This window comes from Rhodoplanes sp. P11, assembly GCF_964266735.1.
In the GTDB taxonomy this organism is placed as follows: Bacteria; Pseudomonadota; Alphaproteobacteria; order Rhizobiales; family Xanthobacteraceae; genus Rhodoplanes; species Rhodoplanes serenus.
Map to the genome: position 1 here is coordinate 55,211 of NZ_CAXWGY010000020.1, position 56,066 is coordinate 111,276.

Genomic DNA, 56,066 nt, shown 5'->3' on the forward strand with positions numbered 1-56,066 from the left:
AACGCGGTGGGTGCAAGGGGGGCGAGAGGGGGTGGCGCGAAGGCGCGCACCGGCGGCGGCGTGCCGACGAAGCCCTCGATTTCGACGAGCGTGCTCTGCGCGCTCGACCCCTGCGCGAGCCGCGAGGTGCCGATGTCGGGCGTCAGCACGTTGGGGTTGCCGTGAACGTCGAGACCGCCGCCTTCGGGCAGCGGATCGAACCAGGCGCCGGTCGCCATCACGGCGACGCCGGGCGCCACGTCGGGATCGATCACCAGGCCGGCCAAGCAGGCGCCGCGATCGTTGAACACCCGCACGATGTCGCCGTCGCTTAGCCCGCGGCGCGCGGCATCCTGCGGGTTCAGGCGGATCGGCTCGCGCTCGGAAATCTTGCCGGCGACCGACACCGGGCCGGGATCGGTCTGGCTGTGCAGGCGGCGGGCCGGCTGGTTGGTGATCAGATGCAGCGGGAAACGCTTCGCGGCCGGGCTGCCGAGCCATTCGGCCGGCGGCAACCAGGCCGGATGCGGCGGCGCGTCGTCGTAGCCGAAGCCGGCGACCGCGGCCGAGACGATCTCGATCTTGCCGGACGGCGTCGCCAGGCGGTGGACGTCCGGGTCGCGGCGAAACTCCTCGAACAGCACGAAGTCGCGCTCGGGCGGCGGCAGCGCGACGAAGCCTTCGGCCCAGAACTGCTGGAACGCCGGCAGCGCGACGCCCTTGGCGGCGGCGCCGTCGCGGATGCGATCGTAGACGAGACGGCACCACGCCATCTCGTCGCGCCCCTCGGTGAAGGCGTCCGCATAGCCGAGCCGGCCGGCCAGCGCCGCGAAGATGTCGATGTCGTGCCTCGCCTCGCCCACCGGCGCGATCGCCCGGTGCATGGCGAACAGGAAGCGATCGCGCGAGGTGCCGCCGACGTCGTTGCGTTCGAGCGACGTCGTCGCCGGCAGCACGATGTCGGCGTGGCGCGCCGTCGGCGTCCACCACGAGTCGTGCACCACCACGGTCTCGGGCTTCTGCCAGGCGCGTCGCAGGCGGTTGAGATCCTGATGGTGATGGAACGGATTGCCGCCCGCCCAGTAGACCATCCGCACGTCCGGATAGGCGAGCCTGCGGCCGTTGAACTCGTAGGTACCGCCGGGATCGAGCAGCATGTCGGCGATGCGGGCGACCGGAATCGCGAGACCGGCCGGATTGGGCGGCGGCGACAGATCCGGCCCCGGCAGCGCGGCGCGCGGCAGGCCGGTGCCGTGGATCGAGCCGTGGCCGAAGCCGAAGCCCTGCCCCGGCAGGCCGATGCCGCCCAGCATGGCGGCGAGCGTGATCAGCGCCCAGTAAGGCTGCTCGCCGTGATGGGCGCGTTGCAGCGACCACGTCGCGGTCAGGTAGGTGGGCTGCGCGGCGGCATCCCGCGCCAGCGCCCGGATGGTGTCGGCCGGCACGCCGCAGATGTGCTCCGCCCAATCGGCTGACTTCGGCGTGCCGTCGCGGCGGCCCGTCAGATAGTCGGCGAACGTCTCGAAGCCCGCGCAGTAGCGGTCGAGGAACGCGGCGTCGTGCCGGCCCTCGGTGAGCAGCGTGTGGGCGAGCCCGAGCATCAAGGCGACGTCGGTGTTGGGCCGGATGGCGATCCACTCGGCGTCGAGCCAGTCGGGCGCGTCGCTCTTCAGCGGGCTGACATTGACGATGCGGATGCCGGCCGCGCGGGCGCGACGCAGCCAGGTCTCGAAGTCGTGCGAGCCGACGCCGCCGGAGCCGACCTGGCTGTTCTTGGGCGCGAGGCCGCCGAAGGCGATCAGCAGGCGCGTGTCGGCGACGACGCTCGGCCAGTCGGTGGCGCGCCCGGTCACCGGCTGGAAGGTACCGAGCACATGCGGCAGCAGGAACTGGGCGGCGCCGAACGAGTAGTTGGCGAGCTGATCGACGAAGCCGCCACCCAGCGCCAAGAAACGCCGCACCAGGGTGCGGGCGTGATGAACGCGGCCGGCCGACGACCAGCCGTAGGAGCCGCCGAAGATGCCGCCGGCGCCATGCGCTGCGCGAACGCGCGAGACTTCGCCGGCGACGAGATCGAGTGCCTCGTCCCACGACACTTCGCGAAACGTATCGTGCCCGGTACGCGGCCGGCCCTCGCGCCATCCCTCGCGCACCGCCGGACGGGCGATGCGCAGCGGCGAATGCACCATGGCCGGGATGGCGGCGAGCATCGGCGAGGGCGTCGGGTCGTGGCCAAACGGCTCGCAACGCACCACCCGGCCGTCGGTGACGACGGCCGTGAAGGCGCCCCAATGGGCGAGCGAGGGGACGCGGGCGACGGGACGTCGGGGTCGGGTGGCCTGAGCGGTGATGGTCACGGGGGCTCTGCGTCTCGCGGGGGTTACGGATCGGAGCTTGGACCGGCCCGCCGCCTCAGGCAACCAGCGCCGGCTCGGGGGCGAGCGCGAACGCGACCGCGGCGTCGGCGTGCAGCAGCGTCGAGTCGTACACCGGCAGCGCGCTGTCCTCCTGGCCGATCAGCAGGCCGATCTCGGTGCAACCCAGGATCACGGCGTCGGCGCCGCGCGCAGCGGCGCGGGCGATGACGGCGCGGAACTTGGCCCGCGATTCGTCGCGAACGACGCCACAGCACAGCTCGCCGAAGATCACATCGTGGACCATGGGGCGGTCCTCGGCCTCCGGCACCATTGCCTCGACGCCGAAGCGGCTGCGCAGGCGGGCGCGGTAAAAGTCCTCCTCCATGGTGAAGCGGGTGGCGAGCAGCAGCGGCCGGGTGATGCGGTCGCGCGTCAGCGGCGCCGCGGTGGCGTCGACGATGTGCAGCAGCGGGATGGTGATCGCCTTCTGCACCTCGTCGGCGATCTTGTGCATGGTGTTGGTGCAGATCAGCACGCAGTCGGCGCCGGCGCGCTCGAGGCCGCGGGCGCTCCCGGCCAGCGTGCGGGCGGCGCCGGCCCAGTCGCCGGCGCGCTGCATCCGGACGATGTCGTCGAAATCGACCGAGTGCATCAGCACGTCGGCGGAGTGCAGCCCGCCGAGGCGCTCCCGAACCTGCTCGTTGATCCGCCGGTAGTACACGGCGGTGCTCTCCCAGCTCATGCCGCCGATCAGACCGATGGTGCGCACGCCACTCTCCTCAGGGATTCGTATCGACTGCGGAGAGACTATGCGGATCGGCCCGCAACCGGCTCCCAAAGACATGCGCCGGCCCTCGACATCGCGCAATTACATTTTAGAGATTGCAGGCTGAAAGAAATGGGTTTTCAATGTCGACGCTTCGGGCGCAACCGGCATCCCCATGGACCGCATCGATCAGAAAATCCTCGATCTGCTCCAGGCCGACGCCACCCTGGCGATCGCCGCCATCGCCGAGAAGGTCGGGCTCAGCGTGGCGCCGTGCTGGCGGCGGATCAAGAAGCTGGAGGACGAGGGCGTCATCTGCCGGCGGGTCGCCCTGGTCGACCGCCGCAAGGTCAACGTGCCGATGACGCTGTTCGTGTCGGTCCGCACCACGCGGCACGCGATCGAATGGGTGGAGCATTTCCGCAAGGTCATCGCCGACGTTCCGGAGATCGTCGAGGTGTGGCGGCTCACCGGCGACATCGACTATCTGCTCCGCATCGTGGTGCCCGACATCGATGCCTACGACGCCGTATACAAGCGGCTGATCGAGCGGGTGGAGCTCGCCGACGTCTCCTCCGCCATCGCCATGGAGGAGCTGAAATACACCACCGCGGTGCCGACCGGGTATATCAAGCCGAGCCGCCGCTGAAGGCCGGGCCTCCACCGCACCACCGTCCGCGGGCGGCGGTCTCAGGCGGCCGGCAGCAGGCGCTCCACTGTGTCCCGGCAGTCGTGGCAGACGCCGTAGCTCACGGCGATCGGAGTGGCGGGCACGTCGACGCTGGAGGGCTCGTGCCAGCGGCCGTCGCGCAACAGCCGGTTGCAGGTGCTGCACCGGAACAGCATGCGGCCGCGCGGCAGCCCGCTCCCCACGAACCGCAACGGCACCGGCAGCGGCACGACGCGCAACACCCGATAGGCGAGCAGGATGCCGGAGGCGGGCTCGGCCTGCACGGTCATCTCCATGTGGCGCTCGCACTCGGGCGAGTCGCAGCGGAACGGCAGAACCACGGGAGCGCTGCTGCGGCGCGCCCCGCGAAGCACCCTGTCGAGCAGCGACCGCGTCGCTTCGCCGCTCACATGGGACAGGAAATCGGTGCCGAGCACACGGGCCGCCGTCACCGCCCCGCCGTCGTTGGCGAGGGCAAAGCGATCCCAGGCGCCGCCGACGCCCACGATCCGGTTCCGCTTGTCGAGGCGGCAGTACACCTCGTCAGATGCCGACACGCCACACTCCGTCCTTCGGGTTGCGCGCTGGCGCCCCGCCGCCACTGTCGATCGCCGGCGCCGCGAGCGCAAGCCCGCCCGCCCCTCACCGCTTGGCACGCCGCAAAGCTGCACGCTATATTCGCGGCGCTACAGCTCGACACCTCCCGCCCTGCCCTGCCAGCGAGGACCGGCGACGATGACCGGCAAACCGAACGCACGCCCCAGGGCCATCGGCCGGCCATGATGGAACTCTCGCCCGAAGAACTGACCGCGGTGCGCCTGTCGCTGCGGATCGCCGTGGTGGCGACGCTGGCCAGCCTGCCGTTCGGCGTGCTGGTCGCCTATGCGCTGGCACGCTGGCGGTTTCCCGGCAAGGTCCTGCTCGACGGGCTGGTGCATCTGCCGCTGGTGCTGCCGCCGGTGGTCACCGGATACGTGCTGCTGCTGTTGTTCGGCCGCCGCGGACCGATCGGCTCCGTCCTGGCCGAAACGTTCGGCATCGTGTTCTCGTTCCGCTGGACCGGCGCGGCGCTCGCCTGCGCCGTGATGGGCTTTCCGCTGATGGTGCGGGCGATCCGCCTGTCCATCGAGGCGATCGACCAGCGGCTGGAGGCCGCCGCCGGCACGCTCGGCGCCAACCGGCCGTGGACCTTCGTGCTGATCACCCTGCCGCTCGCCCTGCCAGGCCTGATGGTCGGCTCCATTCTGTGCTTCGCCAAGGCGCTCGGCGAGTTCGGCGCCACCATCACGTTCGTGTCGGCGATCCCGGGCGAGACGCAGACGATCTCGGCGGCGATCTACGGCTTGACCCAGACGCCGGCCGGCGACGCCGGAGCGCTGCGCCTCACCCTGGTATCGGTGGCGATCGCGCTCGGCGCCCTGGTGGTGTCCGAGGCGGTGCAGCGGCTCGCCCGCCGCAAGCTGGCGCAGTTCGAATGATCCGCGTCGACCTGCACAAGCGCCTCGGCGCCTTCGAGCTGGCCATCGCCTTCGAGAGCGACGGCGGCGTGCTCGCCCTGTTCGGCCCGTCGGGCTCCGGCAAGAGCGCCACCATCGCGCTGATCGCCGGCCTGATGCGACCCGACCGCGGCGCGATCGTCCTCGACGGCCGACCGCTCGTCGACACCGCGCAGGGCGTCATCGTGCCGCCGCATGCCCGCCGCATCGGCTTGGTGTTCCAGGATGCGCAGCTCTTCCCGCATCTCAGCGTCAAGCAGAACCTGCTGTTCGGCCGCTGGTTCACGCCGCGGTCCGAGCGCCGCATCGCGTTCGCGCCGGTGGTCGAGACGCTCGGCATCGGCCATCTGCTCGGCCGCCGGCCCGGCCGGCTCTCCGGCGGCGAGAAGCAGCGCGTCGCCATCGGCCGGGCGCTCTTGTCGTCGCCGCGCCTGCTGCTGATGGACGAGCCGCTCGCCGCGCTGGACGCCGAGCGCAAGCAGGAGATCCTGCCGCTGATCGAGCGGCTGCGCGACGAGGTGCGCATCCCGATCGTCTACGTGTCCCACGCCGTCGAGGAGGTGGCCCGGCTCGCCGCCCGGGTGGTGGTGCTGGCGAATGGCCGGGTCGCCATGGCGGGGGCGGTCGAGGACGTGTTCGGCGACGGCGCCGCCCAGGCGGGCGAGAGCCGGTTCCGCCGCGCCTCCTTCGTCACCGCCCGGGTGGCGCGGCACGACACCCACTGGGGGCTCACCGAGCTGTCGCATCCCGCCGGCACCATCTGGCTCGCCGGCCATGCCGGTCCGCCGGGGCGCGACTGCCGGGTGATCGTGCGGGCCACCGACGTGACGCTCGCGACCGCCCATCCGGCCGGCCTGAGCGTGCGCACCGCGCTCGCCGGCACCGTCGGCCGCATCGAGGCGGGCGACGGCCCCCTCGCCATCGTCACCGTCGACCTCGCCGGCCACGGCCACGTGCTCGCCTCGGCGACCCGCAAGGCGCTGGCCGAGCTCGATCTCGCGCCCGGCCGTCCGGTGTTCGCGCTGATCAAGACGGTGGCGCTGGACGAGCAGGCCGTCGCGGTGGTGCCGCCCTGAGCGATCCCGAGGGCGATCGCGACCTCGTGATGGGCCGAACGCCGATCCGTGATCGCCGTCACGAACCCGAGTGCCACCCGAGGCGACCAATCGGTGCCCCCGGTGGCGCGTCGCGCTCCACCGACGCACCGGGTCCCGGAACGCCGGACCGACGTTCGCATTGATCCGGTGTCGCCACAGGCGCGGTCCGGCCGAGGCCGCCGGCCGCGGAACGACGTCCAGGAGCAGACGACGTCCAGGAGCAGACCATGCGATATCTGAGCACCAAGACGGCCGCGGCTCTCGCTCTCGCGGGGGCGCTGGCGGTGACCACCTCGACGGCCGAAGCCCGCAACGGCCGCTTCCTCGCCGCCGCCGGCGTCGGGCTCGCCGCCGGGGCCCTGATCGGCGCCGCCGCCGCGAGCAGCAATGCGCGCTACTACAACGGCTATTACGGCGGCTACGGGTACGCGCCCGGCTATGCCTACGCCCCCGGTTACGCCTACGCCCCCAGTTACGCCTACGCCCCGACCTACACCTACTCGTCGTGGGGCTACGCACCGAGCTACGGCTACGCGGGATACGCCTACGCGCCCGGCTACGACGGCTATGCCTACGCGCCGCGCTACCGCTATCGAGCGGCGACGTGGGGTGGCGACTGGGGCGGCTGGGGCTGGGGCCGCAGCAACTGCCCGGTCCGCGGCGCCTACCGGGCCGACTGGAGCCAGTGCTGACGTCGCACGCGATGACCACTGCGATGACGAAAAGGCGGGCTTCGGCCCGCCTTTTTATATCTGGCGCGATGGCATCGTCCGCCGCTCCGGGGCCTGCCGCGGCAGACCGCCCGGCGGCCGAGCAGCCGGCCGGCGCGCCCGGGCCTCGATCCCGCTGCCCTCGACCGCTCCGGCCTACCGCTCGGCGAGGCGGTGTTTCGACGGCCGCCCCGCCACCGCGGTCGCCGAGCACGCCGCCATGGTGGCGGCGATCGCCGCACGCGACGCCGACGGCGCCGAGCAGATCGCCCGCGCCCACATCCGCGAGGCGCTGCGGGCACGGCTCAAGCTGATGCAGGGCACCGGCTGACGGGCCGCCTCACCGCTCGTCGAGGCGTCGGATCAGCGCCCGGGTCTGGGCGATGGTGTCGCGGCTCTTGGCGACCTGCTCGTGATGGGTCGCACAGGCCTCGTCCGAGCTGATGACGCGCTCGGCCGCCCCGTCGATCAGCACCCTGGATTCGGTGCAGGCCATCCGGGACTCTTCGCGCATGGCGATCTGGCGGTTGCGGCGGCGACGCGCGCGTCGGCCCGGAACGCCCTGTCCCGCCCCGGGCATAGCGTCGACGAGAGTGGCGCCGGGTGGAGTCGCGTCGGTCGAGACCCTTGCATCAGTGAGTGCATCAGTCGGGCTCGTCCCGGCGTGCGTCACGTCGGCGACACTATCGCGGTCTCGACCGCTCATGGCGCTGCTCCAGTCTGCCCAGGGGGCGGGAGCACACGCATCTCTCAGTCACCGGCGCCCAGGTCGTGGCCGGTGATGCGAGTCAACGATCTCGCCCCCGAATGGTTCCGGCGCAATCGACATCACCACCACCGCGACAGCCGAGGCCGTCCATTCGGCATGGTGGCCGGCCGTCAGGAACGTATTCTGCTGCTCCGGCTTCTACGAACGCCCGTCGACGGGACGGCGGGGTCCGGAGAGGCGTGAATGTCAGTCGCACTGGTAACGGGATCGGGCGGCCTGGTCGGCAGCGAGGCGGTCCTGCATTTCGGGCGGCACGTCGACCGGGTGATCGGAATCGACAACGACATGCGGGCCCACCTGTTCGGCGTCGAGGCATCGACCCGCTGGCTCTCCGCCCGCCTCACCGAGACGCTGCCCGGCTATCGCCATCACGACATCGACATCCGCGACGAGGCCGCCATCGATCGCCTGGTCGCCACCTATGGCCGCGACCTGTCGCTGATCGTCCACACGGCCGCGCAGCCCTCCCACGACTGGGCGGCCCGCGATCCGCGCACCGACTTCACCATCAACGCCAACGGCACGCTTGTGCTGCTGGAGGCGATGCGGCGCCACGCGCCCGACGCCGTCTTCATCTTTACCTCGACCAACAAGGTCTATGGCGACACGCCGAACCGGCTGCCGCTGGTGGAGCACGAGACCCGCTTCGAGATCGACCCGGCGCACCCCTACGCGGCGCACGGCATCGACGAGACGATGACGCTCGATCAGTCGACCCACAGCTTGTTCGGCGTCTCCAAGGTGGCGGCCGACGTGCTCGTGCAGGAGTACGGCCGCTATTTCGGCCTCAGGACCGCGGTGTTCCGCGGCGGCTGCCTGACCGGGCCGAACCACTCGGGCACCCAGCTCCACGGCTTTCTCGCCTATCTGATGAAATGCACCCTGACGGGGCGGCCCTACACGGTGTTCGGCCACAAAGCCAAGCAGGTGCGCGACAACATCCACTCGGCCGACCTGATCGCGGCCTTCGACGCGGTGTGGCGCGACCCGCCGCGCGGCGAGGTGTTCAACATCGGCGGCGGCCGCGCCGCCAACTGCTCGATGCTGGAGGCCATCGCGCTGTGCGAGGAGATCGCCGGCCGCCGCCTCGCCTGGCGCTACGACCCGCAGAGCCGGGTCGGCGACCATATCTGGTACGTCAGCGACCTGCGCCGCTTCCAGGCCCGCTATCCGGGCTGGCGCATCACCCACGACATCCGCCGCACGCTCGTCGACATCCACGGCGGGCTGGTGGCCCGCGACACACCTCTCGGCCTCACAGCGTAGCCCGCGGGCGGCCACCACCGCTCTTACTACCCCTTAAGACCCGGCTTGCTATAATCCGTCGCACGGGCGAGGCCCGTCCTCCGAGGCGACGGACCTGGCCATGCTGGAGCCCACCACCGAAGCACATCGCGGCCTCGCCGCCGATCCCGCCCTGCCGCTGGTGGTCGATCTCGACGGCACGCTCCTGCTCGGCGACTCGCTGGTCGAGTGCTTCGCGCTGCTGCTGTTCCGCAAGCCGCTCGCCGCCGCCGGCGCCTTGCGCCGCATCGGCGATCGCGCCGCCTTCAAGCGCCGCCTCGCCGGCGACGCTCTCCTCGATGTGGCCGACATGCCATGGCGCGAGGACTTGGTGGCGCTGATCCGCACCGAGCGGACGCGCGGACGCGCCGTCCACCTCGTCACCGCCGCCGATCAGGCGATCGCCGACGGCGTCGCGGCGGCGCTCGGCGTCTTCGACACGGCGACCGGCAGCGACGGCGTGCGCAACCTCAAGGGCGACGCCAAGCTCGCGCATCTGCGCGGGCGCTTCCCGGACGGCTTCCTCTATGCCGGCGACAGCCCGGCCGACCTGCCGCTGTTTGCGGCCGCCCGCGGCGCCGTGCTGTGCGACGTCGCTCGTGCGGTCACCACCGAGGTGGAGCGCTGCGGCACGCCGGTGCTGGCGACGCTGGCCCGGCCACGCCACGGCGCCCGTCCCTGGCTGAAGGCGCTGCGGCCGCACCAATGGTCGAAGAACATCCTCCTGTTCGTGCCGCTGTTCGTCGGCCACGCCTTCACCGACCCGGTGCAGATCGCCACCGCCGCTGCGGGATTCCTGCTGCTGTCGCTGATGGTCTCCGGCACCTATCTGGTCAACGACCTCGCCGATCTCGCCGCCGACCGCCGCCACCCGACCAAGCGGCACCGGCCGTTCGCCAGCGGCGCGCTGCCGCTCGCCGCCGGGCTCGCCGCCGCACCGCTGATGATCGCCGTGGCGATTGTGGCCGGCGCCCTGCTGTCGCCCGGCTTCGCGGCACTGCTCGTCGCCTATCTGGTGCTCACGCTGGCCTACTCGTTCGGCCTCAAGCGCGAGCCGCTGCTCGACGCCGTGCTGATCGGCGGCCTGTTCACCCTGCGGGTCGCCATGGGGGCCGCGGTGCTGGAGATCCGCCAGTCGCCGTGGCTCTTGTCGTTCTCGTTCGCGTTCTTCGTGTCGCTGGCGCTCGCCAAGCGCCACGCCGAGGTGATGCGGGCCGCCGCCACGCCCGGCGGCAAGATCGCCGGCCGCGGCTATCGCGGCGACGACTGGCCGCTGACGCTGGTGTTCGGGGTCGGCTCGGGGCTCGTCGCGCTGGTGATCATGCTGCTGTATCTGGCCGAGGACGCCGCACCCTCCGGCTTCTACCAGCGGCAATACTGGCTCTATGCGGTGCCGGTGCTGATGTCGCTGTGGCTGTGCCGGATCTGGCTCCTGTCGCACCGCCGCGAGCTCGACGACGACCCCGTCGTGTTCGCGCTGAAGGACCGCACCAGTCTGCTGCTCGGCGCCGTGGTCGGCGTCGCCTTCTTCCTGGCGATCTGAGCGGTCGCGCGACTCAGATCCGCAGCCGGCGGAACACCACCCACGGCAGGTGGCGGATGATCGTCATGATGCCCCACCAGAACCACGGCACGTAGACCACCCGGCGGCGCTTCTCGACGGCGCGCGCGATCGCAGCACCCACGGTCTCGGGGCTGGCGAACAGCGGCCCCTTGGCGAGCCCGTCGGTCATCGGGCTGTCGACGAAGCCCGGCTTGACGGTGAGGACGTGAACCGGCGTGCCGGCGTGCTTCTGCGCCAGCCCTTCGAGAAAGCGGTCGAGCCCGCCCTTGGCGGAGCCGTAGACGAAGTTCGAGGCACGGCCGCGGTCACCGGCCACCGAGCCGATCGCCGCGATCGCCAGCGGCACCTGCGGGGGCCGGTTCTTCAAGAGCGCCAGCACCCACAGCGCCACGCTGGTGAAGTTCACATCGATGGCGCGGCGCGCCGCGTCGAGGTCGCGCTCGCTCTCCACCTGGTCGCCGAGCTCGCCATAGGCGATCAGCACCTCGTCGGGCTCGCCGAACGACGCCCGCAGCTCGGCCGCGCGCGTCTCGATGCCGGCGAGATCGGCGAGGTCGGCGGTCACCACCTCGGTGCCCTGCGCCCCGCAGGCGCGCAGGTCGTCGGCGATGGCGGCGAGCCGCGTCGCATTGAGGCCGACCAGCACGAAGCTCGCCCCGCGCACCGCGCGGGCCCGCGCATAGCCTTGGGCGATCGCCGAGCCGGCGCCGAGGATCAGGATGCGACAGGGCGTGCTCATGCGGCGTCTCCGGTCACCCGCCGCCAGAAGTCGGAGCTGAAGGCGGGATCGCGCCACGCCTCCACCTCGCGCCAGCGCGGAAAGCCGGCGCGGAATATCTCGGGGCTCATCACGGCGTCCTTGGCCGGGTAGAGGCGACCGCCCGCCGCCGTCGCCTGCTCGGCCAGCGCCAGCATCAGCCGGCGGGTGCGCTCGCCCTTGTCGGGGAAGTCGAGCGCCAGCGTCGCGCCCTCGATCGGGAACGACAGCACGCCCGGCGAGGACACGCCACCGAGCCGCTTGAGCACGGCGAGGAACGAGCCTTGGCGCTGCGCCGCCGTGGTCTCCAAGAGCCGCCGGACGGTGTCGGGCGCCACCGCGGCCGGCACCGCCGACTGGTGCTGATAGAAGCCGCGCCGGCCATAGAGCCGGTTCCACCCGGACAGCGCATCGAGGGGATAGAAGGCCGGGTCGTAGTGCTGCGTGCGCCGGCCGAGCGCATGGGGACGCCGCCGGTAGAGCGCGTTGAAGGCGCGCAACGTCAGGCTGTTCAGCACGAAACTGGGCAGCTCCGGCATCGCCGGCCCGCGAGCCGCACGGTGGGCCGAGAGGCCGCCGGTCTCGGCCCAGCGGCTGCGCATGAACAGGCCGCGGCCGAGCTCGCGCGCCGGCGCGAAGCAGTCCACCCAGGCGACCGTGAAGGGCCACTCGGCACTCGCCTCGGCGATGCGGAAGAAATCGTCGAGGTCGCGCACCGCCAGCGTCTCGGTCTCCAGCAAGGCGGAGCGGATCGGCACCAGCCGCAGCTCCACCCACGCGATGAAGCCGGTGAGCCCGAGCCCGCCGATGGTGGCGGCGAACAGCGCGGCGTTCTCGTCGCGCGACAGCGTCAGCGCCTCGCCGGTCGAGCGCACCAGGCCGAGGCGCAGGACATGCGACCCGAAGGTGCCGGCGGTCTCGTGGTTCTTGCCGTGGACGTCGTTGGCGACGGCACCGCCGAGGGTGACGAACTTGGTGCCGGGCGTCACCGGCAGGAACAGGCCGCGCGGCACGATCACCCGCAGCAGCCGGTCGAGGCTCAAGCCGGCCTCGGCCCGCACCACGCCGGCCTCGACATCGAGCCACTGGATGCGGTCGAGCCGGTCGGTGATCAGGAGGCGTCCGTCGGTATTCAGGCAAACGTCGCCATAGGAGCGGCCGAGGCCACGGGCGAGCAGCGGCGCAACCGGGGCCGTGGCGGGCGTCGCCACCTGCGCGGTGGCGTCGTCCAGGAAGGCCGGGCGCGTCACCAGGTGCGGCGTGCGGGTCCGCCGTCCCCAGGACGACATCGGGACCGGGCGCGGCGAGGCACTCGGCGCGGGACTGGCGGGCGCAGTGCTCATGATCGGACGAAGTCTCCGGCTCCTCGCGGAACGGCGCCCGGTGCAGCCCCCGCGGCTACGGCGCGTTCCGGGCGATTGTGTGGATGCATCGGACGCCCGCCCCTTCGGTCAAATGGTCGGCTGTGCCAGCGCGGCCGGAACAGCCGATGGCGGCGCCGACATTCGCAGCGCCACCGGCACCGCGAGGAAGCCCGCTACGGTGCCGTACCAGACGGTGCCGAGCCGCACCACCGCGGTGGCCACCACCGCCATGTCGGTCGGTACGCCCTGGAGGCCGAGCAGCATCACCATGACGATCTCGAAGCCGCCGACCCCCCCGGGCGCCATGGTGAGGCCGCCCGCCACCGCCGCGAAGGCGAACACGAAGGTCGCCGCGAGGAGATCGACCGGAGTGCCGAGCAGATGGAGCACCAGCCACAGCGACACCGCCTCGGCGAGCCAGGAGACGACGCCGAGCGCCAGCGCCGGCACGAACACGCCGCCGCGCATCACCAGGGCGGTATGGCGCACCATGTGGCGCAGCGCCACGAACAGGCGCGGCTTGCGGCGGACGACGCCGTAGGCCGCACCGATGCCGGCGACGAGGAGCCGCGGCCGCACCAGCAGCGCGGTGCCGGCGAGCGCTGCCAGCAGCACGGCCAGCACGGCGCCCCGATAGGGCTCGAAGCCGGCGAGCCCGGCGAGGCACAGGAGCAGCATGGCGTAGACGTCGCCGATGCGGTCGCCGAGCTGGAGCGCCACCCCACGACGGTAGTCGAAGCCGTAGCGGCGCTTGAGGAACCACAGCCGCGCCATCTCGCCGACCTTGCCGGGCGACATGGTGAGGGCGAAGCCGGCGACATAGAACACCGACATCGCCCCGACCCCGGCCGACAGGCCGAGCCGGCGGGCGAGGAACACGAAGCGCCAGATCCGGATCGCGTAGTTAAGGGTCGCGAAGGCGACCACCACCAGCACCAAGCCGGCGAGCGTGGCGGCCGGCACCTGGAGCGCCTTGCCGAGCTCGTTCCGCGCCCCGAGAGCGATGACGGCGGCGAGCAGCGACAACCCGGCGAGCACCACGGTGGCGATGGTGGCGCGCCGCAGCGCCGGCCGCAGCGCCGGGCCTGCCTCGGTCTCGTCGGTGGGGCGCCCGCCCGCCCCCGACCTCGCCGTCATGCGATCTCCTCCACCTCGCCGAACAATGCTCTAGCAGCCTGACGTAAACGAATTTCTCGCTCGGCACACGCGACGGGAGAGCCCCTGGTCCGGCCGCGATCGGGCGAGCGCATTGTCCGGCGAAGTGGACGCCGGTTCGCCATCGAAAATGCGATCACGTAAGGACTTCTAGAGCGGTGTCCGATCCAGTTGGATCGGATTCCGGGCGAGCCCTTGACGGGCCGGCGGCAGGATCGCTTTATCCCGGCGCCCCGACCGGGCCGCTGCGGCGACCCCCGGCCCGACCAGGAGAGCGCCATGACGGACCCGGCCCGAGACTCGATCGCGGCGCATTTCCAGCATTCCCGCGACGCGATGGAGCGGGCCGCGGCCGATCCGGCGCTGATCGCCACCGTGGCGGCGATCGCGGCGGCGATCACCCGCTCGTATCGGTCGGGCGGCAAAGTGCTACTGTGCGGCAATGGCGGCAGCGCCGCGGATGCCCAGCACATCGCGGCCGAGTTCCTGTCGCGGATGAACTTCGACCGCGCGCCGCTGGCCGCCGTGGCGCTGACCACCGACACCTCGGTTCTCACCGCCGTCGGCAACGATTTCGGCTTCGATCAGCTGTTCGAGCGCCAAGTGCGCGGGCTCGCGCGCGCCGGCGACGTGCTGATCGCGATCTCCACCTCGGGCCGCTCGCCCAATGTGCTGGCCGCCCTGAAGGCCGCCCGCGGGCTCGGCGTCGTCACCATCGGCTTCACCGGCAGCAAGCCGTCCGACATGACGGCGCTGTGCGATCACCTGCTCGCGGCGCCGACCGACAAGACGCCCCTCATTCAGCAGATCCACATCGTCGCGGCGCACGCGATCTGTACCTGCGTCGAGGACGCGCTGTTCGGCCCGCGCCCGGCCTGACAGCCCGTCCGACCCCGACGTCAGTCGCGCCGGTAGACGTCGTCGAGGCGGACAATGTCGTCCTCGCCCAGATAGCTGCCGGTCTGCACCTCGATCAGCTCCAGCGGGATCTTGCCTGGATTGGCCAGCCGATGGACGGCGCCGATCGGGATGAACACCGACTCGTTCTCGTGCACGATGGCGCGCTCGTCGCCGGTGGTCACCTCGGCGGTGCCACGCACCACCACCCAGTGCTCGGCGCGGTGATAATGCCGCTGGAGCGAGAGCTGGGCGCCGGGTGACACCACGATGCGCTTCACCTGATAGCGGGCGCCGCGATCGAGCGAGTCGTAGTGACCCCATGGCCGATGGCACAGCCGGTGCTCGGTCGCCTCGTTGCGCCGCTCGGCCTTGAGGCGGGCGACCAGCGGCTTGACGTCCTCGGCGCGATCGCGCGGCAGCACCAGCACGGCGTCCGGCGTGGTGACCACGACCAGATCCTTGACGCCGAGCGCCACCGTCAGGCGGTCCTCGGCATGGATGACGCAGCCCTCGGTGTCCATGGTGGCGACCGGCCCCGACGTCACATTGCCGGCGTCGTCGCGCGGCGCGATGTCGAACACCGCGTCCCAGCTCCCGATGTCGGACCAGCGGAAGCGGCCCTCGACCACCGCGGCCTTGTCGGTGCGCTCCATCACGGCATAGTCGATCGATTTCTGGGGCGCCCGGCCGAACGCCTCGGCATCGAGGCGGACGAAGCCGAGATCGGGCGCGGCCTCTTCGACCGCACCTTCGACGGCGCGCGCCATCTCGGGCTCGAAGCGGGTGAGCTCGGCGAGCAGCGTCTCGGCACCGAACAGGAAGTTGCCGGAGTTCCACAGGTAGCCGTCGGCGACGTAGCGGGCCGCGGTGGCGGCGTCCGGCTTCTCCACGAAGGCATCGACGACGGCGACGCCGGCCGGTCCCAGCGGGGCGCCGCGGCGGATGTAGCCGTAGCTCGTCTTCGGCGCCGACGGGGCGATGCCGAAGGTGACAATGTGGCCGGCCACCGCGGCTTCGAGCCCGGCCGCGCAGGTCGCCTCGAACAGCTCCTGATCGAGAATGACGTGGTCGGCCGCGATCGCCAGGACGACCGCATCGGGGTCGCGCCGGCGGGCGAGCGCCGCGCCGGCCGCGATCGCAGGCCCCGAATCGCGCCGCATCGGCTCCAGCACCACGGTGGCGTCGATGCCCAGCGCCTCGGCCTGGCTGCGGGCGAAGAAACGGAAGTCGCTCGCCGTCATCACGATGGGCGGAGCGAACAGGGCCGGCGACGAAACCCGGGCCAGCGCCTGCTGGTAGGTCGAGCGCTCGCCGACCAGGGGCAGGAACTGCTTGGGCATGGCGTCGCGCGACACCGGCCAGAGGCGGGTGCCGGAGCCGCCGGCGAGCAACAGGGGAATGATCTTCGGACGAGCCATGCGAGACCACGGGTGAGCTGGAGCGCACGATCGGATCGGGAGCCGGATCGTGCCGGACGCATCATCGTGCCGGGCGCACCGCCACCGACACGGCCGGAAGGGGGTTCCCAACCCGCCGGCGACTGCTTAAGGCATTTTCGGCCGGAACGGAAACCGCCTCCCGCGGCGTGGTGAACCGCCCGGCCGTCCCCGCCCCTCGACCCTCCGGAGCACGACCATGCAGGCGATCATCGTGGCGGGCGGCGCACCCGCGGGCAGCGCGTCGGATGCCGCGGTCGCGGCGCTGCTGCGGCCGGTCGCGGACGAGCCCGTGCTGCTCCACCAGGTGCGAGCGCTGGCCCGCATGGGCATCGGCCGGGTCGGCCTGCTGGCGCCGGAGCCCGCCGAGGCGGCCCGGCTCGTCGCCACGGTTGCCGACCAGGCGCGGACGCTCGGCCTCGCCATCGAGCCGGTGCCGGCGGCCGGGCAGATGCCCGCGGACGGTGCGATCCTGGTGGTCGACGGGCCGGTGCTGTTCGATGTCGCCCTCGGTCCCCTGCGCGACACCCACGCGGCCCTCGCCGCCGCCCTGACGGCGGTCGTCCAGCCGGTCGCCCGACCCCGCGACAGCGATCTCGTCGCCGAGCGGGACGGCCGGCTGGTGGCGGTGTTCCCGCACGACCGGCCGGACCCGCAGGACCAGCGCAACCTGGCGCCCTCCGGCCTCTGGCTCGCCCGGCCGGACCTCGTCGACCGCCTGCGGCTGCCGGGCCACCGCCCCGATCTGCTGCGCGATGTGGTGCCGGCCCTCCTGGCCGCCGGCAAGACCATCGCCTGCCACCCCACGACCGAGTACATCCGCCGGCTCGACGGCCCGGCCGATGTCGCCGCCGCCGAGGCGGACCTCGCGGCCGGCCGGCCCGCCGGGCTCCGGCGCGAGCACCCCCGCCCCGCCCTGCTGGTCGACGTCGACGGCGTGCTGAACCACGAGCCCGGCCCGCAGGGCACGCTTTCGCCCGACGACCTGGTGATGGTGGACGGCGCCGGGGCGGCGCTGGCCCGGGCGCGCGCGGCCGGCTTCCTCGTCGTGGCGATCACCAACCGGGCGCAGGTCGCCCGCGGCACCGTGAGCCTCGACCAGCTCGACCGCATTCTCGGCCGGCTGGAGGCGCGGCTCGCCGAGGATGGCGGCCTCCTCGACCGCATTTATGTCTGCCCGCATCATCCGGGGCCGCTCCCGTACGGCGTGCCGGACCTGACCATCCGGTGCGACTGCCGCAAGCCCGGCACGCTGCTGTTCCGCCGCGCGCTGGCCGAGCTGCCGATCGATCCGGCGCGGGCCTGGATGATCGGCGACAGCGGCCGCGACATGGCGGCCGCCCACGCGATGGGCCTGCGCGCCTATGGCGTGGCCACCGGCCACGGCTGCCGCGGCACCGGCAAGATCGCCGGCGACGTGCCGGACCGGATGTTCGCCGATATCGGCGCCACCGTAGACTTCGTGCTGGCCGAGGACGCGGCGCGGCGCTGAGGCTCAGGCAGGCTTCCGGCCGGCCGGCAGCGCCGGACCGCCGGCCCGCGCCGGCGCCTGGCCGGATTTCTTCAGGATGCCGGTCGTCGAATGGCCCGGCACGATATCGACCAGCACCACCTCGCCGCCGTTCGCCTCTACCACCTCGCGGCCGACCACCTGGTCGACGCGGTAGTCCGAGCCCTTGACCAGCACCTGCGGCTTCAGCCGGCGGATCAGCTCGATCGGGGTGTCCTCCTCGAACACCGCGACGAGGTCGACGGCTTCGAGCGCCGCCAGCACGTCGGCGCGCGCCACCACGTCCTGGATCGGCCGGCCCTCGCCCTTCAGGCGCTTCACCGAGGCATCGCTGTTGAGCCCGACGACGAGCCGATCGCAGGCGGCCCGCGCCTGGGTCAGCACCCGGACATGGCCGGGATGGAGGATGTCGAAGCAGCCGTTGGTGAAGCCGATGCGCAGCCCCTGCGCCCGCCAGGCCGCGACCCGGTCGTCGAGCTGGGCGGCGTCGAAGACGATCTTCTCCTCGGAGGCGAGCGCCGCGGCGGGCAAGACGCGCGACCGCAGCTCCAGCGGCGACACCGTGGCGGTGCCGCGCTTGCCGACCACCACCGAGGCGGCCGCGTTGGCGGCCCGCATGGCGGCATCGAGCGGCGCCCCCATGGCAAGCATCAGGGCCAGTACCGCCACCACGGTGTCGCCGGCCCCCGAGACGTCGCGCACCCGCACCGGATGGGCCGGCACATGCACGGCCGCACGGCCGCCCTGCTTGAGCAGCATGCCGTCTTCGCTGAGCGTGACCAGCAGCGCCTCGCAACCGCTGTCGCGGCGCAGCTCCTCGGCGGCGGCGGCGACCGCGTCGAGATCGGCGAGCGGCCGGCGTGACGCCTCGCCGAGCTCCTTGCGGTTCGGCGTGATCAGGGTGGCACCGGCATAGATCGAGAAGTCGCGCCCCTTGGGATCGACCACCACTGGCACGCCGCGTCCGCGCGCCGCCGCGATGACGCCGCGCACCACCCGCGGAGTGAGCACCCCCTTGGCGTAGTCGGACAGCACCACCGCGGTCACGCGCGGCAAGGCGGCCTCGACGCGAGCCAGCACCGCCGTCTCGATCGCCGCGCCGAGCGGCTGCGGGCGCTCCCAATCGGCGCGCAGCAAATGGCTCGAATAGTGCTCGGAGACGAAGCGCAGCTTGCGAGTGGTGGGCCGCTCGGCATCGGCCACCAGCTCGGCCGACAGGCGACCATTCAGCCGTCCGAGCGCCGCCGCCAGCGTCTGCCCGGCCTCGTCGTCGCCGACCACGCCGACGAACACGCAGGACGCGCCGAGCGAGGCGATGTTGCAGGCGACGTTGCCGGCACCGCCGACCTGCGTCTCCTCGCGCTTCACCGCGATCACCGGCACCGGCGCCTCGGGGGAGACGCGCGACACCTCGCCATAGACGAACTGGTCGAGCATCAGGTCGCCGACACAGAGCACCGACTGATCGGGAAGACGCGCCAGGTAGGTTTCGAAATCGAGCATCGTCTGTCCTGACTGTTGCTCCATCGGTCGGGGACGTGCGCTCGCGCCGGCCCGGACCACGGAAGCACGCTTGCGCGTGTCGCTGAATTCCGGGTTCGCCCCGCGGCGCCTCCCGGACCGACGATGGAGGTTGGCTCTGTCTATCGGTAGCGGTCCGCCCGATCGAGGAAGTCCGTCACGTAGCGGCCGACCGCCTGCTCCAGCGGCGTGAAGCCACCGTTCCAGCCGGCCCGCCGCAGCTTCTCCACCGAGCTCTGCGTGAAGTACTGGTACTGGTCGCGGATCGCCACCGGCATGTCGACATACTGGATCTTCGCCGGCGCGCCGAGCGCCGTGAAGGCGGCGGTGATCAGCTCGCGGAACGAGCGCGCCTCGCCGGTGCCGACATTGAACAGGCCTGACACCAACGGCGTGTCGAGAAACCAGCGCAAGACCGCGACGGCGTCCTCCACATAGATGAAGTCGCGCCGCTGGTCGCCGTCGGCGATCCCGTCCCGGTGCGACTTGAACAACGTGACGGTACGGCCGGCGCGGACGTCCTCGAACCGCTTGGCGAGAAGGCTCGCCATCTCGCCCTTGTGGTACTCGTTCGGCCCGAACACGTTGAAGAACTTGAGGCCGACCCATTGGGGCGGCAGCGGCTCGCCGCGCGCCTGCCGGCCCTTGAGGGCGAGGTCGAACAGGTGCTTGCTCCAGCCGTAGAGGTTGAGCGGCCGCAGCCGCCGCAGCGCCGGCAGGTCCTCGTCGTCGACGAAGCCCTCCTCGCCTCCCCCGTAGGTCGCGGCCGACGAGGCGTAGATGAACGGCGTACGGGTCTCGGTGCACCAGTCGAGCAGGCGGAGCGACAGGCGGAAGTTACTGTCCATCACCTCGTCGCCGTCCCGCGCCGTGGTGTCGGAGTTCGCCCCCATGTGGATGACGGCGTCGAGCTTGCGGCCCGAGCGACGGCAGTCGTCGAGCCAGCGGCCGAGATCCGCGGGCGGCACGAAGTCGGCGATCTCGCGCTTGGCGAGGTTGCGCCACTTGTCGTCACAACCCAGACGATCGTTCACCACCACGTCGGTGCGGCCGGCCTCGTTGAGGCTCGCCACCACATTCGATCCGATGAACCCCGCCCCGCCCGTCACCAGCAGCATGTCGATCCCCACGGCCCGTTCGCCGGGGGATCGGTCGAACCCGCCGCCGGCGGGGTTCCCTAGCCCCGTTCCGGGCCGTCGCGCAACTCAGCGCGGCGCCTCCAGCCGGGCGATGGGCGCCGCCGTCCCGCCACCACCCCCTGGACTTCCGGCCCGGGGCGGGATAGCGGCGTGCCATGACGGCCCCGTCCTCTCCCACTCTCGCCACCCCCGCAGCGTCCCCACACCGCCCCGTGCTCCTCGTCCCCTACATGTGGATCGGGGATTTCGTCCGCTGCCACAGCGTGGTGCGGCTGCTGAAGGAGCAGGACCCGGAGCGGCCCGTGGACGTGCTCACCACCGCCATGGTGGCACCGCTGCTCGACTACATGCCGGCCGTGCGCAAGGGCGTGGTGTGGGATCTTCCGCGCCGACGACTTGCCTACGGGGAGCACCGCGCCCTCGCCGACAGGTTGCGCCCGGAAGGCTACGGCCAAGCGCTGATCATGTCGCGCAAGTGGAAGGCGGCGCTCGCCCCCTTCCTGGCCGGCATCCCGGTCCGCACCGGGCTGGTCGGCGAGATGCGGTTCGGGGTCGTCAACGATCTGCGCTGGGGCGAGAAGACGCTGCCGCGGATGATCGACCAGTGCGCCGTGCTGGCGCTGCCCAAGGGGGCGCCGCGGCCGGCCGAGTGGCCGATGCCGCAGCTCGTGGTGCCGGCCGCCGAGCTGACCGCCTGGCGCGCCCGACTCGGGCTGGCCGCCGAGCGGCCGGTGGCGGCGCTGGCGCCCGGCGCGGTCGGCCCCTCCAAGCGATGGCCGGCGGCCTCCTACGGCGAGGTGGCGCGGCGGCTCGCCGCCGAGGGCTTCGCCGTCTGGGTGGTCGGCGGCCCCGGCGAGGCGCCGCTCGCCGCCGAGATCGCCGCGATCGGCGGCGACCGCGTCCGCGATCTCACCGGGACGGACCTGCGCAACGCCATCCTGGCGCTCGCCGCCGCCGACGTGGTGGTGTCGAACGACTCCGGCCTCCTGCACGTCGCCGCCGCCATCGGCACGCCGAGCATCGGCATCTTCGGGCCGACCAGCCCGTGGCACTGGAAGCCGCTCAACCCGATCGCCGCCGTGATCGAGACGACCACCGCGGTGCCGTGCCGGCCTTGCCACAAGCCGACCTGCGCGATGGGGTATCACGCCTGCATGCGCGACATTCCGGCCGGCACCGTGCTGGAGGCGGCGCTGCGGGCGGCTCGCCCGGCCGCCGCCTGAGGTCACGGCCCGGCGTCACCAGGCGGCGCCGCTCAGGCCCTGCCGCCACGCCCGCGCCCGCTCCAGGACCACGTCGACCTCGGCCCGCATCACCGCCACCACCTCGCGCTGCCGCTCCGGCCCGAGCCGTGAGGAGATCGCCGCCAGGCTGAGCGCCATCGCCGGGAGCGCCGGGATCGCCGGCAGCGCGATGGCGACGCCGCTGACGCCAGGGATGATGTCGTCGCTGTTGAGCGCGTAACCGAGCGTGCGCCCGCGCGCCACCATCTTGCGCAGCCGGGCGGCGTTGAGGGTGCCGTAGCGCGGCAGCCGCAGGGTGTTCGCGTCGATGATGCGCTCGGCCTCGTCCTCCGGCAGCGTCATCAGCAGCGCGATGCCGCCGGCCGTCGACCCGAGCGCCCGGCGGGCGCCGATCTCCACCGTCAGGGCGCGCACCGGATAGGAGCCCTCGCGGCGATCGAGGCAGACCGAATCGAAGGCGCTGCGGATGGTGAGGAAGACGGTGTCGCCGGTCTGCGCCGCGATGCGCTCCAGCGATTCGGTGCACAGCCCGCGCGGATCGAGCCCCGGCGAGGCCGCCAGGCCCAGCTCGAACAGCGCCGGCCCGAGGAAGTAGCGCCGGGTCTCCGGCGCCTGCCGGACCATCCCCTCGTCGATCAGGCCCTGGAGGATGCGGCGTGCCGTCGGCCGCTCCAGCCCGGTCGCCGTCACCAGCTCCGACAGCCGCAGGCCGGCCGCGTTGCGCGTCGCGATCACCCGCAGGAGGGCGGCGGCGCGGCTGATGCTCTGGGTCCCGCTCGAACTCGCCATGATGATCCGCCCCTAGAGCGGTGTCCGATCCAGGATCGGCCCCCGCTCTAGACGTTGTTATTTGATCGCATTTTCGACGGCGAACCGGAGTCCACTTCGCCGGAAAATGCTCTGATGTCCACTTTATGGACTACGATATTTCCAGAAACAAGCCATTGGCGGTTGAAAGCTCGGAAATCCCGGCTCTACCATCGACACAGAACGACATGTAGTCCGCATATCGGACATTGATCCCCGACCCTCAGCAAGGACCCCGCCCATGCCCTCGCTCGACCATGTCAGCTTCGATGTCGCCGTCGTCGGCGGCGGTGCCGCCGGCATCGGCGCCGCCATCGCGGCCGCCAAGTCAGGTGCCCGCACGGCGCTGATCGAGGCCGGACCGATGTTCGGCGGCGAGCTCCTGAGCGGCATGTCGGTGGACGGCGTGCTCAACGGCCGCGGCGAATGGGTGGTGCGCGGCGTCGCCGACGAGATCTTCGAGGAGTGCCGGCAGATGGACGGCTTCATCGGGCCGCTGCACGACTACCGGCTGATCTGCTACGTCTGCTGCGATCCCGAGGTGATGAAGATCGCCATCGCCCGCGTTCTGGCGCGCCATGGCGTGGTGCCGATCCTCTACACCCAGGTGACCGACGTCGCGGTCGAGAACGGCACCGTCCGGTCGATCGTGCTGACCCACAAGAACCGCCGTACCCTGCTGTCGGCCAAGCACTTCGTCGATGCCTCGGGCGACGGCGACGTTGCCGCGATGGCGGGCGCCCCGACCGAGTTCTCCGACGAGACCGGGGAGCTTCAGCCGCTGTCGCTGATGTTCCGCATGTCGGGCGTCGAGACCGGGCCGTTCCTCGACTTCGTCCGCGACAACCCGACGTCGCTCGCGGTCGGCGAGAGCGAGGCGGTGCGCGCCGGCCGCACCGACGAGGAGCTGGCGCAGGCGATCCACGCGCAGGGCGAACCCACGGTGTTCTTCCGCGGCAACGGGCCGTTCCTCGGCGGCGCCATCCAGCGCGGCGAGATGTTCCCGACCGCGCTGATCATGATCATGCCCACCTCCAAGCCCCGCAAGGAGGTGTGCGTCAACGCCACCCGGGTCGCCGAGAACATCAGCGGCCTCGACGCGCCCGGCGTCAGCCGCGTGGTGGCGACCCTGATGGATCAGGTGTGGCAGACCGCCACGTTCCTCAAGACCCGCTGCCCCGGCTTCGAGGGGGCGAGCTTCGCGGGCCTGGCGCCGCGCGTCGGCATCCGCGAGACCCGGCGCGTGATGGGCGAGTACGTGCTGTCCGGCGACGAGGCGGCGTCCGCCACCAAGCAGAAGGACGTGATCACCAAGGGCGCCCACCACATCGACATCCACCAGGGCGGCATCCGCCAGGTCCGGATCGCCATCGCGGACGGCGGCTCCTACGACATCCCGTTCGGCTGCCTGATCCCCAAGGCGGTGCGCAACCTGCTGGTCGCCGGCCGCTGCATCTCCACCGATCGCGTCGCCAACGGCACCACCCGGATGATGGGCCAGTGCCTCGGCACCGGCCACGCCGCCGGCCTCGCGGCCGCGATGTGCGTCGAGGCCGGCCACGACGACGTGCGCGCGCTGCCGGTGCCGGCGCTCCAGGCCCGCCTGCGCCAGCAGGGCGCCGTGCTGGACGGCACCCACTAGCCAATGAGGCCGGCGGCCCGCGCCGCCGGCTCCCTGCGGCCGCCGCGCCGCGGCGGCCGTCTCCTCGCCCGTATTCTCAGATCGGAGACGCGACCATGAGACGACCTCTTCGGTTCCTCGCCGCCGCCGCGTTATGCCTCGCCGGCGCCCTCGGCAGCGCCACCGCAGGCGACTATCCGGGCGGCCCGATCAAGATCATCGTGCCGTTCGCGGCCGGGGCGTCGAACGACGCCATGGCCCGGCTGGTCGGCCGCGAGCTGACCAAAGCGTGGGGTCACGAGAACGTGGTGGAGAACATCACCGGCGCCGGCGGCAATGTCGGCGCCTCGCTGGCCGCCAAGGCGGCGCCCGACGGGCGCACCCTCATCGTCGGCTCGATCGGCACCCACGCGGTGAACCAGAGCCTCTATGCCAAGATGCCCTACGACCCGATCCGCGACTTCGTGCCGATCACCCTGGTGGCCGAGGTCGGGCTGCTGGTGGTGGTGCATCCCAGCCTGCCGGTGAAGACCATCCCGGAGCTCGTCGCCTACGCCAAGGCCCATCCCGGCGAAATCAACTTCGCGTCGGGCGGCATCGGCGCCTCGCAGCACCTGGCCGCCGAGCTGTTCATGCACATGACCGGCGTCAAGATGACTCACGTCGCCTACCGGGGCAGCGCCGGCTCGCTCGCCGATCTTCTGGGCGGACGGGTGCAGCTGATGTTCGCCGACATGCCGCTGGTGCTGGAGCATGTGCAGACCGGCAAGCTGCGCGCCATCGGCTTCGCCGGCGAGACCCGCTCGGCCGCCGCGCCCGACGTGCGGACCGTCGCCGAGCAGGGCCTGCCGGGCTACCGGGCGTCGGCCTGGTACGGCCTGTTCGCGCCGGCCGGCACACCCGCCGACGTCACCGCCAAGCTCAACCGCGCCGTCACCGACAGCCTGCGCTCCGCCGAGGTGAAGACGTTCATGGCGCGGCTCGGCGCCGAACCGAAGCCGATGACCATGGAGGAGTTCGCCCGCTTCCAGCGCAGCGAATCCGACAAGTGGGGCGGCCTGATCCGCGTCATCGGCATGCGGATCGACTGATCGGGGCGGCGTCCACGACATCGAACGTGCCGGTTCCGCGGCTCGCAGCGCACCGGCACGTCGCGCACCTCACACGAGACCGAATTCGAGCAGTAGGAACCAGGCCGGGATCGTCACCGCCGCCATGATGGTGGTGATCGCGGTGAGGACGGCGACGTAATGCGCGTCGGCCCCGTAGACGCGGGCTGCCACCGAGACCTGCGTCATCACCGGCATCGCGGCTTCCATCACCACCACCTTGCGCATCAGCTCCGGCACCGGCACCAGCGCCGTGACCGCGAGCGCCACCGCCGGCGCGATCAGGAAGCGGCCGGCGATCAGCACCACCATGTCGCGCGTGGGCCGCACCGAGCGCAGGTTCACGCAATAGATCGCGATGCCGAGGAACAGCATGACGAGCGGCGTCGTCATCGCGGCGAGATGCGCGAAGCTCGCGGTCAGGAAGGTCGGCAGGCGGATGTCGCCGAGGATCAGCGCGATGGCGACCATGGCGCCGACCAGCGGCGGCGACACCACATTCTTCAGCGTCGCCAGGCCGAATGCGGGCGCCGCTGCGTTCGCGGCTCTGCCGCCGTCCTGGCCGGCGGCCGCACCGGCCGCCTCGGCACGCGCCCCTTCGCGGGCGAGACCCCAGGCGCCGATCGTCCAGAACAGGCAGGTCTGCACCAGATAGTACATGACCGCGTAGGGCAGCGCCGCCTCGCCGAACAGCGCCGCCACCACCGGGAAACCGATGAAGCCGCTATTGGAGGTGAAGAACATCGCCCGGAACGTGCCCAGCCGCGCCGCCGGCACGCCGGCGAGCCGCGACACCACGAGCCCCGTCACGAACGACGCTGAGAGCACGCACAGCGGCACCACCAAGGCGACACCGATGCTCAGGAGATCGTCGCGGCCATACGACTTGGTGAGGCTGACGATCATGTAGAACGGGATGGCGATGCCCATCACCATCCGCGAGAACAGCCGGCCCGTCGCCTCGTCGAACCAGCCGCGCGCCGTCAGCCCGTAGCCGAGCGCGATCATCAGCAGGCAGGCGAACACGCCGCTCAACGATTCGAAGATCACCATGGAACTGTCCGGCGGAAATCGGTTGGCAAAAACCGGGTCGGGAGAAAGCGGCGCACGGACCGGCGCGGGTCCGCCAGGCGCGGCTGGTCGGCGAGCGGCGGAGACATCGATGTGGGGCGGCGACACATCGCGCGGGAACTACACATGGCGCGGGGGCTACACGCGGGGCTACACATGGCCCGCCTGCGGTGCCGGGCCGATCACCGCGTCGCTGCGGCGCCGCGGCGCGCGCGACGCGGCGGCAACCAATACCTTCATTCCGGACCGCCAGTAAATCGACACATTGACCCCAGCATACCGGATGGCCGGCGTCGTGTCCGGATCGGTCGGGCCGCTGGCCCGTCGCCCGAGAATGCCGGCTCAACCCCCGCAACGGAAAGTTCGAATGACAAGAACGAGACTGTCGATCCCGGCGGCCTTCGCGTTTCTCCTGCTGCTCGCCGGCCTTGCCGTATCGCCCGCCCGGGCGACCACGCTGCTGCCCGCCGCCGCCGCGACCCCGATGGCAGCGGACGCGGACGTGATCCCGGTGCAGCACTTCCATGGCCACCACCGACCGCACGGCCACTGGCGCCCGCACCATCACCACCGGCCGCATTTTCAGCGGCACTATTGGCGGCCGCACCATCATCACGTCCGTCCGCACTGGCGGCCGCACCGGCATCACCACCACGGGCATCACCAGCACTACGGACGCCGCTGGTGAGATAGTGACGGCCGGGCAGCGCCCGGCTCTTCTACGCGATGATCACCGGGCCTTCGGTCTTCCGACCGGAGGCCCGGCTTCGCATTCGGGCGGATCGGAGCACCGTCCGTGACCTCCCCGATGGCGTTCGGGCGCGCTTGCTCCTAGGGTGCGTCGGCGCGTCGCATCCGGTCGGGGACCGGGGGCGCCACCGCCGGACGCCCCATGTCGCCGCTGCCTCGAGTCGCTCCCGATGCCCTCCTGGCCTTCTGCATCGCCGTCTATGCGCGGCTCGGCCTCGCCGAGGACGACGCCCGGCTGTGCGCCGACACGCTGGTGCAGGCCGATCTATGGGGCCACCAGAGCCACGGTGTGCTGCGCCTGCCGTGGTACGCGGCGCGGCTGAAGTCGGGCGTCTGCGCCGCCGCGGCACGGCCCGAGATCGTCGTCGACGGCGGCGCCCTCGCGGTGATCGACGGCCACGACGCCATGGGCCAGGTGGTGGCCGCGCAGGCCATGCAGGAGGCGATCGGGCGCGCCGGCCGGCACGGCATCGGCGCCGTCGCGGTGCGCAACTCCAATCACTTCGGCACCGCGATGTACTTCACCCTGATGGCGCCGCCGCAGGGCTCTATCGGCTTCCTGTCCACCAATGCGAGCCCCGCGATGGCCCCCTGGGGCGGGCGCGAGAAGGCGGTCGGTACCAACCCGTGGTCGTGGGCCGCGCCGGCCGGCCGCCACCCCCCGCTGGTGCTCGACATCGCCAACACGGGCGTCGCCCGCGGCAAGATCTATCTGGCCCGCCAGGAGGGCCGGCCGATTCCCGAAGGCTGGGCCATCACGGCCGACGGCCGCCCCACCACCGACCCCACCGAGGCGATCGCCGGCGTCATCCTGCCGATGGCGCAGCACAAGGGCTATGGCATCGCGCTGGTGATGGACGTGCTCTCCGGCGTGCTCACCGGCAGCGCCTTCGGGGCCGATGTGCACGGACCTTATCAGGACCGCGCCCGCAGCGGCGCCGGGCATCTGGCCATCGCCATCGACATCGCCGCCATCCAGCCACGCGCCGACTTCGACGCCCGCATGGAGGCGCTGATCGCCTCGCTCAAGCGCGTGCCCACCGCGCAGGGCTTCGACGAGGTGCACTATCCGGGCGAGATCGAGGCCCGCGCCGATGCGGAGAACCGCCGGCTCGGCCTCGCGCTGCCGGACGACACCCGCGCCGACCTCGCCCGGCTGGCGGCCGAGATGGACCTCACCGAGGCCCTGCCGTTTCGATGACCGAACCAGGATCATATCGTGCTCCGCCGACCGACCATGCAGGTCGGTCGCGCGGCGAGCGCCGATACAGACCCGGACAATATCTCGCGACCGCGAACACCATAGCAATGCAACGCTCACAACTCGGGAATTCGCTGGACAACTGCTTGACGAAAGTCATGCCGTTCGGCAACGGAACTGATACGCGCTGCCGCGTGCTCCAGCCCGTGCCGCTGGAAAGGAAACCATCATGACCAGATCCGTGGTGCTGCTTCTTGCAGGAATGGCCCTTGCAGGACCGATGGCCGCCGTCCCGGCCGCGGCCTGGGAGCCGAAAGGTCAGGGCGAGTGCATCGCCCCGGCCAACCCCGGCGGCGGCTGGGACATCACCTGTCGGACGATCTCGTCGGTGCTCCAGAAGACTGGCGCCTTCAAAGGCTCGATCTACGTCACCAACATGCCGGGCGGCAGCGGCGCGGTCGCCATCGCCAACGTGGCCACCAAGCGCAAGGGTGACACCAACCTGATCGTCTCGGCCTCCAACGCGCTGACCTTCACGGTGGCGCTCGGCCGCACGCCCTACACCTTCAAGGAGGTGATGCCGCTCGCCCAGATCGGCGCCGAGCTCGGCGGCTTCTTCGTGACCGCCGACTCCAAGTACAAGACGCTGGCCGATCTGATCGCCGCCATGAAGGCCGACCCGAAATCCGTCACCTTCTCGGGCGGCTCGGCGCCCGGCGGCCAGGATCACATGAAGGTCGCGCTGTTCGCCAAGTCGATCGGCGTCGAGCCCACCAAGGCGGTCTATGTGCCGTTCCAGGGCGGCGGCGAGGCGCTCACCTCCATGCTGGGCGGCCACACCCAGGTCGCCGCGCTCGACATCTCGGAGGCCGCCGGCCAGCTCGAGGCCGGCAAGATCCGTGGCCTCGCGGTGCTCGCCGACGCGCGCTCCACCAAGTTCCCCGACATCCCGACCGCCACCGAGCAGGGCGCCAAGGTCACCTACGTGATCTGGCGCGGCTACTACATGGCGCCGGGCGTGCCGAAGGAAGCCTACGACTGGTGGCTCGAGACGCTGAAGACCGCGGTGAAGTCGCCGGAGTTCGCGGCGGAGCGCGACAAGCTCGGCTGGGAGCCGATCACCCGCTTCGGCGACGAGTTCGCCACCTATGTGAACAACGAGGCCGCCGAGTACCGCGTCCTCCTCAAGGAGCTGGGCTTCCTGAAATAGCCCGTGATTCCCCTGCCGGGCCGCCACGCCGGGCCCTCCGGCGCGGCACGGCCCGGCGGCCCAGAGCGCCGAAGCGTCGACCCTCATGGTCGACGCCCTGTCGGCGACAGATCGCCTTCCGATCGGCCGACCGCGACACTCGCCCGGCGGCACGGCTCGGCTGCAAGTCGGCTGCAAGGAATCGCTCCATGGACATCGCGTCGCGCGGATCGCTGCGGACCCGCATCGAAGGACTGGTCATTCTCCTGGTCTCCATCGGCTATCTGTGGGAGACCTTCAACATTCCCGATTTCTATCAGCTCCCCGACACGCCGGGTCCGAAGACGTTTCCGGAGCTGCTCGGCATCGTGTTCGCCGCGATGGGGCTGTGGCTCCTCGTCTCGCCGCGCGATCTGATCGCCCGCCTGCGCACCCGCGCCGCCGCGACCGAGACCACCCCGGTGGCGCCGGTGACCGCAGACGAGCACGCGGAGTCAGGCGCACCGGCCGGCGGCCTCCTCGCCCGTCTCGGCCTCGACTGGCACTTCGTCGCCCTGTGGGCGGTGGTGCTCGGCTATCTGTGGTTCATGCCGGACGTCGGCTTCCCGGTCGCCACCTTCGTGCTGCTCGTGCTGTTCACCATGCTGCTCGGCGAGATGCGCTGGCATGTGGTGCTCGGCCTCTCGCTCGCCGTCACCGTCGTGGTGTTCTTCGGCTTCAAGTACGGGCTCAACGTCCGTCTGCCGTGGGGCGTCCTCGAGCCGCTGGTCAACTGAGGGCCGCGCCATGTTCGAGCATCTCCTGAACGGATTCGCGGTCGCGCTGCTGCCGCTCAATCTGCTGATCGCGCTGGCCGGCTGTCTGGTCGGCACGCTCATCGGCGTACTGCCGGGCCTCGGCCCCACCGCGACGCTCGCCATGCTGATCCCGCTCGTGTTCAGCATGCCGCCGGCGACCGCGCTGATCCTCTTGACCTCGGTCTATTACGGCTCGATGTACGGCGGCTCGACCACCTCGATCCTGGTCAACATCCCGGGCGAGTCGGCCTCGGTGATCACGACGATCGACGGCCACAAGATGGCGATGCAGGGCCGCGCCGGCCCGGCGCTCGCCATCGCGGCGATCGGCTCGTTCATCGCCGGCACCTTCTCGGTGCTGATGCTGACCTTCGTGGGCGCGCCGATCGCCCGCTACGCGCTGCTGTTCGGCCCGGCCGAGTTCTTCGCCCTGATGGTGTTCGGCCTGTGCACGGTGGCGAGCCTGACCGGCACCAACGTGACCAAGTCGATCATCTCGACCTGCCTCGGCCTGATGATCGCCACCGTCGGCATCGATCTCGTCTCGGGCGCCGCCCGCTTCACCTTCGGCAACCCCTTCCTCCAGGACGGCGTCGACTTCGTGGTGGTGGCGATCGGCATGTTCGCGCTCACCGAGGTGGTGATCACCGCCCGCGAGGTGCACGCCGGCACCCGCGCCCAGATCGTCAAGGCCGGCAGGGTGTGGATCTCCTGGTCGGAGTTCGTCTACAGCCTGCCGGCGATCCTGCGCGGCACCGTGTTCGGCTTCGTCATCGGCATGCTGCCGGGTGCCGGCGCGACGCTCTCCACCTTCATCGCCTACAATCTGGAGAAGCGGGTCTGCAAGAATCCGGAACGACTCGGCACCGGCGACATCCGCGGCGTCGCCAATCCCGAGTCGGCCAATAACGCGGCGAGCGGCGCCTCGCTGGTGCCCCTCCTCACCCTCGGCCTGCCGGGCGGCGGCGCCACCGCCGTGATGCTCGGCGCCCTGATGATGCTCGACATCACGCCCGGCCCGCTGATGTTCGAGAAGCACGGCGCCATCGTGTGGACGCTGATCGCCTCCATGTATGTCGGCAACACGCTGCTGCTGCTGCTCAACTGGCCGCTGGTCAACGTCTTCGCGCGGGTGATGCGGATTCCCGCCAAGTACCTGATGCCGACCGTGCTGGTGATCTCCACCATCGGCGTCTGGTCGCTCAGCTACAGCGCCGTCGACCTGGTGCTCACTGGGGCCGCCGGCCTGCTCGGCTACTACATGCGGGTCCACAAGTATCCGGTCGAGCCGCTGATCCTCGGCCTCATCCTGGGCGGGCGGCTGGAGCAGGCGTATCGCCAGGCGCTGATCATCTCGAAGGGCTCCAACATGATCTTCTTCGAGAAGCCGATCGCCCTGGTGCTGCTGATCTGCGCGGTGCTGTTCCTGTTCCTGCCGACGCTGCTGAAGAAGTCGCAGCAGTTCCGCGCCGTGCAGGAGAGCGCCAGCGCGGGCTGACGGCCTCCTCACGCTCCGCTTGCAGCCCGGCGCCCGCGCGGCGCCGGGCTTTTTCGTGCACCTGTGCGCCGGCAGGGTCCCGTTTGGCGGGTCTTGATCGCCTCCCCCGATTGCGACAGGGTCGCGCCGCTGGGCGCGCGGAGGAAGCGACATGGCGGCCGACATCGTCCTGGTGACGGGTGCGAGTGGATTTCTCGGCGCCGCCGTGGCGGATGCGCTGCGCCGCGACGGCTTCGCGGTGCGGGTGCTGGTGCGGCCGACGAGCCGCCGCGACAATCTCGATCCCGCCGACACGGTGGCGATCGGCGATATCGGCAACCGCGACTCGATCGCGGCTGCCATGCGTGGCGTGCGCTTCGTCTTTCACGTCGCCGCCGACTACCGGCTGTGGGTGCCCGACCCGGCGGCGCTGATCCGCACCAATGTCGAGGGCACCCGCCTCGTCATGGAGGAGGCGCTGCGGGCCGGAGTCGAGCGCGTCGTCTACACATCGAGCGTCGCGACGCTGCGGCTCGCCGGCAACCTCGTGGCCGACGAGACCATGCGGCTCGATGCGGAGCGGGCGATCGGCGCCTACAAGAAGAGCAAGGTGCTGGCCGAGCGCGTGGTCGACGACCTGGTGGCGCGCGAGCGATTGCCGGCCGTGATCGTCAACCCGTCGACGCCGATTGGCCCGCGGGACATCAAGCCGACGCCGACCGGCCGCATCATCGTCGAGGCGGCGAGCGGCCGCATGCCCGCCTTCGTCGACACCGGGCTCAACCTCGTGCATGTCGACGACGTCGCCGCCGGCCATGTCGCGGCGCTGCACCGGGGCGAGATCGGCGAGCTCTATATTCTCGGTGGCGAGAACGTCTTTCTGCGCGATCTCCTGATCGAGATCGCCGGCCGGGTCGGTCGCCGCCCGCCGACGCTGGCGCTGCCGCGCCGCGCCCTCTTTCCGCTGGCCGTCGCGGCCGAGGCGGTCGGCCGCATCACCGGGCGCGAGCCCTTCCTCACCGTCGACGGCCTGCGGCTCGCCCGTTACCGCATGTTCTTCGACGACCGGAAGGCGCGCCGGGATCTCGGCTACGTGTCGCGGCCGTGGCGCGAGGGCGTCGCCGACGCGCTGGCGTGGTTCCGGCAGGCCGGGATGGTCAAGTGATCCTGTTTTCGGTTGATCAGTTCGCGTCATTCCGGGGCGCGGCGAAGCCGCGAACCTGGAATCCCACGGCGAACTCGGAACTCTCGGCTGGATTCCGGATAGCCGCTTCGCGGCTTCCGGAACGACCACCAAATTGATCAGCCGGATCTCATATGTCCGCGGCCATCAACGGACCTCGATGTCCGAGAACCCGCCTCGTGTCGCGCCGCAGCGGGCCGCCATCGTGATCACGTCGGCGCTGGTCAGCGCCACCAGCTCGTCGGTGTAGCGGTAGCCGGGCGCGGCGCCCGGAAACGCATCGGCGGTCGCCGGGTGCGTATAGATCTCCGTCACGCCGTCCGGCAGATGGCGCAGCAATGCAGCGAGCCGGGCCGGCGTCATGGCGCCCGACCAGGCGAGGCCGAGCACGTGATCAGGAACAGCGAAACCGCGCCGCCGCACCGCACGGGCGAGACGCCACGCCCACCACGCCGTCGCGCGTGCGCCGAGCGGCGATGCGCCCTGCCCGGTCGCGGCGAGCACCGCAGCCGGCTCGACCGGCAGCCGCAGGACGCGCACGCCGGCACGCCGCGCCTCGTCCAGCACGGCGGCGAGGATCGAGGGATGCAGATGGAAATGCTTGTGGGCATTCACATGGTCGAGCGGCAGGCCGGAATCACGGAACGCCGCGAACTGGGCCGCCACCTCGGCCCGCATCTGCGCCCGTACGGCCGGGCGCGCCGCGATCGCGATCGCCAGCCGCACCATGTCGGCGCGAAAGTGCCCCGACGCATCGACCAAATCCGCAACCGCGTCGCGCCGCAGCACCGGCCGCGCCTCCAGCAGCACGACATGCAGGCCGACCCGCAGGCGCGGCAGCCGCCGCGCCCGCGCCACCGCATCCGCCGCCGCCGGCGCGCCGACCATCAGGCTCGCGGCGGTGAGGATGCCGTCGCGATGCGCCTGCTCGACCGCGGTGTTGACCTCGACCGAGAGCCCGAAATCGTCGGCGGTGACCACGAGGTGAGACCGGCCCGGCCATGACGGCGCGCTGCGCCCACCACCGCCATGCTCACGCCGCCTCATGCTTGCGCTCGCGCAGGAAGCGGAAGAACTCGACGCCCTCGCGCAGACGGCGCTTGAGCATCTGCGGGCTGGTCGCCATCTCGGCGACGATCGCGGCGATCTTGGGGGCCCGCAGATAGAAGCGCCGATAGAACGCCTCCACCGAGTCGAACATCTCGGTGTGCGAGAGATGCGGGTAGCTCATCGCCGCCGCCTGGGTGCCGTGCTCGGTCAGAAGCTGCGCGTTCTCGTCGAGCAGCCAGCCGTTGCGGATCGCCTGGTCGTACAGCTCGGTGCCGGGATAGGGCGCGGCGAGCGACACCTGCACGGTGTGCGGATCGATCTCGGTGGCGAACCGGATGGTCTCCTCGATGGTCTCCCGGGTCTCGCCCGGCAGGCCGAGCACGAAGGTGCCGTGGATCTTGATGCCGAGGTCGCGGCAGTCGCGGGTGAACCGCTTCGCCACCTCGATGCGCATGCCCTTCTTGATGTTGTGGAGAATCTGCTGATTGCCCGACTCGTAGCCGACGACGAGCAGCCGCAGGCCGTTGTCGCGCATCACCGTCAGGGTGTCGCGCGAAACGTTGCCTTTTGCGTTGCACGACCAGGTGATGCCGAGCTTGCCGATCTCGCGCGCCAGCGCCTCGACGCGCGGGGCGTTGTCGGTCAGCGTGTCGTCGTCGAAGAAGAACTCCTTGACCTGCGGGAAGGCACGCACCGCGAAGCGCAGCTCGTCCATCACATGGCCGATGCTGCGGACGCGATAGCGGTGCCCGCCGATGGTTTGCGGCCACAGGCAGAAGGTGCAGCGCGACTTGCACCCGCGCCCGGTGTAGAACGACAGGTAGGGATGTCGCAGATAGCCGGAGAAGTAGTTCTCGATCACCAGATCGCGCTGGTAGACGGGGCTGACGAAGGGCAGCGCGTCCATGTCCTCCAGGAGGGCACGGCCGGGATTGTGGGTGATGGTGCCGTCGCGGCGGCGCCACGAAAGGCCGGCGACGGCGGCGAGCGCGCGTCCTTCGGCGACCTCCTTCACGGTGAAGTCGAACTCCTCGCGGGCGACGAAGTCGATCGCCGGCGAGGCGGCGAGGCAGCCGGCCGGATCGACCATCGCCTTGGCGCCGACCAGACCGATCACCACGTCGGGCTTCGCCGCCTTGATGGCCTCGGCGGTGCGGATGTCGGACGCGAAGGACGGCGTCGAGGTGTGCATCACCACGAGATCGCGCGCCCGCGCCTCGGCGAGCACCGCGTCGAGGCCGAGCCGGTGCGGCGGCGCGTCGATCAGCTTCGAGCCCTCGACCAGCGCGGCCGGCTGGGCCAGCCAGGTCGGGTACCAGAACGAGCGGATCTCGCGCTTCGACTGATAGCGGGCACCGGCGCCGCCGTCATAGCCGTCGTAGGACGGACCCTGAAGAAACAGCGTGCGCATCATGGTCCGGGCTCCCTGGCGGCGCGTGCCGCGATGGTGCCGTCGCGCCGTAGCCGATAGTCGTGGTGCTTCCAGGCGACATCGCGGCCCGCCAAGCTCGCCACGAACACCGCGAAGGTCAAGAGGTCGCGCAGAGCGAGAAGCGACGGCGCCGGAGGCGGCAGGCGAAACAGCGTTCCGACCCGCCAGGCGAGTGCACCGCGCAGCACCAGGGCGGCGAGCGCCACGGCGGCGGCCAGCCGCCCGCCCCCGCCCGCCAGCGCCGCGAGCCCGAACGGCAGCGGATGGGTGACGACACTGCCGAGCCAGCCGAGCGGATCGAGCCCCCGGATGGTGCGCGCCCAACGCAGCTCGTGACGCCAGAGATCCGCCGGGCTCACCTCGTCGCAGCGGTGCAGCACCGCCAGCGGCGGCACCACCACCGCGAGCCCGCGGGCGCGGACCGCGGCGCCGATCGCGTGGTCGTCGGCGAGCGTGTCGACGAACGGCCGGAACCCGCCAATCGCGTCGAGGGTGTCGCGCCGCAGCGCGATCAGCGACCCGAAGCACGGCCGCGCCCGCCCGCTCGCGAGCCCGACCACGGCGTTCGGCAGGAAATGCGACACCAGCCCGAGCGCACAGAGGTCCGACCACACGCCGGCGCCGCCCACGCCGCCGTACAGGCCCGTCACGGCACCGACGCCGGGCGCATCGAGCGCCGCCACCGCCCGGGCGAGGTCGTCCGGGCGCAGGCGGATGTCGGCGTCGGAGATCACCACCACGTCGTGGCGGATGCGGCCCGCCATGTTGACGAGGTTGGAGACCTTGCGGTTGGCGCCGTGTACCGCCGGGTCGATCACCAGCTCGATCGCCACGCCGGGGTGCGTGGCTCGCAGCCGCTCCACCACCGCGACGGCCGGATCGGCCGCGTCGGCGACGCCGCAGACGATCTGCATCGCGCCCGGATAGTTCTGGCGCGCCAGCGTGGCGAGATCGTCGAGGAGACCGGGCGGCGCACCGCACAGGGGCTTGAGCACCGTGACGGACGGCGCCGGCCGGGCCACCTCCGGCGCCGGCGGCGTCGCGAAGCGGCCGACCAGCACGATGGCGACGACGAGATAGAGGCAGCCGGCGAGCGCCAGCCCCATCAGCACGACGGCGAGGATCGGGAGCGTCATGCGTCAGCCCCGCGGAGCGCCCGACCGGGGCGTTACACGAAGCTGCCGCGCCTCCATCCACTGCCACAGCACCAGCCCCGGCACCCCGGTGGCGAGATCGGCGACGCGCTTGACCAGCGACAGCGCCATCGCCTGGTCGGGCGGGATGCCGAACAGCCCGCACAGCACCACGAGGCCGCCCTCCTGGGCGCCGAGCGCCCCCGGAATCGCGAAGGCGGCGCCGCGCACCGCATGCATCAGGCTCTCGATCACCAGCGCCTCGGCGAGCCCGACCGGATGGCCCATGAACGCGAAGGCGACCCACACCTCGCCGACCCCGATGGTCCAGTCGAGCAGATGCAGCGCAGCGCTGGCCGCCATGCGGCCGCGGCTGGCATGCAGGGCGGCGAGATCGGCGAACAGCCGGTCGACGGTGGCGGCGAGGCGGCGGGCGCGCTCGCCGCGGAACCGATCGAGCAGCCGGCCGAGAACGCGGTGGCCACCGCGCCGCTGCACCAGCCAGAAGCCGGCGAGCGCCGGGACGGCGACCAGAAGGCCACCGGCAATGCTCCAGGCGATCCCCGAGCCGACCCCGAGCGCGAGCAGCACGAGGAGGCCGATCAGCGCGAACACCGCCTGGGTGACGGCGAGCACCAGAACGTCGACGACGACGCTGGCGGTCGCGAGTGGCCCCGGCACGCCGCGGAAGGTGAGAAGACGGGCGCCGACCACATCACCGCCGACCTGCCCGACCGGCAGGAGCGCGTTGGCGCCCTCGCGCACGAAGCGCAGCGCCAGGCAGGTGGCGAGCGGCGGGCGTTCCTTGGGGGGGAACAGCACCCACCAGCCGACCGCCGCGACACTCGCGGTGGCGGCCCGCACCAGCACGACGAGAACGATACCGATGCCGACGCCCGCGACCGCCGCGCGCACCAGCCCGGCGCCCGACCACACCGTGAGGCCGATCAGCAGGGCGAGGCCGAGCACCAGCCCGAGCACGCCCCCGACCCTGACGAAGCGCATCTCCCGCCCTCGCACCGCCGTCGCGCCGGGGTGGCGGGCGGCCGTCGGTCTCGTGGCGCCGCCGGTCCGTCTACCAGAACTGCTGGAACGTGAAGGCGCGGGTGACACCGAACCCGAACGTCACCTGGTCGGGCGAGCCGCGAAGCTGGACCAGCGGCGAATCGGCGGCGCCGTCCAGGAGCCGCTGGTATTCGACATAGACGTGGGTGGCGAGCTCGGGTGTCCAGAAGTAGCGCGCCTGGGCGCCGGCGCCGACCGACTGGAAGCCGCCCTTGGCCTGATAGGTGGGCAGGCCGGACACGAAGGACTGCCACGGATCGATGCTGAAATACGGATCGAGCGCCTTCTCCGAGGCGAACGAGAGGCGCGGGCCGCCCGACAGGGTCAGGGCCGGGGTGACCGGCACCACCAGATCGGCGCTCAGATCGGCCACGACGCCGGTGTGGCCGCCGAACCCCTGGCGCACCTCGGCGCGGCTGCGCAGCCACGGCGCCCACCAGTACTCGACGAAGCCGCCCACCTCGAATGCCCAGTTCACGTCGCCGAGCCCGTAGAGGGCGCTCGAATCGGACTCCTGGCGGCGCGCCCGCAGCTTGAAGTTGGGGCCGATCTTCAGGTTCTGGGTCTCGAACAGGGCGATGCCGGCGCCGTCGCGCGGCGCCCGGAACTGCTCGGGCGTGCCGGCCCGGCGCAGGCCGAAGATCGGGGCAGGCCGCACCGTGAAGCTGTCGCCGCCGAGGAACTCCGGCTCGACCCGCCCCTCCACCCCGATGGTGACGATCCAGGCGGGCGGCGCCGGCGGCGCATAGGCACCGGGAGGCGGATACGCACCTGGAGCGGCGCCGACATCGGCCGCGACGGCGGTTCCCGCCAGCATTCCGGCGACAGCGAGCGAAGCCGCCGCGGCGGCCGCGAAGCGCAGCGATCGATAGACCAAGATATGCCCCATTCCCCTTGCCCGCCGCGTCCCCTTCGGCGAACCATCACCCAGTCGAGAGTACAACCGGCGAGCCCTCCCGGGCAAAGCCGCGACGGCCCCGGCCGGATCTCGACGGTCGGACGGTTTCATTAATAATTTCATAAACTTCTCAACTTCTTTAAAGCGCGATGGTATTTTGCGGTGGGGTCGCGCAGGAGCGCCGCCCGTATTCCTCGCGGACGTGTTGCATCACCGCCACAGGCTTGGAAAAACCCACGAATCCGGCTCGGCACCGCCCGATTTCGCGGTCTATGCCGTATCCTCGGCGCCCTGCCCGGGACGACACATCGCGGCGTCCCGTCCGAAGGAGCTGATCGATGCGCACCCCCCTCGTCGCCGCCCTGGCGCTCGCGGCCGTTCTCGCCTGGACGCCCGCCCATGCCGAGAACCTCGATCCGGAAGGACGCAGCGCCAACTTCTTCGGCGGCAACTACGCCACCCGCTACACCGGCGGCTCCTCCCCGGTGGCTCGCACCACCGTCGCCTATGACGGTCGCTATGCGCCCGGCACCATCGTGGTGAACACGGCGGAGCGGCGGCTTTATCTCGTCACCGCCCCCGGCCAGGCGATCCGCTACGGCATCGGGGTCGGTCGCGTCGGCTTCACCTGGGCCGGCACCACGGCGGTGTCGGCCAAGAAGGAATGGCCGACCTGGACGCCGCCGGCCCAGATGCGCCGCCGCCAGCCCGGCCTGCCGGCCAGCATGAAGGGCGGCATCGACAACCCGCTCGGCGCCCGCGCCCTCTATCTCGGCTCGTCGCTCTATCGCATCCACGGCTCCAACGAGCCGGAGACCATCGGGCAGGCGGTGTCGTCGGGCTGCTTCCGGATGACCAACGAGGACGTCATCGATCTCTACAGCCGCGTGCGCGTCGGCGCCAAGGTGGTGGTGCTGCGCTGACGCCGTGACGGCGCCGCGGCCCGGCCGGGGCGCCCTCGTCACCGTCGCGGCGGCGGATCACGCGACAGGCCGGCGGCCGCGAGCGCCGCCTCGTACTCGGCCTGATAGCGGGCGAGATTGCATCCGCAATCATAGATCCACTCCCAGCTGTAAATGCCGGTGGCGTGGAGATCGTCGAAGCCGAGCCGCACCGCGTAATTGCCGATCGGCTGCACCTCCAGGATGGCGACGTGGCGCTTGCCGGCGACCAGCTTGCGCTCGGCCTCCGAATGGCCCTGCACCTCGGCGCTGGGGCTGCGCACCCGCAGAATCTCGGCCGGCAGCGAGAAGCGGGCGCCGTCGTCGAACGTCACCGCCAGCACGGTGCCGCCCTCCCGGACGCGCAGCTCCGTCGGCCAGGGCTTTGCAGGCTTGGAATGATCGGTGTTCATGGCTGTCTCGCGTGCACCTTGCCGTTTCACGTTCGGCGTCGTGGGGCCGGCCGGCGGCCGCCATCCCGCCGCGGTGGTGTGGGGATGACGTCGGGCCGATCGAGCATCCGGAGCATTCCCATCGGCCTCCCTTACGGCGACCGCAACCGTTATATGGAATAATCCGAGATCGAGATCGCGGCCGGCGGCGCCGCCTCTCGTTCCCCTGACCGTCACCGTCGTGCCGCCCGTCCAGAGCTGCCCAACAAGAGCCGCCCCGTCCAGAGCCGCCTCGTCCAGAGCGGCACCGAGGAGACCCCCGCCATGGCGTTCGAGCCCCTGTCGACCGCGGCGCCTCCGATGCCGTCACCGGCCGCGCCGGACACGCCCGCCACCCCCGGTCTGGCGCCGCTCGTCGATCCGTTCGGTCGGGCGATCAGCTATCTCCGGGTCTCGGTGACGGACCGCTGCGACCTGCGCTGCGTCTACTGCATGTCGGAGCACATGACCTTCCTGCCGAAGGCCGACATCCTGACGCTGGAGGAGCTGGACCGGCTGTGCGCCGCCTTCATCGCGCGCGGCACCCGCAAGCTGCGCATCACCGGCGGCGAGCCGCTGGTCCGGCGCGGCATCATGACGCTGTTCGGAACGCTGTCACGCCATCTCGCCTCCGGCGCCCTCGAGGAGCTGACGCTCACCACCAACGGCTCGCAGCTCGACAAGCACGCGGCGGCGCTCGCCGACTGCGGGGTGCGCCGCATCAACGTCTCGCTCGACACGCTCGATCCGCAGACGTTCCGCGACATCACCCGCTGGGGCGATCTCGACCAGGTGAAGGCCGGCATCGCGGCCGCGCAGCGCGCCGGCATCGCCGTCAAGATCAACGCGGTGGCGCTCAAGGGCGTCAACGAGCACGAACTCGGCAACCTGATGGTGTGGGCTCACGGTGCCGGCATGGACCTCACGCTCATCGAGGTGATGCCGCTCGGCGACATCGGCGAGAACCGGCTGGATCAGTACCTGCCGCTGTCGATGGTGCGGGCGCGGCTCGCCGAGCGCTTCACCCTGACCGAGACCGACTACCGCACCGGCGGCCCGGCCCGCTACGTGCGAGTGGCGGAGACCGGCGGACGGCTCGGCTTCATCACACCCCTCACCCACAACTTCTGCGAATCGTGCAACCGGGTGCGCCTCACCTGCACGGGCACGCTGTTCATGTGCCTCGGCCAGGAGGACGCCGCGGATCTGCGCGCTGTGCTACGCACCGCGCCGGACGAGGCGACGCTGCATGCGGCGCTCGATGCCGCCATCGCCCGCAAGCCGAAGGGCCACGACTTCGTCATCGACCGCCGCCGCAAGCGCCCGGCCGTCGCCCGCCACATGAGCGTAACCGGCGGCTGAGCACGCCGCCGACGTTCGAACGGCGCGCCCGACGATGCCCGCCCGCGTCCCAAGTCTTGCAGGCCGGGTCGCGATACCATCGCGGATCGCAATGCGGCGCTGCAACAATCGACAGCCTGCTCCGGTAAACAATGCATTGACGCACCGGACACGGACCGGCTTATGTGCCGCGGCGGCCGGATCGGGCCGTGCTTGCGGCATCGGCGCCCCGGGAAGGCCCGTCAGGCGACGCCGCGATCGACACTCGGTGACGGCTCGGGGGACCGGGGTGAAGCTGCTTCTCGGATTGTGCCGCGTCGTCGACGCGATCAATGCCCGCCTCGGTCGTAGCCTGAGCTGGCTCATCCTCGCGGCCGTCCTGGTGTCGGCCGTCAACGCGGTCGTCCGCAAGACCCTCGGCGTGTCGGCCAACGCCTGGCTCGAGCTGCAATGGGTGCTGTTCGGGGCGGTGTTCCTGATGTGCGCACCGTGGACGCTGCTCGACAACGAGCACATCCGCATCGACATCATGAACACCCGCTTCTCGCGGTCCGTGCGCAACTGGATCGAGATCGTCGGGCACGCGCTGTTCCTGCTGCCGCTCTGCCTCGTGATGATGGTGACGAGCTGGCCGTTCTTCCTCAAGGCAGCCCCGAGCCTCGACGCCGTGGTCGGCGTTCTGGCCCGCTTCCCGGCCGCCTTCGCGGACGCGCCGGGCCGCTGGCTGCCCAATCTCCTCGCCTGGTGGACGCAGCTCATCCGGCTCGGCGAGCAATCGTTCAATGCCGGCGGCCTGCCGCAGTGGCCCGCCAAGTTCCTGGTGTTCGCCGGCTTCACGGCGCTGTTCGCACAGGGGCTGTCGGAGCTGATCAAGCGCATCGCCGTGATGCTCGGCCGCATTCCCGACCCGCACGGCGGACCGGGTGGCCACCTCGCCTCCTTCGAGACGGACACGCAGCCCGCCGCCGCTGCCGCTGCGGCCGTCGCCGACCAGACCGAACGCCGCTGAACCGGCCGGACCTCGCCCCATGATCGAGCTCGTTACCCAGAACATGGCGCCGATCATGTTCGCGTCGCTGGTGGTGTTCCTGCTGCTCGGCTATCCGGTCGCCTTCTCGCTCGCCGCCAACGGCCTGCTGTTCGGCCTGGTCGGCATCGAGCTCGGCCTGTTCCGCCCGGACTTCCTCAACGCTCTGCCCGAGCGCGTGTTCGGGGTGATGAGCAACGAGACCCTGCTGGCGGTGCCGTTCTTCACCTTCATGGGGCTGATCCTCGAACGCTCCGGCATGGCCGAGGATCTGCTCGACACCATCGGGCAGCTCTTCGGCCGCATCCGCGGCGGCCTCGGCTACGCCGTCATCTTCGTCGGCGCGCTGCTCGCCGCCACCACCGGGGTGGTCGCCGCCTCGGTGATCTCGATGGGCCTGATCTCGCTGCCCATCATGATGCGCTACGGCTACGACCGCCGGGTCGCCTCGGGCGTGATCGCCGCCTCCGGCACGCTCGCCCAGATCATCCCGCCGTCGCTGGTGCTGATCATCATGGCCGACCAGCTCGGCCGCTCGGTCGGCGACATGTACGAAGGCGCGTTCCTGCCCGGCCTGATGCTGGCCGGCCTCTACGCCCTCTACATCTTCATCGTCTCGACGCTGTTTCCGAAGTCGGCCCCCGGGCTGCCCGAGGAGGCGATCGGCTTCCGCGAAGACAACGGCCGGCGCGGCATGACGTCGCTCGCCATCCTCACCCTCGCCAGCGCGGCGTTCGGCTGGGCCGCCATCAGCGGCGCGCTGGCGCGCCTGGTGCTGCCGGTCGCCCCCGGCTTCGCGGCCGCGATCGCGCCGCCGACCATGAGCGGCGCCGACTTCATCGTGCTGACGATGTTCTTCGGGGTGGTGTTCGCCTTCGCGGTGGCACTGGTCAATCAGGCCACGGCCCGCCTGTTCGGTCTGCGGTTCCTCTCCAAGATCGCCGAGCAGGTCACCTTCGTGATGGTGCCGCCGCTGTTCCTGATCTTCCTGGTGCTCGGCACCATCTTCATCGGGGTCGCGACGCCGACAGAAGGCGGCGCCATGGGGGCGGTGGGCGCGCTGGTGCTGGCGCTGCTCAAGCGCCGGCTCACCTTCGATCTCACCAAGCAGGCGGTGCGCGCCACCGCCAAGCTGTCCGCCTTCGCGGTGTTCATCCTGATCGGCGCGCGGGTGTTCTCGCTCACCTTCTACGGCGTCAACGGGCACGTCTGGGTCGAGCACCTGCTCACCTCGCTGCCGGGCGGCGAGGTCGGCTTCCTGATCTTCGTCAACCTGCTGGTGTTCGTGCTGGCGTTCTTCCTCGATTATTTCGAGCTCGCCTTCATCATCATCCCGCTGCTCGCCCCGGTGGCCGACAAGCTCGGCATCGATCTCGTCTGGTTCGGCGTCATCCTGGCGGTGAACATGCAGACCTCGTTCATGCATCCGCCATTCGGCTTCGCGCTGTTCTTCCTGCGCTCGGTGGCGCCGAAGCACCCCTATCACGATCGCCTCACCGGCCAGCTCACGGCCCCGATCACCACCGCCCAGATCTACTGGGGCGCCGTGCCGTTCGTGATCATCCAGCTCGTCGCCGTCGCCCTGGTGATCCTGTTCCCGCAGCTCGTGATGCACTACAAGGGCTCGGCCCCGGCGGTCGATCCCAAGACCATCGAGATCCAGATCGCCCCGCCCGAGACGCCGCCGGCGCTGGATCTGAGATAGCGCGCCGCGTCGCCGATCGGAGCCGGCGCTCCGGCTGCGGTCGAGCACGACACTCCCGACCACGAAAAAAGCCCCGGAGCGGCGCTCCGGGGCTTGTTCTATCAACGAGACCGCGGCGGCACCGAACGCGGCGGCACCGCGCCGCCGCCGATCAGCCGCGGGGTATCAGCCGCCGCGGGTGCGGCTGCGGATCAGGTAGGTGTCGTAGTTGTACTCGGCCACCTGCCACCAGAAATACTCTTCGTTCCGGAACGCCTGCATGTCGGCGATCATCGTCTTGAACGTCTCGTTCTTGGCCGAGATTTCCGCCCACAGCTCGTTGGTGGCCTTGAAGCAGGCATCGAGGATGTCGTTGGAGAACGGACGGAGCTGACCGCCGGAGGCGAGGATCTTGCGCAGGCCCGATGGGTTCAGCGCGTCGTAGCGGGTCAGCATGTGGGTGGTGGCCGTCTGTCCGGCGGCCTGGAGAATGGCCTGATAGGACTTCGGCAGCTGATTCCACTTCTCCAGGTTGATGTAGGCGTGCACCATCGGGCCGCCTTCCCAGAAGCCCGGATAGTAGTAGTACGGCGCCACCTTGGCGAGGCCGAGCTTCTCGTCGTCGTAGGGGCCGACCCACTCGGCCGCGTCGATGGTGCCCTTCTCCAGCGCCGGATAGACATCCGGACCGGCGAGCTGCTGCGGCACCACGCCGACCTTCTGGAGCACCTGGCCGGCGATGCCGCCGATCCGCATCTTGAGACCGTCGAGATCGGCCGCGGTCTTGATCTCCTTGCGGAAGAAGCCGCCCATCTGGGCGCCGGTATTGCCGGCCGGGAAGCCGTAGATGTTGTACTTCTTGTAGAACTCGTTGAACTTGTCGTTGCCGCCGTTCTGGTAGAGCCAGGCGGTCTGCTGGCGCGCGTTGAGGCCGAACGGCACCGCCGCCGCGATCGCGAAGGTCGGGTCCTTGCCGACATAGTAGTAGGAGACCGAGTGGCACATCTCGACCGTGCCATTGGCGGTCGCGTCGAACGCCTGGAGGCCGGGCACGATCTCGCCCGCCGCGAAGTGCTGAATCTGGAAGCGGCCGTCGGTCATCTCGGCGACCTGCTTCACCAGCGTCTCGCCCGCCCCGTACAGGGTGTCGAGCGACTTCGGGAAGCTCGAGGTCATGCGCCACTTGATCTCCGGCATCGACTGGGCGATGGCCGGCGACGCAACCGTGCTGGCGGCGGCGCCGGCGGTGCCGGCGGCGAGCGCGCCGAGGAACTGACGTCTCTTCATCCCTGCGTTTCCTCTGTGGACCGTGACGGGCGAACGGGCCGGCGAGCGGCAGGCGATCGGAAAAGCAACGCCGCGCGGGGCCTTTGTGTTGGCTCTAGCACAGCCGCACCGACGCGCAAGCAGGGGATCACGACGGCCGGTCGGCATACGGTCGCGGGAGGGGCGGCCCGGGCCGTGGCGGGCCCGGACCGCGACGGCGAGCCGCCGGAGGGCGGTACGTCGCCAGGGCCCCGAGGGTCACCGCAGCCCCCCGGGGAGAACCGGCATCGGCGGCGCACACCGAGGGACGGTGGGCGCGCCGCCGAGCGGGCGCGCGAGCGCGCAGCGGGCGCTCGGACGCAGTGCGATACGCCTCAGGCGCGCTCGACGCACATGGCGATGCCCATGCCGCCGCCGATGCACAGGGTGGCGAGCCCCTTCTTGGCGCTGCGCCGCCGCATCTCGTACAGCAGCGTCACCAGCACGCGCGCCCCGGACGCGCCGATCGGGTGGCCGAGCGCGATGGCGCCACCATTGACGTTGAGCTTGGCCGGATCGAAGCCGAGCTCGCGGCCGACCGCGACCGACTGCGCCGCGAACGCCTCGTTGGCCTCGACGAGATCGAGATCGGCAACCGACCAGCCGGCCTTCTGCAACGCCTTGCGGCTGGCCGGCACCGGGCCGATGCCCATCACGGCGGGATCGCAGCCGGCGGTCGCCCACGACGCGATGCGGGCGAGCGGGGTGAGGCCGCGGGCCTTGGCGGTGGCCGCCGACATCAGCACCAGGGCGGCGGCGCCGTCGTTGATGCCGGACGCATTGCCGGCCGTGACCGAGCCGGTCTTGGTGAAGGCGGGCTTCAGCTTGGCCAGTGCCTCCACGGTGACACCCGGACGCGGGAACTCGTCGCGCGACACCACCACGTCGCCCTTGCGGCCCTTGATGGTGACGGGAACGATCTCCTCGTCGAAACGACCGGCCGTCATGGCGGCCTCGGCCTTGTTCTGGGACGCGGTGGCGAAGGCGTCCTGGTCTTCCCGCGAGACGGTCCATTTGGTCGCGACGTTCTCGGCCGTCATGCCCATGTGGTAGCCGTTGAAGACATCCCACAGGCCGTCACGGAGCATGGTGTCGAGCAGATCCAGGGTGCCCATCTTGACGCCGCTGCGCAGATAGGCCGCGTGCTGCGCCCGGCTCATGCTCTCCTGGCCGCCCGCCACCATCACGGCAGCATCGCCGAGCGCGATCGCCTGCGCCGCCATCGCCACCGTGCGCAGGCCCGAGCCGCAGAGCTGGTTGATGCTCACCGCCGTCTTCTCGACCGGCAGGCCGGCCGCGATGGCCGCCTGGCGGGCCGGGTTCTGCCCCTGCCCGGCGGTCAGCACCTGGCCAAGCAGCACCTCGTCGACCTCGGCGGGCGCCACCTGGGCGCGCCGCATGGCCTCCACCACGGCGATGCAGCCGAGCTCGTGGGCGGCGAGCGCGCTGAGCGATCCGTTGAACGATCCGATGGGCGTCCGCGCGGCGGACACGATCACGACGTCAGTCATTGTCAGCATTCCTTGCAGTCGTCTCGAGACGGAGACCCGCCGCGGCCGGCGGCGGGTCCCGTGGGAGCGGGGCCGGAGGAGGCCGACCCCGCCACGTGCATCACGACGCGCGCGGCGCCAAGATCCACAGCAGGAACAGCACCACCGGGATGTGGAACACGAGCTGGGTGACGCAGAAGCCGACGATGTCGCGGGCCTTGAGGCCGAGCACGCCGAGCAGCGGCAGCATCCAGAACGGGTTGATCAGGTTCGGCAGCGCCTCGGCGGCGTTGTAGGTGCTCACCGCCCAGCCCATGTGGACGCCGAGATCCTTGGCCGCCTGCATGACGTAGGGCGCCTCGATGATCCACTTGCCGCCGCCCGACGGGACGAAGAAGCCGAGGATCGCCGAGTACACGCCGATGACGATCGGGAACGTCTCGCCATTGGCGATCGACACGAACAGGTCGGCGATGTGGTGCGCGAGCGTGACGCCGTCCGAGCCGGGCACCGAGGTCAGCATGATGGCGACGGAGCCGTAGAACGGGAATTGCAGCAGCACGCCGGCGGTGGTCGGCACCGACTTGGTGACGGCCTTCAGGAAGCTGTGAATGTTCTTGTGCAGCAGCATCCCGATCATCAGCAGGACGAAGTTGTAGGTGTTCAGGTTGCCGATGACCTGGAGTGGCGACTTGGCCATGAACTCGGTGACCAGCCAGCCCGCCGCCAGGATGCCGACCAGGATCGGCAGGATCGGCGTGAACTCCGGCCACTCGCCCGGACGTGTCGGCCGCTCGGCCACCTCGGACGGAGCCGAAACGTCGCAACCCATCTCCTCGGCGGTGCGGGCATGCTTGCCCTTGGGCGCCGAGTAGTAGGCGATGGCGACCGACATCACCATGATGACCAACGCCATGGCGATCGAGTTCCAGAGGAAGATGGTCTCGGACAGCGGGATGATGCCGGTGATGTCGGAGATCGCCTTGGGCAGCGACGCCGGATTCGCCTGGAGCATGGCGGCCGACGACGACAGGCCGAGCGCCCAGGTGGCACCGATGCCGAGATAGGCGGCGGCACCGGCGGCCCGGTAGTCCACCCGCACGTCGGTGCGGCGGGCGAGCGCGCGGCACAGCAGGCCGCCGAGCACGAGGCTGAGCGCGTAGTTGAGATACGACGCCATCATGGTGACGAACGCCACCCAGGCGACCGCGCCGGCGCTCGACTTCGGCACGCGGGCGAGGCTGTCGATCAGCTTGGTGCAGAACGGCGACGTGGCGAGCACGTAGCCGGTGATCAGCACCATCGCCATCTGCATGGTGAACGGAATGATGGTCCAGAAGCCGTTGCCGAAGCCCTTGGCGACGGCCACCGGCGACGCGCCCGTCGCAAAGTTCGCGATCGCCACGACGATGACCGCGAAGATGACGAACACGAAGGCGTCCGGGAACCACTTCTCGGCCCACTGCGTGAACGCATAGGCCATGCGGGCGAGAGCGCCCTGATTGATGTCGTCGGTCTGCTTCGGCGGGATGACGTCGATCCCCTTCAAGGGAACGCCGCCGGCGGTTTCGATTGACATGCGAGTCTCCAATCGGGTCGGATCGCGCCGGTCAGGCGGCGAGCTGCATGGTGGGAACGGAGGGTGGAACGATCAGGCGAGCCTCGGTGGCGGCGATCACGTCGGATACCGACACACCGTCGGCGACCTCCTGGAGCACCAGCCCTTCGGCGGTCGGCCGGATCACCGCCAGCTCGGTGACGACGAGGTCGACGCGGCGGATCGAGGTGAGCGGCAGGTTGCACTTCTTCAGAATCTTCGGCGCGCCCTTGGCGGTGTGGGTCATGCCGACGATGACGCGCTTGGCACCGGAGACGAGGTCCATGGCGCCGCCCATGCCGGGCACCATCTTGCCGGGGACCATCCAGTTGGCGAGCTGGCCCGCCTCGTCGACTTGCAGGCCGCCCAGCACGGTGACGTCGAGATGGCCGCCGCGGATCAGGCAGAACGAGGTGACGCTGTCGAACGCCGCCGCACCCGGGATGATGCTGGTGGGCGAGCCACCCGCATCGGTGAGCGCGTCGGACGCCGCACCCGGCTCCGGCAGCGGCTGCATGCCGATGACGCCGTTCTCCGACTGGAAGAACACCTGAACGCCGGCCGGAAGATACTTGGCCACGAGCGTCGGCAGGCCGATGCCGAGATTGACCAGATTGCCGTTGCGCAGCTCCTGCGCGATCCGCTTGGCGATGACGGTTTTCTCGTCCATGTCAGTTGCTCCGCGCCACGAGATAGTCGACCACGACGCTGACGGTCTCGACCTGATCGGGAGGAATGAGGCCGACCGGCACGATCTCGCCGGCCTCAGCCACGACGGTATCGGCGGCGAGCGCCATCACCGGATTGAAGTTGCGGGCGGTCAGCTCGTAGCTGAGATTGCCGTAGTAGTCGGCCCGCCAAGCGCTGATCAGCGCGAAGTCGGCGCGCAGCGGCATCTCCAGCAGGAAGGTGCGGCCGCCGATCTCGACGGTCTGCTTGCCTTCCGCCACCGTGGTGCCGACGCCGGTCGCGGTGAGGACGCCACCGAGCCCGTTGCCGCCGACGCGGATACGCTCGGCCAGCGTGCCTTGCGGCACCAGCTCGACCTCGATGGCGCCGTCGATCATCTGCTTCTGGGTCTCGGGGTTGAGCCCGATATGCGAAGCGACCAGCCGCTTCACCGCGCCGGCGCGGATCAGCTTGCCGATGTCGACGCCCGGCCGTGCCGTGTCGTTGGCGATGACGGTGAGATCGCGGCGGCCCTGGCGGATCAGCTCGTCGATCAGGCGGTGCGGCGAGCCGACCCCCATGAACCCGCCGATCATCAGCGAGGCGCCGTCGGGAATCTTCGCGACCGCCTCCTCGATGGCGGTGAGCTTGCACATGTGAGATCCCTTTCGATTGATGCCCGGCCGCCGCATCGCCGATCCGCAGCGCGCACATGGCGTGTTCCACGGACGGTGCGGCGCGCCGGAAGCGTGCCACGGCAGCCCTGGCGCAAGTCGCGTGCCATCGTGGAAAAGCAAATGATACCCGGCTCTCGGCCGCTCAAGGTCCATCTGCACTGGTGCCGTCGACGCGCATTTCGGTGCGCGGGTGCGCAAGATCTTGCACACCACCGCTGCGACGTGAGGCGCGCCCGGCGGGCGCATCCGCATCCGCACGACTTGTCCGCGCGCATCCGCGACGTCATAAGATCGCCGTTCCGGGTGTCGCCGCGACGCCCTTTTCCCCCGAAGGCGTCTCCCCGTGCGTCTCGATCTCCGCCGCCTGCTGCCCGTGCGGACGCTGCGCGTCCGATTGCTGGTCACCTCGCTGATCGTGGTCGCACTGCCGATCGCGCTGGTTGCGCTCGCGCTGGAGCAGGAAGGTCGCCAGGCACTGCGCAGCGAAAAGGAGGCGAAGCTGTTCGCCCTGGCGCGCGTTCTCGATGCCGAGCTGGGACCGGGCGGTTACGACGCGCTGCTCGCCGATCTGCCGAGCGGCACGAGCGACCGCGGCGAGGCGATCCGTCACCTCAACCGAAAGCTCGCCCCGTTCACCGACCGGATCGCCGACGCGGCACCGGGCGTCGGGGTGGGCTACTACGCCCGAAAGCTCGATGCCGTCGTCACCTACGGGCCGAGCCGCGACCACTCCAACACGGTCGGCCTGTCGATCACGCCGGATCATCCCGGCCGCATCGTGATGGACACCGGAGAGCCGCTCGCCGCGGTCGGCACGCTGGTACGCGGACCGATCCTCAATGCCATGTGGCCGATCATCCGCAACGGCGAGGCGATCGGCTACATCTGGTCGAACGAGTACTCGGCCGCGATCGAGAAGCAGGCGAGCGCCATCGACTTCGCCGCCGTGGTGGCCGGACTCGGCGGCCTGGTGGTCGCGTTCGGCATCATCAGCCTGCTGTCGCGCCGCCTGTCGCGCGAGGTCGACGTGATCGTGCAGGGGCTGGCGCGGCTGAAGCACGATCTCCGCCGACCGATCCCGCCGCTGCGCGACGAGCTCGGCGCCATCGTCGAGGCGATCAACGCGATGGCCAAGGCGCTGCTCGACGCCCGCTCGCTCAACGAGAACATTCTGGCGAGCGTCGCCGACGCCATCGTGGCGGTCGATCCCGACGGCCGCATCACCGCCGTCAATCCGGCGGCCGAGCACCTCTACGGTGTCGTCTCGACCGACGTGATCGGCAAGACCTATCGCAGCCTGTTCGCCTCGGATGCGCGCGTCGACAGCGTGCTGCTCGATACGCTCGCCACCGGCCGCGTCCATGCCGCCACCACCATCGACCTGCCGCGCGGCGACCAGACGTTGCGCATCAACGCCACCTCCAGCGTGCTGCGCGACGGCGACGGCAAGCGCATCGGCGCCGTCGTGGTGCTCAAGGATGTCAGCGAGCGCGAGCGTCTGATGGTGCAGGTGATGCGGGCCGACCGGCTCGCTGCGCTCGGCGAGCTCACCGCCGGCATCGCCCACGAGATCCGCAATCCGCTCACTTCGATCCGCGGCTTCATCCAGTATCTCGACGAATGCGAGAGCCTGGAGGAGTGGCGCGCCTACGGCCCGCTGATCATCCGCCAAGTCGACAGTCTCAACCGCATCGTCGGCGAGCTTCTCGCGTTCGGCCGCCCGCACCCGCCGCGCATCGGCACCGTCGATGTGCGCCATCTCGTCGAGGAGATGGCGTTCCTGGCGCGTGGCAAGTCGGATGCACGCATCGCGCTCGCCTTCGAGCCGGACCTGCCGACCATCGAGGCCGACGGCGAGGCGCTCAAGCAGGCGCTTCTCAATCTGATCATCAACGCCATCCAGGCGATTCCCGACGGCGGCACCGTCACGGTCTCGGCGCGCGCCGCCGACGACGACCACGTCGTCGTCACCGTGAAGGACGACGGTGTCGGCGTCGCACCGGAGAATCTCGACAAGGTGTTCGATCCGTTCTTCTCGACCAAGCCCAGCGGCACTGGCCTGGGTCTTGCAATGGTGCATCGGATCGTCGATGCCCATGGCGGCGTGATCACGCTCGACAGCAAGCCCGGTGTCGGAACCACGATCGAGATGCGGTTGCCGATTGCGCACCGAGAAGCGGAGGTCACCCCATGAGCGTCCCCGGCCCGACCGTCCTGGTGGTCGACGACGACGAGGCGATCCGCCGCTTGCTGACCGCCGTGCTCACTAAGGAAGGCGTCGCCGTCACGGTCGCCGAGAACGGCGTCGAGGCGGCCGAATCGTTCCGCCGCCGCCACGCCGACGTGGTGCTGATGGACATCCGCATGCCGCGGATGAACGGCCTCGACGCCATGAAGGCGATCCTGGAGATCGACCGCGGTGCCGCCGTCATCCTGATGACCGCCTTCGCCGAGGTGGAAACCGCCGTCCAGGCCATCAAGGACGGCGCCTTCGACTACGTGCTGAAGCCGTTCGACATCGAGGAGATCCGCCTCTTGGTGCGGCGCGCCCTCGAGATCCGCACCATGCGGGCCGACATCGTGTCGCTGCGGCGCGAGCTGTCGGAACGCTACGGCGCCGAAGGCATCCTCACCGACAATTCGCGCATGCTGGAGCTGCGCCAGACCATCGCCAAGGTGGCACGCTCCAACGCCACCGTGCTGATCCAGGGCGAGAGCGGCACCGGCAAGGAGCTGGTCGCCGCCGCCGTGCATTACGGCTCGCCGCGCGCCACCGGGCCGTTCGTCAAGGTCAACTGCGCGGCGATTCCCGAAGGGCTGCTGGAGAGCGAGTTCTTCGGCCACGAGAAGGGCGCCTTCACGGGCGCCGTCGGGCGGCGCCGCGGCCGCTTCGAGCAGGCCGAGAACGGCACGCTGTTCCTCGACGAGATCGGCGAGATCTCGACCGGCCTCCAGGTGAAGCTGCTGCGCGTCCTTCAGGAGCGGGAGTTCGAGCGGGTCGGCGGCACCGCGCCGATCAAGAGCCATGTGCGCATCGTCGCCGCCACCAACCGCGACCTGGAGGCGATGGTGCGGGCCGGCACGTTCCGCCAGGATCTGTTCTTCCGCCTCAACGTGGTGTCGCTGAAGACCATCCCGCTGCGCGAGCGGCCGGAAGATATCCGCCTGCTCGCCGGCCACTTCCTGGAGCGCTTCGCGGCGCAGAACGACGTGGTGATCCGCGGCTTCGATCCGGCCGCGCTCGACTGCCTGCTCGGCTATGCATGGCCCGGCAATGTGCGCGAGCTCGCCAACGCCATCGAGCGCGCCGTGGTGATGAGCACGACGAGCGCGATCCTGCCCGAGGATCTGCCGGAGAGCGTGGTGCGGGGCGCCTCCATGCTGGCCGGCGGCGCCCTCGCGGGCGTCGAGGCGGGCGCCGCCGCCGGCGAGATCGACGGCGTCGCCATCGGGCGGCCACTGCGCGAGATGGTGGCCGAGTTCGAGACCAAGGTGATCCGCGCCGCCCTCGCGCATCACGGCGGCAACCGCGCCCGCACCGCGGTGGCGCTCGGCATCAGCCGGCGCGCCCTGCTCTACAAGCTGCAAGACTACGGGCTGGGCGCGAAGGAAGGCGCGGAGTAGCCGCCCCGCCGACCGGCGTGCCCGGGCGCTCGGCGTGCCGGCGCCGAGACAGCAGCCGCGGCCGGCTTCGCCTACAGCGTCTCCTGCGCGTGCCCGCACTCCTTGCAGGTGTAGCGGGTGCGGGTCTTGCCCTTGGGCAGCGACACGCGGGTCTTGCCGCCACACTTGCCGCACACGGCCTCGATGCGGGTCTCGCCCTGGGTGATGGTGAGCCCGCGCCGCTCGATCGCCTCACGGACCAGGCGCTCGGTCTCCTCGCGCATCTCTTGCTTGGACATCTCGGCTCTCCGTCGGCTGGCCAGGTTTCGATCGACGCCGCGCCGGCTCGCGGCGGGCGCCGCCGCCCACGGACGGCCCGCGCAGGCTTAGACGGGCGCCGGCGGCTGGACAAGCGCGACCGACGCCGAATCGGTGGACGATCCCGGCGAAGCGGCCGTCCTGGCGGCCGATGGCCGAACAGGGCGGTCGACGGCCGCGGCCACCGAGACTCCTCGCCGCACCCCCTCGCCGATGACTGCGGTAACGAGAGACCGTTTGGACTCTCTTCATCCAGAGCTAGTACGACGGAGAGGCTTAGCACCAGAGGGCGGCGGCAACGCGAACCCGGACAGCGACCCGGCCGCCGTCGCCCCCGGACGATGGCGAGCCGGTCTCAGGAGCCGACCCGATGCAGCGATCCGACAACCTCTTCGGCAGCCGTGAGACGCCACTGGAGCTCACCCGGCGGGGCATGCCGCGAATGGAGCTTCCGTCGGCCACCGCCCCGAGCGGAATCGGCGGGATGGTGGTCGCCGTCGTGCTCGCCATGGCGCTCGGCGCCGGCGCCGTCGTCCTGGTCCAGCAGCTCGGGCTTTTCGGCTCGTCCGCGGCGGTGCAGTCCCGCAGCCCGGTCGCGAGCCCCGTGGTGCGCCCGCGGGTCACCATCGCGCTGGAGACGGTCCAGCAGAACTGCTCGGCCCAGGCTCGTTCGGGGATGAACCATCCCGGCCGAGCCGACGCGAACGAGATTTACGGCGACATGACGGGCCGGATCGCCGCCGTCGGCGAGTTCCTCGAATGCCTGGCCCGCACCGAGCCCGCCCGCTTCTGCCGCCCGGCCGACAAGCAGCACCTGGTCGAGAAGGTGAAGCAGTATTTCCTGCTTGCGCAAACCGTGAAGGTCAGCGCCAAGACGGTCGCGGGCGGAGGCGGCGGCCTCGGCCCCGCCGGAATGATCGCGATGCCGCCGCTGCCCGCCGGCGGCGAGGCTGCGGTGGGCGCCGCAGTCCTGGACGCGATGGCGAACGCCACCCGGCAACCGTCGCTGATGGAGGCGCTGCGGGCGCTCGCCCGCGAGGGCTACATCCGGACGTCGGATTTCGGCATGGTCCTGGGATTCGGCGTGCCCGAGCCGATCGCCGAGGCGCTCAAGGACGTGCCGCGGAAGAAGAACGTGTGCTCGTAGGGTGGGGCCAAGCGGCGGAGCGCCCCGGCGCGACGGCGTTCTCACCGCCCTCGCGTCGCCCCCGCGGACTTGAACGAGATCCGCGCGATCGTCTTCGGCGCGGTCGGCTCCTTCTTGCTCTTCGGCGCCTTTGTGCTCCCCCGCGAAGCCGCGCGCGGTCGACTCGCGGGCTCGGTCGAGCCATCGGCGAGTGCGCCGACAAGCTTGCGCACCGTGGCGGCGTCGCCGTCGATCAGCACGGGATTGTGCTTATCCAGCCTTTTCGCAATCGACTTGATCTCGGCATCCGTCAGCCCGTCCACAACGAGGGCGAACGGCTCGGCACCGAGCGCGGCACGGACGGCCCGCACGCCGTCCACTCCTGTCCTCTTGTCCTTCAGCAGCTTGACGAGCAGCGACCGCGCCACTTTGGCGACCTCGGACGAGATGCCTTCGAACACGGCACGGTTCGCACCGATGCGGTGAAGGACCGCAAATCCATCGAGCTCAAGGGCCATTCAGGACCTCCCGCACTTCATTGGCCAGGCTGCCGAGCACCGGCACCATGTCCTTGCCCCACTTGTTCGTGAAGGTCGTTCCAAGGCCGCCCATCGCCAGCGCAGTGGTGACAGCCGCGGCTTCCTTCACGGTCGTCGCCAGCGGCCTGAAGTTCGGATCGGGAACGAGCGCCTCGTTCCGAATGAGACTGGCCGTCCGCGCATGCTCTCGGATCGGCCGCTCCCGCGTAATCAGCACATGGGGCAAGCGGGTCGGCGGCACCATCCCGTTGGCCGCGAGACCGCCGCCGCCCCACAGACTCTTGCAGAACGAGGCGAGTCCGTAGGTCGAGAGGAAGTCGGGGATCGTCGGAACGACGACCAGGTGGGCGAGCCGGATGCCGGCCTCGGAGAAGGCCGAGATACCGGGCGCGCAGTCGATCAAGATGTAATTGTACGTCATCTCCGGGCGTTCCAGCTCCGACTTCAGCAGCCCGAACACGCGGCCTACAATCGCATTGAGCCCGAAGTTCCTCTGGGTCAGCTTGAAGACGATATCGCGTTCGAGCAGGCGGAGCTGCGCGCTGGCAGCGAGGAGCGAGACGTTCAATCTCGTTCCGGCGTGACTCACCCCGCTGGCCGACTCCAGGATGCAGTCGCGAAACTGAACCAGACGGCCCCCGAGCAGGAAATCGTCAAGAAACCCGTCCAGCGTGCGCCCGTCGTGGATCAGCCCATGCACCACCTCGTCGCCCGCGATGCAGATCGATGCGTTCGACTGTGCATCGGCGTCGATCACCAGGACAGATGCCCCCTCCGCCGCCAGCGCTTCGGCCAATGCGACGACGGTGGCGGTCTT

51 protein-coding genes (2 of these 51 running past the window's edge) are annotated in these 56,066 nt (G+C 70.7%); 25 read left to right on the forward strand and 26 right to left on the reverse strand.

The features are described 5' to 3' along the window. Positions 1-2,336: the 5' portion of a molybdopterin-dependent oxidoreductase gene (locus tag ACFQUV_RS21905; protein ID WP_244601579.1), read on the reverse strand. It extends 25 nt beyond the left edge of the window; only the first 2,336 of its 2,361 coding nucleotides appear in the window; it begins with the start codon at positions 2,334-2,336; its stop codon lies off the left edge, out of view. Positions 2,337-2,391: 55 nt separating this feature from the next. Next, positions 2,392-3,105 (reverse strand): aspartate/glutamate racemase family protein, encoded by a 714-nt coding sequence (locus tag ACFQUV_RS21910; RefSeq protein ID WP_129609089.1) that lies wholly within the window; start codon positions 3,103-3,105, stop codon positions 2,392-2,394. A gap of 172 nt (positions 3,106-3,277) precedes the next feature. On the opposite strand from ACFQUV_RS21910, the gene ACFQUV_RS21915 reads away from it, so the two are divergent. Then, entirely contained in the window at positions 3,278-3,751 is a 474-nt protein-coding gene (locus tag ACFQUV_RS21915) for an Lrp/AsnC family transcriptional regulator (RefSeq protein WP_129609088.1), read from the forward strand. Between the two features lie 41 nt (positions 3,752-3,792). Here the strand turns inward: ACFQUV_RS21915 and ACFQUV_RS21920 are convergent, their stop codons facing one another. After that, positions 3,793-4,329, reverse strand: coding sequence for a hypothetical protein (locus ACFQUV_RS21920; RefSeq protein ID WP_129609087.1), 537 nt, complete (start codon positions 4,327-4,329; stop codon positions 3,793-3,795). Between the two features lie 222 nt (positions 4,330-4,551). Here ACFQUV_RS21920 and modB point away from each other — a divergent pair, with 222 nt between their 5' ends. From modB to ACFQUV_RS21940, 4 genes are all read left to right on the forward strand, one after another. Continuing rightward, on the forward strand, positions 4,552-5,250 hold the full coding sequence (gene modB, locus ACFQUV_RS21925) for a molybdate ABC transporter permease subunit (protein WP_129609086.1): 699 nt from the start codon (positions 4,552-4,554) through the stop codon (positions 5,248-5,250). Beyond that, positions 5,247-6,344, forward strand: a complete 1,098-nt coding sequence (gene modC / locus ACFQUV_RS21930; protein ID WP_129609085.1) for a molybdenum ABC transporter ATP-binding protein — start codon at positions 5,247-5,249, stop codon at positions 6,342-6,344. Before modB ends, modC begins: the two co-directional genes overlap by 4 nt. A 248-nt stretch (positions 6,345-6,592) precedes the next feature. Next, positions 6,593-7,057 carry a hypothetical protein gene (locus ACFQUV_RS21935; RefSeq protein ID WP_129609084.1) on the forward strand — a complete coding sequence of 155 codons (465 nt, stop codon included), beginning with the start codon at positions 6,593-6,595 and terminating at the stop codon, positions 7,055-7,057. Then, the gene (locus ACFQUV_RS21940) at positions 6,975-7,406 is read left to right on the forward strand and encodes an FCD domain-containing protein (RefSeq protein WP_280176757.1); all 432 of its coding nucleotides are present in this window, start codon (positions 6,975-6,977) and stop codon (positions 7,404-7,406) included. Before ACFQUV_RS21935 ends, ACFQUV_RS21940 begins: the two co-directional genes overlap by 83 nt. Before the next feature lie 9 nt (positions 7,407-7,415). Here the strand turns inward: ACFQUV_RS21940 and ACFQUV_RS21945 are convergent, their stop codons facing one another. Further along, on the reverse strand, positions 7,416-7,571 hold the full coding sequence (locus ACFQUV_RS21945; protein WP_165363878.1) for a hypothetical protein: 156 nt from the start codon (positions 7,569-7,571) through the stop codon (positions 7,416-7,418). 456 nt (positions 7,572-8,027) lie between these two features. Between ACFQUV_RS21945 and ACFQUV_RS21950 the strand changes: the two genes are divergently transcribed. Beyond that, positions 8,028-9,110: an NAD-dependent epimerase/dehydratase family protein gene (locus ACFQUV_RS21950; protein WP_129609082.1), complete on the forward strand. Its 1,083-nt coding sequence runs from the start codon at positions 8,028-8,030 to the stop codon at positions 9,108-9,110. 100 nt (positions 9,111-9,210) lie between these two features. Beyond that, positions 9,211-10,671, forward strand: a complete 1,461-nt coding sequence (locus ACFQUV_RS21955; protein ID WP_129609081.1) for a UbiA family prenyltransferase — start codon at positions 9,211-9,213, stop codon at positions 10,669-10,671. 13 nt (positions 10,672-10,684) lie between these two features. On the opposite strand, the gene ACFQUV_RS21960 is transcribed toward ACFQUV_RS21955, so the two are convergent. The 3 genes from ACFQUV_RS21960 to ACFQUV_RS21970 all read right to left on the reverse strand — a co-directional run bounded on the left by ACFQUV_RS21960 (position 10,685) and on the right by ACFQUV_RS21970 (position 13,950). Continuing rightward, a complete protein-coding gene (locus ACFQUV_RS21960; protein ID WP_129609080.1) occupies positions 10,685-11,431 on the reverse strand; it encodes an SDR family NAD(P)-dependent oxidoreductase in 747 nt (248 codons plus the stop codon). Continuing rightward, positions 11,428-12,792 carry an FAD-binding oxidoreductase gene (locus ACFQUV_RS21965; protein ID WP_207211468.1) on the reverse strand — a complete coding sequence of 455 codons (1,365 nt, stop codon included), beginning with the start codon at positions 12,790-12,792 and terminating at the stop codon, positions 11,428-11,430. Before ACFQUV_RS21965 ends, ACFQUV_RS21960 begins: the two co-directional genes overlap by 4 nt. A 108-nt stretch (positions 12,793-12,900) precedes the next feature. Beyond that, a complete protein-coding gene (locus ACFQUV_RS21970; protein WP_129609079.1) occupies positions 12,901-13,950 on the reverse strand; it encodes a lysylphosphatidylglycerol synthase transmembrane domain-containing protein in 1,050 nt (349 codons plus the stop codon). 297 nt (positions 13,951-14,247) lie between these two features. Here ACFQUV_RS21970 and ACFQUV_RS21975 point away from each other — a divergent pair, with 297 nt between their 5' ends. Next, positions 14,248-14,847 (forward strand): D-sedoheptulose 7-phosphate isomerase, encoded by a 600-nt coding sequence (locus ACFQUV_RS21975; RefSeq protein ID WP_129609078.1) that lies wholly within the window; start codon positions 14,248-14,250, stop codon positions 14,845-14,847. A gap of 20 nt (positions 14,848-14,867) precedes the next feature. Here the strand turns inward: ACFQUV_RS21975 and ACFQUV_RS21980 are convergent, their stop codons facing one another. Then, positions 14,868-16,286, reverse strand: coding sequence for a mannose-1-phosphate guanylyltransferase/mannose-6-phosphate isomerase (locus ACFQUV_RS21980; protein ID WP_165363876.1), 1,419 nt, complete (start codon positions 16,284-16,286; stop codon positions 14,868-14,870). 217 nt (positions 16,287-16,503) lie between these two features. On the opposite strand from ACFQUV_RS21980, the gene ACFQUV_RS21985 reads away from it, so the two are divergent. Then, entirely contained in the window at positions 16,504-17,796 is a 1,293-nt protein-coding gene (locus ACFQUV_RS21985) for an HAD-IIIA family hydrolase (RefSeq protein ID WP_129609077.1), read from the forward strand. Positions 17,797-17,799: 3 nt separating this feature from the next. Here the strand turns inward: ACFQUV_RS21985 and rfaE1 are convergent, their stop codons facing one another. Together rfaE1 and rfaD are read right to left on the reverse strand one after the other, a co-directional pair. After that, positions 17,800-19,317, reverse strand: a complete 1,518-nt coding sequence (gene rfaE1 / locus ACFQUV_RS21990; protein WP_129609076.1) for a D-glycero-beta-D-manno-heptose-7-phosphate kinase — start codon at positions 19,315-19,317, stop codon at positions 17,800-17,802. A 140-nt stretch (positions 19,318-19,457) separates the two neighbouring features. Then, positions 19,458-20,453, reverse strand: coding sequence for an ADP-glyceromanno-heptose 6-epimerase (gene rfaD / locus ACFQUV_RS21995; RefSeq protein WP_129609109.1), 996 nt, complete (start codon positions 20,451-20,453; stop codon positions 19,458-19,460). A 176-nt stretch (positions 20,454-20,629) separates the two neighbouring features. On the opposite strand from rfaD, the gene waaF reads away from it, so the two are divergent. Then, positions 20,630-21,697 (forward strand): lipopolysaccharide heptosyltransferase II, encoded by a 1,068-nt coding sequence (waaF, locus tag ACFQUV_RS22000; RefSeq protein ID WP_378395728.1) that lies wholly within the window; start codon positions 20,630-20,632, stop codon positions 21,695-21,697. 15 nt (positions 21,698-21,712) lie between these two features. Here waaF and ACFQUV_RS22005 read toward each other — a convergent pair whose 3' ends face one another. Beyond that, positions 21,713-22,507, reverse strand: coding sequence for an IclR family transcriptional regulator (locus tag ACFQUV_RS22005; protein ID WP_129607330.1), 795 nt, complete (start codon positions 22,505-22,507; stop codon positions 21,713-21,715). Between the two features lie 259 nt (positions 22,508-22,766). Here ACFQUV_RS22005 and ACFQUV_RS22010 point away from each other — a divergent pair, with 259 nt between their 5' ends. Continuing rightward, positions 22,767-24,167, forward strand: a complete 1,401-nt coding sequence (locus ACFQUV_RS22010; protein WP_129607329.1) for an FAD-dependent oxidoreductase — start codon at positions 22,767-22,769, stop codon at positions 24,165-24,167. Positions 24,168-24,262: 95 nt separating this feature from the next. Then, on the forward strand, positions 24,263-25,237 hold the full coding sequence (locus ACFQUV_RS22015; protein ID WP_111384759.1) for a tripartite tricarboxylate transporter substrate binding protein: 975 nt from the start codon (positions 24,263-24,265) through the stop codon (positions 25,235-25,237). Between the two features lie 69 nt (positions 25,238-25,306). Here the strand turns inward: ACFQUV_RS22015 and ACFQUV_RS22020 are convergent, their stop codons facing one another. Then, entirely contained in the window at positions 25,307-26,308 is a 1,002-nt protein-coding gene (locus ACFQUV_RS22020; RefSeq protein WP_129607328.1) for an AEC family transporter, read from the reverse strand. 385 nt (positions 26,309-26,693) lie between these two features. On the opposite strand from ACFQUV_RS22020, the gene ACFQUV_RS22025 reads away from it, so the two are divergent. From ACFQUV_RS22025 to hpnA, 6 genes are all read left to right on the forward strand, one after another. Continuing rightward, positions 26,694-27,014, forward strand: coding sequence for a hypothetical protein (locus tag ACFQUV_RS22025; protein ID WP_129607327.1), 321 nt, complete (start codon positions 26,694-26,696; stop codon positions 27,012-27,014). A 204-nt stretch (positions 27,015-27,218) separates the two neighbouring features. Further along, positions 27,219-28,277 carry an Ldh family oxidoreductase gene (locus ACFQUV_RS22030; protein WP_129607326.1) on the forward strand — a complete coding sequence of 353 codons (1,059 nt, stop codon included), beginning with the start codon at positions 27,219-27,221 and terminating at the stop codon, positions 28,275-28,277. 229 nt (positions 28,278-28,506) lie between these two features. After that, a complete protein-coding gene (locus tag ACFQUV_RS22035) occupies positions 28,507-29,487 on the forward strand; it encodes a tripartite tricarboxylate transporter substrate binding protein (protein WP_207211333.1) in 981 nt (326 codons plus the stop codon). A 188-nt stretch (positions 29,488-29,675) separates the two neighbouring features. Next, entirely contained in the window at positions 29,676-30,242 is a 567-nt protein-coding gene (locus ACFQUV_RS22040) for a tripartite tricarboxylate transporter TctB family protein (protein ID WP_129607325.1), read from the forward strand. A 10-nt stretch (positions 30,243-30,252) separates the two neighbouring features. After that, on the forward strand, positions 30,253-31,761 hold the full coding sequence (locus ACFQUV_RS22045) for a tripartite tricarboxylate transporter permease (protein ID WP_111384764.1): 1,509 nt from the start codon (positions 30,253-30,255) through the stop codon (positions 31,759-31,761). Between the two features lie 151 nt (positions 31,762-31,912). Beyond that, the gene (gene hpnA / locus ACFQUV_RS22050) at positions 31,913-32,905 is read left to right on the forward strand and encodes a hopanoid-associated sugar epimerase (protein WP_129607324.1); all 993 of its coding nucleotides are present in this window, start codon (positions 31,913-31,915) and stop codon (positions 32,903-32,905) included. 165 nt (positions 32,906-33,070) lie between these two features. On the opposite strand, the gene hpnK is transcribed toward hpnA, so the two are convergent. The 5 genes from hpnK to ACFQUV_RS22075 all read right to left on the reverse strand — a co-directional run bounded on the left by hpnK (position 33,071) and on the right by ACFQUV_RS22075 (position 38,480). Then, positions 33,071-33,904 carry a hopanoid biosynthesis-associated protein HpnK gene (hpnK, locus tag ACFQUV_RS22055; protein WP_244601423.1) on the reverse strand — a complete coding sequence of 278 codons (834 nt, stop codon included), beginning with the start codon at positions 33,902-33,904 and terminating at the stop codon, positions 33,071-33,073. A gap of 52 nt (positions 33,905-33,956) precedes the next feature. Then, positions 33,957-35,384 (reverse strand): hopanoid biosynthesis associated radical SAM protein HpnJ, encoded by a 1,428-nt coding sequence (gene hpnJ / locus ACFQUV_RS22060; RefSeq protein ID WP_129607332.1) that lies wholly within the window; start codon positions 35,382-35,384, stop codon positions 33,957-33,959. After that, positions 35,384-36,541: a bacteriohopanetetrol glucosamine biosynthesis glycosyltransferase HpnI gene (gene hpnI / locus ACFQUV_RS22065; protein WP_378395734.1), complete on the reverse strand. Its 1,158-nt coding sequence runs from the start codon at positions 36,539-36,541 to the stop codon at positions 35,384-35,386. Before hpnI ends, hpnJ begins: the two co-directional genes overlap by 1 nt. Positions 36,542-36,544: 3 nt before the next feature. Further along, positions 36,545-37,543, reverse strand: coding sequence for a lysylphosphatidylglycerol synthase domain-containing protein (locus tag ACFQUV_RS22070; protein WP_129610378.1), 999 nt, complete (start codon positions 37,541-37,543; stop codon positions 36,545-36,547). 70 nt (positions 37,544-37,613) lie between these two features. Then, positions 37,614-38,480, reverse strand: coding sequence for a MipA/OmpV family protein (locus ACFQUV_RS22075; protein WP_165364056.1), 867 nt, complete (start codon positions 38,478-38,480; stop codon positions 37,614-37,616). Between the two features lie 359 nt (positions 38,481-38,839). Between ACFQUV_RS22075 and ACFQUV_RS22080 the strand changes: the two genes are divergently transcribed. Next, positions 38,840-39,424: a L,D-transpeptidase gene (locus ACFQUV_RS22080; protein WP_129610375.1), complete on the forward strand. Its 585-nt coding sequence runs from the start codon at positions 38,840-38,842 to the stop codon at positions 39,422-39,424. Between the two features lie 38 nt (positions 39,425-39,462). Here ACFQUV_RS22080 and ACFQUV_RS22085 read toward each other — a convergent pair whose 3' ends face one another. Continuing rightward, on the reverse strand, positions 39,463-39,855 hold the full coding sequence (locus ACFQUV_RS22085) for a gamma-butyrobetaine hydroxylase-like domain-containing protein (protein WP_129610373.1): 393 nt from the start codon (positions 39,853-39,855) through the stop codon (positions 39,463-39,465). Between the two features lie 339 nt (positions 39,856-40,194). Between ACFQUV_RS22085 and moaA the strand changes: the two genes are divergently transcribed. The 3 genes from moaA to ACFQUV_RS22100 all read left to right on the forward strand — a co-directional run bounded on the left by moaA (position 40,195) and on the right by ACFQUV_RS22100 (position 43,946). Then, positions 40,195-41,235 carry a GTP 3',8-cyclase MoaA gene (moaA, locus tag ACFQUV_RS22090; RefSeq protein ID WP_129610382.1) on the forward strand — a complete coding sequence of 347 codons (1,041 nt, stop codon included), beginning with the start codon at positions 40,195-40,197 and terminating at the stop codon, positions 41,233-41,235. Between the two features lie 268 nt (positions 41,236-41,503). Beyond that, complete coding sequence (locus tag ACFQUV_RS22095) at positions 41,504-42,223, forward strand: TRAP transporter small permease subunit (RefSeq protein ID WP_244601659.1); 720 nt, start codon at positions 41,504-41,506, stop codon at positions 42,221-42,223. 19 nt (positions 42,224-42,242) lie between these two features. Then, positions 42,243-43,946 carry a TRAP transporter large permease subunit gene (locus ACFQUV_RS22100; RefSeq protein WP_129610369.1) on the forward strand — a complete coding sequence of 568 codons (1,704 nt, stop codon included), beginning with the start codon at positions 42,243-42,245 and terminating at the stop codon, positions 43,944-43,946. Positions 43,947-44,111: 165 nt separating this feature from the next. Here the strand turns inward: ACFQUV_RS22100 and ACFQUV_RS22105 are convergent, their stop codons facing one another. From ACFQUV_RS22105 to ACFQUV_RS22125, 5 genes are all read right to left on the reverse strand, one after another. Then, on the reverse strand, positions 44,112-45,212 hold the full coding sequence (locus ACFQUV_RS22105) for a TRAP transporter substrate-binding protein (protein ID WP_111384774.1): 1,101 nt from the start codon (positions 45,210-45,212) through the stop codon (positions 44,112-44,114). A 353-nt stretch (positions 45,213-45,565) separates the two neighbouring features. Continuing rightward, positions 45,566-46,741 carry an acetyl-CoA C-acetyltransferase gene (locus tag ACFQUV_RS22110; RefSeq protein ID WP_129610367.1) on the reverse strand — a complete coding sequence of 392 codons (1,176 nt, stop codon included), beginning with the start codon at positions 46,739-46,741 and terminating at the stop codon, positions 45,566-45,568. Between the two features lie 100 nt (positions 46,742-46,841). Then, positions 46,842-48,299 carry a short-chain fatty acid transporter gene (locus tag ACFQUV_RS22115; RefSeq protein ID WP_111387449.1) on the reverse strand — a complete coding sequence of 486 codons (1,458 nt, stop codon included), beginning with the start codon at positions 48,297-48,299 and terminating at the stop codon, positions 46,842-46,844. 31 nt (positions 48,300-48,330) lie between these two features. Next, on the reverse strand, positions 48,331-48,987 hold the full coding sequence (locus ACFQUV_RS22120) for a 3-oxoacid CoA-transferase subunit B (protein ID WP_129610365.1): 657 nt from the start codon (positions 48,985-48,987) through the stop codon (positions 48,331-48,333). 1 nt (position 48,988) lies between these two features. Next, entirely contained in the window at positions 48,989-49,642 is a 654-nt protein-coding gene (locus ACFQUV_RS22125; protein WP_129610363.1) for a CoA transferase subunit A, read from the reverse strand. A gap of 364 nt (positions 49,643-50,006) precedes the next feature. On the opposite strand from ACFQUV_RS22125, the gene atoS reads away from it, so the two are divergent. Together atoS and atoC are read left to right on the forward strand one after the other, a co-directional pair. Continuing rightward, on the forward strand, positions 50,007-51,857 hold the full coding sequence (atoS, locus tag ACFQUV_RS22130) for a two-component system sensor histidine kinase AtoS (RefSeq protein WP_129610361.1): 1,851 nt from the start codon (positions 50,007-50,009) through the stop codon (positions 51,855-51,857). Continuing rightward, positions 51,854-53,287 (forward strand): acetoacetate metabolism transcriptional regulator AtoC, encoded by a 1,434-nt coding sequence (gene atoC / locus ACFQUV_RS22135; protein WP_129610360.1) that lies wholly within the window; start codon positions 51,854-51,856, stop codon positions 53,285-53,287. Before atoS ends, atoC begins: the two co-directional genes overlap by 4 nt. A gap of 71 nt (positions 53,288-53,358) precedes the next feature. On the opposite strand, the gene ACFQUV_RS22140 is transcribed toward atoC, so the two are convergent. Next, complete coding sequence (locus ACFQUV_RS22140; RefSeq protein WP_111388093.1) at positions 53,359-53,565, reverse strand: zinc ribbon domain-containing protein; 207 nt, start codon at positions 53,563-53,565, stop codon at positions 53,359-53,361. Between the two features lie 527 nt (positions 53,566-54,092). Here ACFQUV_RS22140 and ACFQUV_RS22145 point away from each other — a divergent pair. Continuing rightward, positions 54,093-54,731 (forward strand): hypothetical protein, encoded by a 639-nt coding sequence (locus ACFQUV_RS22145; RefSeq protein WP_129610358.1) that lies wholly within the window; start codon positions 54,093-54,095, stop codon positions 54,729-54,731. A gap of 41 nt (positions 54,732-54,772) precedes the next feature. Here ACFQUV_RS22145 and ACFQUV_RS22150 read toward each other — a convergent pair whose 3' ends face one another. Together ACFQUV_RS22150 and ACFQUV_RS22155 are read right to left on the reverse strand one after the other, a co-directional pair. Beyond that, positions 54,773-55,228 carry a hypothetical protein gene (locus ACFQUV_RS22150; protein WP_129610356.1) on the reverse strand — a complete coding sequence of 152 codons (456 nt, stop codon included), beginning with the start codon at positions 55,226-55,228 and terminating at the stop codon, positions 54,773-54,775. Next, a protein-coding gene (locus ACFQUV_RS22155; protein WP_129610354.1) for a ParA family protein crosses the window boundary here: on the reverse strand, positions 55,218-56,066 show its 3' portion. The gene runs 48 nt beyond the window's last position; only the last 849 of its 897 coding nucleotides appear in the window; its start codon lies beyond the right edge, outside the window; it ends in the stop codon at positions 55,218-55,220. Before ACFQUV_RS22155 ends, ACFQUV_RS22150 begins: the two co-directional genes overlap by 11 nt.

Bases quoted from the DNA above. Each gene is read 5' to 3' on its own strand.
- ACFQUV_RS22110 (WP_129610367.1), bottom strand. From the start codon at position 46,741: ATGACTGACGTCGTGATCGTGTCCGCCGCGCGGACGCCCATCGGATCG.
- moaA (WP_129610382.1), top strand. From the start codon at position 40,195: ATGCCGTCACCGGCCGCGCCGGACACGCCCGCCACCCCCGGTCTGGCG.
- ACFQUV_RS22140 (WP_111388093.1), bottom strand. From the start codon at position 53,565: ATGTCCAAGCAAGAGATGCGCGAGGAGACCGAGCGCCTGGTCCGTGAG.
- hpnA (WP_129607324.1), top strand. From the start codon at position 31,913: ATGGCGGCCGACATCGTCCTGGTGACGGGTGCGAGTGGATTTCTCGGC.
- modB (WP_129609086.1), top strand. From the start codon at position 4,552: ATGATGGAACTCTCGCCCGAAGAACTGACCGCGGTGCGCCTGTCGCTG.
- ACFQUV_RS22125 (WP_129610363.1), bottom strand. From the start codon at position 49,642: ATGTGCAAGCTCACCGCCATCGAGGAGGCGGTCGCGAAGATTCCCGAC.
- ACFQUV_RS22020 (WP_129607328.1), bottom strand. From the start codon at position 26,308: ATGGTGATCTTCGAATCGTTGAGCGGCGTGTTCGCCTGCCTGCTGATG.
- ACFQUV_RS21960 (WP_129609080.1), bottom strand. From the start codon at position 11,431: ATGAGCACGCCCTGTCGCATCCTGATCCTCGGCGCCGGCTCGGCGATC.
- ACFQUV_RS21985 (WP_129609077.1), top strand. From the start codon at position 16,504: ATGCAGGCGATCATCGTGGCGGGCGGCGCACCCGCGGGCAGCGCGTCG.
- ACFQUV_RS21955 (WP_129609081.1), top strand. From the start codon at position 9,211: ATGCTGGAGCCCACCACCGAAGCACATCGCGGCCTCGCCGCCGATCCC.
- rfaE1 (WP_129609076.1), bottom strand. From the start codon at position 19,317: ATGCTCGATTTCGAAACCTACCTGGCGCGTCTTCCCGATCAGTCGGTG.
- ACFQUV_RS21975 (WP_129609078.1), top strand. From the start codon at position 14,248: ATGACGGACCCGGCCCGAGACTCGATCGCGGCGCATTTCCAGCATTCC.
- ACFQUV_RS22045 (WP_111384764.1), top strand. From the start codon at position 30,253: ATGTTCGAGCATCTCCTGAACGGATTCGCGGTCGCGCTGCTGCCGCTC.
- ACFQUV_RS22080 (WP_129610375.1), top strand. From the start codon at position 38,840: ATGCGCACCCCCCTCGTCGCCGCCCTGGCGCTCGCGGCCGTTCTCGCC.
- ACFQUV_RS22105 (WP_111384774.1), bottom strand. From the start codon at position 45,212: ATGAAGAGACGTCAGTTCCTCGGCGCGCTCGCCGCCGGCACCGCCGGC.
- modC (WP_129609085.1), top strand. From the start codon at position 5,247: ATGATCCGCGTCGACCTGCACAAGCGCCTCGGCGCCTTCGAGCTGGCC.
- ACFQUV_RS21950 (WP_129609082.1), top strand. From the start codon at position 8,028: ATGTCAGTCGCACTGGTAACGGGATCGGGCGGCCTGGTCGGCAGCGAG.
- ACFQUV_RS22100 (WP_129610369.1), top strand. From the start codon at position 42,243: ATGATCGAGCTCGTTACCCAGAACATGGCGCCGATCATGTTCGCGTCG.
- ACFQUV_RS22070 (WP_129610378.1), bottom strand. From the start codon at position 37,543: ATGCGCTTCGTCAGGGTCGGGGGCGTGCTCGGGCTGGTGCTCGGCCTC.
- ACFQUV_RS22025 (WP_129607327.1), top strand. From the start codon at position 26,694: ATGACAAGAACGAGACTGTCGATCCCGGCGGCCTTCGCGTTTCTCCTG.
- hpnJ (WP_129607332.1), bottom strand. From the start codon at position 35,384: ATGCGCACGCTGTTTCTTCAGGGTCCGTCCTACGACGGCTATGACGGC.
- ACFQUV_RS22085 (WP_129610373.1), bottom strand. From the start codon at position 39,855: ATGAACACCGATCATTCCAAGCCTGCAAAGCCCTGGCCGACGGAGCTG.
- ACFQUV_RS22040 (WP_129607325.1), top strand. From the start codon at position 29,676: ATGGACATCGCGTCGCGCGGATCGCTGCGGACCCGCATCGAAGGACTG.
- ACFQUV_RS22030 (WP_129607326.1), top strand. From the start codon at position 27,219: ATGTCGCCGCTGCCTCGAGTCGCTCCCGATGCCCTCCTGGCCTTCTGC.
- ACFQUV_RS22035 (WP_207211333.1), top strand. From the start codon at position 28,507: ATGACCAGATCCGTGGTGCTGCTTCTTGCAGGAATGGCCCTTGCAGGA.
- ACFQUV_RS22005 (WP_129607330.1), bottom strand. From the start codon at position 22,507: ATGGCGAGTTCGAGCGGGACCCAGAGCATCAGCCGCGCCGCCGCCCTC.
- ACFQUV_RS22115 (WP_111387449.1), bottom strand. From the start codon at position 48,299: ATGTCAATCGAAACCGCCGGCGGCGTTCCCTTGAAGGGGATCGACGTC.
- rfaD (WP_129609109.1), bottom strand. From the start codon at position 20,453: ATGCTGCTGGTGACGGGCGGGGCGGGGTTCATCGGATCGAATGTGGTG.
- ACFQUV_RS21980 (WP_165363876.1), bottom strand. From the start codon at position 16,286: ATGGCTCGTCCGAAGATCATTCCCCTGTTGCTCGCCGGCGGCTCCGGC.
- ACFQUV_RS22010 (WP_129607329.1), top strand. From the start codon at position 22,767: ATGCCCTCGCTCGACCATGTCAGCTTCGATGTCGCCGTCGTCGGCGGC.
- hpnI (WP_378395734.1), bottom strand. From the start codon at position 36,541: ATGACGCTCCCGATCCTCGCCGTCGTGCTGATGGGGCTGGCGCTCGCC.
- atoC (WP_129610360.1), top strand. From the start codon at position 51,854: ATGAGCGTCCCCGGCCCGACCGTCCTGGTGGTCGACGACGACGAGGCG.
- ACFQUV_RS22145 (WP_129610358.1), top strand. From the start codon at position 54,093: ATGGCGCTCGGCGCCGGCGCCGTCGTCCTGGTCCAGCAGCTCGGGCTT.
- ACFQUV_RS21935 (WP_129609084.1), top strand. From the start codon at position 6,593: ATGCGATATCTGAGCACCAAGACGGCCGCGGCTCTCGCTCTCGCGGGG.
- ACFQUV_RS21965 (WP_207211468.1), bottom strand. From the start codon at position 12,792: ATGAGCACTGCGCCCGCCAGTCCCGCGCCGAGTGCCTCGCCGCGCCCG.
- ACFQUV_RS21915 (WP_129609088.1), top strand. From the start codon at position 3,278: ATGGACCGCATCGATCAGAAAATCCTCGATCTGCTCCAGGCCGACGCC.
- waaF (WP_378395728.1), top strand. From the start codon at position 20,630: ATGACGGCCCCGTCCTCTCCCACTCTCGCCACCCCCGCAGCGTCCCCA.
- ACFQUV_RS22120 (WP_129610365.1), bottom strand. From the start codon at position 48,987: ATGGACGAGAAAACCGTCATCGCCAAGCGGATCGCGCAGGAGCTGCGC.
- ACFQUV_RS22015 (WP_111384759.1), top strand. From the start codon at position 24,263: ATGAGACGACCTCTTCGGTTCCTCGCCGCCGCCGCGTTATGCCTCGCC.
- ACFQUV_RS21945 (WP_165363878.1), bottom strand. From the start codon at position 7,571: ATGGCCTGCACCGAATCCAGGGTGCTGATCGACGGGGCGGCCGAGCGC.
- ACFQUV_RS21970 (WP_129609079.1), bottom strand. From the start codon at position 13,950: ATGACGGCGAGGTCGGGGGCGGGCGGGCGCCCCACCGACGAGACCGAG.
- ACFQUV_RS22150 (WP_129610356.1), bottom strand. From the start codon at position 55,228: ATGGCCCTTGAGCTCGATGGATTTGCGGTCCTTCACCGCATCGGTGCG.